A 57,671-nucleotide genomic window follows, 5' to 3' on the forward strand; every position below is an offset into this window, starting at 1 on the left:
TACTTCAAAAAGATCTCAGATAAATGCTCCAAAACTACCTGAAGATAGACATCCTTATTTTCAAAGTGCTTATAGGGTGCCCCATGGGTGACCCCACATCTTTGAGCCACCGTTCGGATAGATAGTTGATCGACACCTCTTGTTCTTATCTCCTCGACTCCAGTTGCGATTAACTTTTCCTTCAATTCAGCAGTATTACGTTTCATTTTGACTCCCTTTCCATCTAAGTAGACAGTGGTTACTTTTAAACAAAGTATACACCGTCTACTTTTAGTTGTCAAAAAAACTAGCCTTCAAATAAGACTAGTTTCTGTAAGCAATAAACGCTATTTTAATTATACCTTTGTCACAACAACGTAACGATTAGGATCGTCCCCTTCCGAGTGACTTTCAACACCTTCAATTTGAGAAAGTGCCTTATGGATAATTTTTCGTTCGCTATTCGTCATTGGATCCATAACGTACTCTCGACCTGTTTCTTTTACTTTAGCTGCCATTTTTTCTGCTAGATCAATCAAAGTCTCTGTGCGTTGCTCCAAATAATCACGAACATTAAGAACAACACTAAAACGTTTAGAATGACGATCGTGCAAATAATTTTGCGCTAAAAGTTGTAAAGACTTGAGAACCTTACCATGATAACCAATAACACGACCAGGTTGGTCTGTTTCAATCTGAATAATAATATTGCGGCGATTGTGACTAACCTCTAGGCTAGCATCAACATCCATTTCATAGATAATTTTTTCGAGGTAAGATAAAACATCATCTGCAGCCCCTTGAATATCTTCTAAATTATTTTCAGAAGACTCATCTGAACTAAACTCAGATGCCACAAATGAACTGAAATCTCCTTCAGAAGTTTCCGGAGTCTGAACTTGAGCCACCGGTTCTAGTTGGGGCTCAAGCGAATTTGCCCTATATTCTGTCGCACCCTCTTCTGATAACTCACGTTTAACAGATAGCGGAATAATTGTTGCCTTTGGTTGCTCCTGTTTCTTATCTGGCAACTCTTCATCAAGAGTCTCTGTAGAAACTGGTTGCTTTAAGTCTTCATGTGCAATTTCCTTATTATCTGAAACCGTAACAAGTTTTGTCACTTTATTGAAAGCAATCGTTTCGTCTTTTGGACTTGCGACAGAATCGTCTAATTGTTTTATAGCATCAGGAGCTACTTTAACGGTGTTTTGATCTGCTTCATGAACTATCTTTTCATTTATTGGTTCAACACTAACTCGAGCTGGCTTCTTTCCGAACCCTAGAAAACCTTTTTTCTCACGAGAAATCACCTTAATATGAGCCTTCATACGAGGTAAATTAAGATCTTTCAAACCTTTTTCGATAGCTTGTTCGACTGTTCGTCCAGAATAGACAACCATAATAAGCCTCCTTATTTACGTTTATTCGCCTTTTTCTTGGCACGACGAATCTTAGCTTTACGTTCTTTTTCTTCCGCTTCCAAACGATTACGTTCTTCAATGATTTTAAATGGATTATTAAAAACCAAAATCTGAACAACTTGGAAGGCGTTTGAAACTGCCCAGTAAAGTGCTACCCCTGAAGAAATCTGAGTTCCAAACCAGAAAATAAAGATTGGAAGCATGATATTCATAACAAGAAGCATTGCACTACGATCTTTAGCCGCCTTATTTGTCAACCAAGTTGAAAGGAAGGTGAAAGCAGCCGCCAAAATCGGAAGAATAAAGTAAGGGTCTTTCTGACCTAGGTCAACCCAGAGGAATGTTCCTTCTCGCAATTCTGGCACTCTTGTGAGCGCTCCATAAAGAGCCATCAAAATAGGAAATTGGATCAAGAGAGGAACGAAGCTTGCGTAAGGATTTACACCATGCTCTTTATAAAGATCTTGTTGTGCATAAGCAAGAGCTTCACGATTCTCGCGTCCAGGATACTCACTCTGCAAGCGACGTAACTCTGGCTGCAACTCTTGTAGTTCACGACTTGACTTAATTTGGCGATTATACAAAGGAATCATTACTGCACGAATTAAGATCGTGAAAATAATAATACCTAATCCAATAGAACCACCAAATGAAAGCCCTTGAATAGCCTTCCCAAACATTAAAATAAGACGTTCCCAAAGGCCTGTAGAGTGACTTGTAACATCACTTCGTCCACACGCGGACAAAAGCAAGAGAGCTCCTGCACCTAAAACAGATATATTAAGTTTTTTCTTCACTAAAAACTCCTTTTTAATACGATAAAGAACTGCTTCGCTTCCATTCATTAAGAGTATCTCAAAAATCAGGAGTGATTTTAGTTTATCCTACAATGTAAAGAAGCAAAATAATTTTTTAGTCCTTATATAACTTTGCTATTTTTAAGACATGAACGAGATTGCTATAAATGTCTTGATAACTTAAGTCTTCGACACCTTTACGAGCAATAACGACAAAATCTTGATGTTCTAACTGAGATGACATGTCCATCAGTGCATGTCGTAGACGACGTTTTACCCGATTCCGAGTAACCGCATTACCAAGACGCTTACTGACTGACAAACCTACTCTAAAATGAGGCAGATCACGATCCAGACAGTAGACAACAAATTTTCGATTAGCAACACTGTGTCCTGCATCAAATAATGCTTTAAAGTCTTTCTCTTTCTTAACGCGATAAGATTTTTTCAAAATGCGACTCCAAACTCAAAATTAGTACTATTATATCATAAATAGCAAAAAAGCCCAAAACCTTATGGTTAGGGCCTTAGAGACTTATTTTTTTAGAGCTTTTTGAGCTTCTTTGATTTGCCATTTAACCTGGTCAAAACCAGTTCCACCAAGGGAATGACGACGTTCAACAGCTGTATGAGATTTAAGTGTCTCATAGATGTCCTCTTCAATTAAATCTGAAACTTCTTGATAACGTTCGAGAGGAACATCCTGAAGGTAATAACCAGCTTTGGTACACTCAAGGACAAGTTTTCCAACAATCTCATGTGCTTCACGGAATGGTAGGCCTTTAGATGCAAGATAATCAGCCAACTCTGTAGCATTTGAAAAATCTTTCTCTGTTGACTCTGCCATATGTTTGTCGTTAACAGTCATTGTATTGAGCATGCCTGCGAGAATATCAATAGCGACAGTAATCGTTTCTACCGTATCAAACATACCCTCTTTATCTTCTTGGAGATCTTTATTGTAGGCCAAAGGTAATGACTTCATCACGGTCAACAATCCAATCAAGTTGCCATAGACACGACCTGATTTCCCACGAATTAGTTCTGCCATATCTGGGTTTTTCTTTTGAGGCATAATAGAAGAGCCTGTTGAAAAAGTATCAGATAGAGTTACAAACTTAAACTCGTTAGAACACCAGTTAATGATTTCTTCACAAATACGTGTCATATGCATCATGAGAATACTTGAGTTTGACAAGAATTCGAGAATAAAGTCACGATCGGAAACAGCATCCAAGGAATTGCTATATGGTTTTGCAAAGCCCATTAAGTCAGATGTCATATTACGATCAATCGGGAAAGTTGTTCCGGCTAGAGCAGCAGCTCCGAGTGGAGAGATATCCGTATGCTTGATATTAAATTCAAAACGTTCGGCATCACGTGTAAACATATTGTAATAAGCCATCAAGTGGTGACCAAAAGAAATCGGTTGTGCATGCTGCAAGTGGGTGTAGCCTGGCATAATTGTGTAGGTATGTTTGTCTGCTAGATTGACCAAAGTACCACGTAAGTTATCAAGCTTCTCAATAACTTCCACTAGTTTGGCTTTTAGATACAAGTGCATATCCGTTGCCACTTGATCGTTACGTGAACGTGCTGTATGAAGTTTTCCTGCTACTGGTCCAATTTTAGCTGTTAAAAGACTCTCCATATTCATATGGATATCTTCATTGGAAACATCAAATTCTAGCTTACCAGCCTTGTATTCCTCAAGCAGTTCTTCCAAGCCCTGTTTAATTTGCAATGCTTCCTCTTTGGTAATAATTCCTGTCTCACCGAGCATCGTAACATGGGCAATAGACCCTTTAAGGTCAAACTCTGCCATTTTTTGGTCAAATGAAATTGAAGCACCAAATTCTTCTACCCATTTTTCAAGACTAGCTTCGAATCGACCGCCCCATAGTTTATGATTTTCTGCCATAGTTTTATTTTGAAGATTTCCCCTCACTAGGATAATCTTCCATCCTTTCTTAATACTTATAACAAGCAACGACCTCTTTGGTCATAATAACTTAAATGAAAAAAGCTAGATAGTATTTGTCTAGCTTAATTTGCCTCTCTGGACACTTGTTTTCCTAAAACCCGATCTCGGTCGTAGTTTATTTAGGCTCGTGACGCCTCTCAGAACGCCTTAACGATAATAATATAAGTTATAAGAAAAGAGTATCAGATGTGGCTCTCCGTCCACTTTTATCTGATAAGAAGCGTTATTCTTCTAATAACCTACTTTTCTTATGAAATCTGTCATTAATTGTCAAATGGATGGTTAACTTGTGAATTAACCTGAGTTGGAAGACCCCAAAGCTTGATAAATCCAACCGCAGCATCCTGATCAAAGCTGTCAGCTGATGTGTAAGTAGCCAAGTTTTCATCATACAATGAATTAGCTGATTGACGTGCTACTACTTGAGCATGCCCTTTGTAAAGCTTAACTTTAGCGATACCATTAACAACTTTTTGTGTTTCCTTAATATAAGCAATGATAGCTTGTGTTGCTGGGCTAAACCACAAAGCATTGTAGATAAGGTTTGACAATTCATTTTCAAGAATTGGTTTAAAATGAGAAACTTCACGTACCAAAGTTAAGTCCTCAATTTCTTTATGAGCTGTCAAAAGGGCAATAGCTCCTGGACATTCATAAATTTCACGAGATTTGATACCTACAAGACGGTTCTCAACGTGGTCGATACGTCCGACACCATGCTTACCAGCAATAACATTCATTTCTTGGATAAGGTCAGCCAATTTCATTTCTTTACCGTTAAGAGCAACTGGCTTCCCTTCTTTGAAAGTAACATCGACATATTCAGCTTCATCTGGCGCAAACTCTGGTGAATTGGTAATCCCAAAAGCTTCCTCTGGAGCTTGATTCCAAGGATTTTCAAGAACACCACACTCGTTGGCACGTCCCCAAAGGTTTTGATCGACTGAGTAAGGATTATCAAGGTCTGCTGGAACTGGAACTCCATTAGCCTTAGCATACTCAATTTCTTCCTCACGAGACCATTTCCATTCACGCACTGGCGCTACTACTTTAAGACTTGGATCTAGGGCAGCAATGGCAACTTCGAAACGAACTTGGTCATTACCTTTACCAGTACAACCGTGAGCGATAGTCGTTGCTCCTGTTTTATGAGCAATCTCAACCAATTTTTTAGCAATAATTGGACGGCTAAGCGCTGAAACCAAAGGATATTTTTGTTCATAGTAAGCGTGAGCTTGAAGTGCTGGAAGCACATAATCTTCAGCAAACTCATCTTTAACATCAAGCACGTATGACTCAACAGCTCCAACTGTCAAAGCTTTATCATGGATAAACTCAAGATCTTTACCTTCACCGACATCCATACAAACAGCAATAACATCATAATCTTTTTTAAGCCATGTAATAGCGACTGAGGTATCAAGACCTCCCGAATAGGCAAGAATAACTTTCTCTTTTGACATAATATTTTTCTCTTTTCTTATATTTTCTTGTGGTTGCTATCTCTATCAACCTTACGAGACTAATTATATTGCATATTTATTCACCTGTCAACACTTTTTTGTTATTTTTTTATATTTATTTCATTTTTATTTGTTTTTATTTATTATTCTGACCTAAAAAATGCTTAATCCTTAATTTTTATTCAATTTTATGCAAGGAATGGTAGAAAATAAAAAAACACTCTTGAAACTATACAAATAGATTCAAAAGCATCTTTAACTATCTATCTTCTAAAATGCCAAAAGGCCTGTACAAAGTACAGACCTTTTGAACAACAGCATCATCGGTAGAGAACACAACAGCAATTTTAGATAGAATGAATGAGGGAAATTATTATGTTTAAGGGACTAACTTAAACCATACATTCTTCTTGCTCTCTAACCTTGATTACATTATAGCATGCAACCCCAGGATGTATGTCGCTATTTCCTAAAATGTCGGATTTCACTCACAGAATGTATTTTTTATCTTAAACTACAATAATTCCTTAAAAACAAAAAACAGCTTGATTTCTCAAGCCTTTTAATGTCTATAAAAAAGATATGTAATTGGACGAGCGGCCAATAAAAAATGGGGATTAGGAAAAAGTTATATAAAAGTACATTATTTATTTTCATAAAGTGTATGTAGATTTCAATAAGATTGACGATGTCTCATTCCGAATCACATATCTTGGTTATATCATAACCTTTTTCAATTTAATTGTCTATACGATTTCATAGAATGTCATTTTTTTGTCCTGAACTGTAATTCTTTAGTATTTTTTTTTATAAATTATTAAATTTCATTACTAAAAGACATCTATTTAGTATTTTTATGAAAACCAATTACTTATAAAACAATCAATCATCTACAAAATAGTGATACATCACCCTTAAATTTAATACTCCCTGTCAACTGTAGTGGGTGACGAAAAGCTAACATCTAGAGAGGACCGGATAGGGAGCCCACTGAAAAAGTCATCAATCGATGGATTTTTTGTTATGCCCAATGCACACTTTCCCATAGAATACTTCATAAGGTGTTTTCCAGTTAAGACATTTTCGTGGCCTATTATTAAGTTTGTTCTCCCATAGCTGAATAGTCTGATCATCAACCAATGTTAGATCACTACCCTTTGGAAAATATTCTCTAAGTAATCCATTCGTGTTCTCATTGGTTCCTCGTTGCCATGGAGCATGAGGGTCAGGAAAATAGACTTCAATGTTCAATTGATCACTCAATTTCTGATGATAGGTGAATTCTTTCCCTCTATCAGGAGTTACTGTATACTTCGTCAAGGGTTCTAACAGTTTTACCATAGCTTCTATTACCAACTTGCTTTTCTTAACAGCTACCTTTTTGATTTTTAGAAAACGAGAATAACGGTCTGTTAGAGTAACTAAACAAGCTTTTCCAGTTTTACCTGCAACAGTATCGGCTTCCCAATCTCCTATTCTAGTTCGATTATTAGCCTCTTCTGGTCTTTCGTGAATTGTATGAGAAATGGATATTTTCCCTCTATTTTCAACATGACCTTTAGTATGACGTGTTTTCCCACGATGACGAAGTTTACGAATGACACCACGAGCACCATGAGATAATGAGTTATCCTCAAAATGTCCTCGGTAAATGGCTCTATAGATTGTTTGATAACTAATAACAGTTTTTCCGTACTCTAATTGCAACCGACCTTCTATTTCTTCAGGAGACCATTGGTAATCGAGAAATAGATGTTTGACGGTATTGCTTAAATTGTGATCTATTTCAAGCATACGCTTCCGCCCACAGTGTGATTTAGCCCTATGGTAAGACTCCTGTGCATGACTTGGAGAATAGCTTCCTATAGTAACTAGTCCATTCAATTCTATTTTACTAGAAAATCTTATGAGTTTTTATTGTGCACTTATATTGTATATTCAAGAGACACTCAAAAAGCTCTACAATCTCTACAGTGGTTTTACCCACTACAGAAATTATAGAGCCAAATTTAAAAGTCTGATTTAGTCACTCCCACTAATGATTTCTTACCTCTGACCATTTTTTAAGTAGGGCCTTCATTTTCAAGCGAGAAACCGGACATGAATCACCATTCTCAAAATAAATCATCAGTTGCGTCTTATCAATACGGGCAATATTATCCAGATTAACTAAAAAGGAGCGGTGACATGAAAAGAGTATTTTATTCACCGAAGTAATATCTCCAAGATTAGCATAAAACTCCAGGCGCTCTGTTTTAGTAATTAACATTACCTTATGAGGAGTTGCAGCTGTCGCAAAATAATAAATATCTCGCATCGGAACTTGTATTCTAGACTGAGCAGTTTCAAACACAAACATCTCATCATCGTCCACATCTCCAATTTTTTGATTTACAAAAGTCAAGGTTTGTTTCAATTGTTGTTTGAATTCCACATTAGAGACTGTCTTTTCAATAAAATCAAGTGCGGAAACCTTATACTTAAAACTAATTGGAGCAAATTCTGAGTGAGTTGTTACAAAAATAATAACCGCATTAGCATCTTGTTGACGAATTTCAGAGGCAACTTCTAACCCCTTCTTTCGATTGCCATCAATATCAATATCCAAAAGAAAAATCTGATGGTTCCCCTTCTCGTTGATGCTGGACAATAGTTTATGTGGTTTAGAAAAAACTTCAAGTTTTCGTACAGAAAACGCACCCTCTGAAACCAATTCTCTGATGATATCACTAATACGTGTTTGTTGCATCAAATCATCTTCTAAAATATATATATTCATATTAGGGCCTCATTTCTAGTATTTGCATCATTTTATGTTTCTGACTTCGAACAGAGAAGGATGTATTCGGATAACGTTCCAAGATATCTTGAACAGCATTTATACCTGCGTCCCCCCCATTGATAGGAATTTGAGATGCCATCATTGAAAGTAAAGCTTTTTCATCTGAAATTGCACTTTCAACAATAAAACTCTGGCAGCCCTCTTCATCAAAATAGGCAATACTAATAAAGCCCTCGTGGGCTTTGCGAGCACCATCAATAGCATTATTCATAAGATGACCTAAAACAACTGCTAAATCTAAGTCAGTTAGATAGCTATGAATCACTGGATCAGGAATTTCTGCATGAATGTTGAGTTGATACATCTGAGCTTCATGATACTTTGATGAAAGTAGACTATGAATACTTGAGTTTTGGATATTATCCAAATCTGTAACATGAGTAGAGAGGCGGTACTGATCTCGATACACATAAAGATCAACCAAATCTTTTTTGTAAGAACGAATATCTCCTGTTCTTTCGATATCTCTCAGATTATTAAGCAGAAAATTATAGTTAGAGCGAACATGCATCAAGTCTCTATACAAACCTTCTACCCTAGTATTCTCACGCTTCAAATCATCAAGATAGTTGGCTTGCTTCATCGCTAAATCCTGCTCTATTTTTTCCTTAGCGAACTGGTTCACAGCTCCTAGTACAAAGAGGAGTAAGTAGAGATATCCCACTACCAATGGTAAACGAAACCTACCCTCAAGATGTAACTCTGGAAAATAAGTATCAAATGTCGACACCAAAAAGATAACTAAATAATAAAGCAAAAGAAGCATGTTGACCAAACCCAGACGGTTCTTTTTTTCTTGTTGGGCAGCAACTTTCAATATATCTGTAAAATCTAGACGTAAAATAAAATCTACTATTCTAACCGTCAACATGACGAAGGAAAGTGGTACCATAGACCACCAAATATTAGTGTTTAAAGTATCAACAGTTATGCCAAGTATCGGCGGAAAGAAGAAAGTAGCCAAAAAACGTCTTGCCAAATCGACTAGTACCACTGGGTAAAAACCTAGAAAAAAGCGCTCTACAGAAGTGACACTTTTATTCAGTTGGTAGCTAAATGTCAATGTTACAATGGCTACTAAGGGAGGTACTATGCCTATATAGCGTCCAATGAGTTGTCCCCAAATGCATAGAGCAACATCAAATAACAAATAAAGTATACGATTTTTAAGATTAGTGTTTTGTCCACCAATACGTAAATAGATATCCCAAATAATGACAAACATCAAAATTTGAAAAATGACGTTACCTAGCATAGCTACCTTCCTCCTTCCTACAATTATGGTATTACCGTGACAATTTGATAGGTTTTAAATAATTCTTTTTTATTTGTTAAACCGATACCGTTTGACCAGCAAAACTGGGCAAAATCTCGACTAACAACCAGACTATCGTCAAGTTTCGGATTAGCTTCCTGGTTGGTATTCTCAAGAATAAAGCTGAGATTGCCATCCTCATTCTGTTGAATAAGGAAACCAATATCTGTCTCCGGCTCCTTGGCCCAAAGTTTTTCAGCTAAGTTCATGCAACGTTCTAAAACTCTAATAAGAACTGCAACATTTAAATTATTAGGATAAGCATCAACATTGACATCCAACCTAACTGTGACACCTTTTTGTTCCAAAGGAATAACTTGGTTTACAATCCAACTTCTTAATACCGGATAAGGAATCTCGAACAAAGGAGCCAACTTATCATTTAAATCCAAATTATCAAGTTTAAGATGGTTCAAATGCTCATGATAAACGGATAAAACCTCTGACAATTGATTTTTAGCCAGAGGAGTCTCAAGAGCTACCAAAAGACTCTCAAAATCTTTTTCAATAGGTTTTACTTTTGTAAAAAGATCCTCAATATGCTTATTATAGACTTCCAAGTTATAGACATAGGTCTCCACAGCTTCCTTACTACGTTCTCTGACAAATTTATGAGAATAGCGGTTCAAGGTTGTTACCATTAGGAGATAAACCGCCATTGCAATAAAAATTGGCCCTCTCACATCACTACCTGTAGATACCAAAAGAATACTACAAGTAATGTAGAGTGCAAAGGTCAAATCAACCGCAATCAATAAACGCTCACGACCATGGGAATAAATCAGCTCCTTAATCTTGTCAATATCTGAACTTGATAGATAATTGACATAGAGAAAAAAAGGATAAATCATCACATAAGATAGCAAATTTAGGAAGAAATTTTCTTGAATCTCAACCAAGCTCATATTTGTAAATAAGTTACTGAATACATAATATGGTGTAAAAGTCGCAAATAAATCAGTAAAGAGAACCGAGAAAGCCCCAAAAAAGAGGCTTGCCCAGAGCGTCAAACGATGCTCCCGCCGTTCCTTTAAGGCCAAAGCTAGAAAGATAACAACTTGATAATAGAAGCCATCACCTTTACCAAATGATACCACTATACCTAAGAGACTTAAACAAAATACTTTCCAGTAAGCTAGAGTGCTCCTTGTTAGTTTTTTATAAATAAACCAGGTAATATGAAAACTAATAATCTGAATAATACTATTTTCAAGTGATACCATGGTCCAAAGCTGTAAGTTCATGATAATATTTCCTGTTTACACTCAAGAGACAGTTTCGTCATCTTCCTCAACGAGTTCTTGACCAGCCTTTTTCAAAATATCCTGATAGGTTTGTTCAATAAGGTCAAAATCCCCACTATCAATACTTGTCTGCATACTAATGAGTATATTTTCATAATCATGTTTAAATGAGCGTACACTCTTATAGGCAGTTTCGATTTTTTCATTATAAGCTTCCAGACTCCTCAAGTGCTCCTCTTGTTCTCTGAGAATTTTGCTATCACGTACGTCTTTACCATAAGAAACAAAGCGAACAAGAATATACATGTGTATAAGGAAACCAACCCAAATATAAATTTGAGGGTAACCTGGGAGATAGGTCTGACTCAGAAGCAAGGAGAAAATCTCCCGTTTAAAGAGAATAAGCAGATAACTGATAATTAAAATATGATCAACTTGCAAGAGCATACTCTTATATTTATCCTGCAAGTCCTGATATGGTTCCTTAAAAAAGCTATCTAAACCGAACATTTTTTGCAAGCCTAGAAAGAAGGGAAGAACAACACTATCTACAACCAAGATTCCTAAATGGTTTGGAACCAATTCGACCGGCTTATTAAAGAAAACTCGGAAAAAATAAAAACTAAAGAAGCTTGTAATCAGAGTCCAAAAGACAGGGGCAAAGAAAGCATAAAAATACTTTTCTTCTCGTAGAGCCTGAGGTTTTTCAAGAAAAATAAAGACTAGGAGATAAATCGCATCTGGAATATCAATTTGCCATAGCACCTTGGCTAACCACTTAACGGCAGTTACTACGATTACATAAGGAATGTAACTGTAAGTAAAAACATCTAGATAAGCCATTCTAGCTAAAATCACAAGATGTGAAACGACAACAACCAAAGCAATAAGGCCGTCAATCACAAGTTGCATATGCTTTTCCCCTTTCTATTTTCCCTATCCTCTACAAATATTATCTTTGATTTATCAATTATCCTGAAAAGAGAGTACCTGTGTAAAATGATGGTCACAACTACGAGTCTCAAGATTTACTTTTGGATAGCGATTAAGTATATCTGCAACCTTAGACAGACCAAGTCCTCGGCCTTCTCCTTTACTAGAAACCCCTTCATCAAAAATCCTTGACACAGGAATACGTTCTTCTCTGGTTGTATTGTCAATAACCAAGATAAGATAACCTTGATTTTTAAAGAAGGATATGGTTAAAGTAGGATCTTCAGAATCCACTGCCGACTCAATAGCATTGTTTAAGAAGACAGAAGAAATCACAACCAAATCTAAGGCCTCTATCTGAGTTGACGATATAACATCTGGCAACTCCAAATTGACCTTAATTCCTAAGTTCTCAGCCTCAAGCACTTTAGCAGAAAAGAGACTCTTGAGAGATGTGATTTCTAAGTTGATTAAGCGTGACAATTCATAATTTGACAAAGTTAAGCTATTTCCAGATTTTTCTAAAAGTTCTGCATACTCTTGTTTCAAAGCAGGTAAGTCTCGTCGTTGGATACTAACCTCCATTGTTTTAAGCCCTTCGAGATAATCCTTCTTCACCTGAGAAATATCATTATAGAGTTTTTCTAAACGGTGGCTATATTCTTCTAAACTTTCCTCGTGTCTAGCCATTTCTTCGGTCAACTGGTCCTTCACTCTTTTCTTAGAATAGATATTAAGCTGAGCAAAGAGCAAAATAAAGAGAATGGAGTAGACAATCGTAATACTACCTGCTAAATAAATAAAGAGACCTGAGTAAGGAAAGATATTACTGGCATAGAAAATAATTAAAGATAAAATAATATAAGCCAGAGTCACCCCAACCAATAAGCGTTGTCTAACTTGGTAAGTATGGTTATTTCCCATAACATTGAGAGCACCAAAGTCAATAAAGAATACTTTGACAATCAGATGAAAAATTGGATAAATCAAGAGATAAGACAAAGCAATAAGTACTGGGGTGTCCTTGACCTGTAAATAATTAATTTGAAAAATCCATGGGAAAAAGTAAAGTTGAAGCAGTTTCGAGGTGACTTCAACAAAAACCCACGGCAAAAAGGTGAAAAGAAAAGAATTCTTTTCACTACTTGATATTTTATTTAAGAAAAGATAGCAGAACAAAAGTGCTAAGAGCGACCCTGTAATGCCTCCGACAAATAGAGAGAACAAGAGACTCCCTGCGATAAACCAGCATTTACTCTTCCAAGTTTTGAGCAAACCTGACATATCGTGACTAACAATTAAAATAGCCAATAGACGTAGAACCGTAAACAAAACGATCATCTCTAGACTCCCCCCTTTCCTTTCAAAAATCAACCTACTTTATTGTAACATAAATATATAATTTAGCGTCATTCCTATTAGAAAAAGCTAAAAATATAAATTTATTTTTTCTCGGTTAAGAACAATCAATTATTAATATGAGCGTCAGACCATTTCCCATATCCCCTACTTTTCATAAACATAAAAAAGAGCTTAGTTTTTCTAAGCTCTTTAACTGACTCATTACCTCTTTTTATGGGTACATGCCAATGACGTAGTAGAAATACCAACCAAATCTTCTCATAATGCTCACTCCTCCCTACTTTTTATTACCAATCTATTATAAAACTAATTTAAAGTTTTGAAAATGATGATATGATTACGAAATATCATCATTATATTACAAATACACTCTTAGTAATACCCCATTAATTGCTGATACATTGTTTATGTGCATTCGAAAACCCAACAATTGTTGGGTTTGTTTTTATAATGTTGCAAGAACTTGATCAATATGTTTGATTGATTTTTTACGACCGAGCAAGAAAATAGTGTCTGGCAATTCTGGACCGTGCATTTCTCCCGAAACAGCAATACGGATTGGCATGAAAAGGTTTTTCCCTTTGATTCCTGTTTCTTTTTGAACAGCCTTAATCTGAGGGAAAATGTTTTCAACAACAAACTCATCATCAGACATAGCTTCGAGTTTGGCTTTAAAGGCTTCAAGTACTGTTGGTACTGTTTCACCAGCCATAACTTCTTTTTCAGCCTCTGTCAATTCTGGGAAATCTTCAAAGAAGAGATCTGTAAGAGGAACAATTTCTTCTGCAGCTGTCATTTGTGGTTTGTAGAGTTCCACTAATTTTTCAGCTTTATCTGTTAAACGACCAGCTTCTTCCAAGAAAGGTTTGCAAAGAGCAAAGACCTTATCGAAATCTGCATTCTTAATGTAGTCGTTACTCATCCAATCCAATTTCTTCTGATCAAAGGCCGCTGGTGACTTACTTAGACGGTTTTCATCAAAAAGTTTAATGAGTTCTTCACGAGAAAAGATTTCGTCTTCACCGCCAGGATTCCAACCAAGAAGAGCAATGAAGTTAAAGACTGCTTCTGGAAGGTAACCTTTTTTACGGTAGTCTTCGATAAACTGAAGGGTGTTAGTATCACGTTTAGACAACTTCTTACCAGTTTCAGAATTGATGATAAGGGTCATGTGTCCAAACTCAGGTGCTTCCCAACCAAGAGCTTCATAAACCATGAGTTGTTTTGGTGTATTGGCAATATGGTCATCTCCACGGATAACGTGTGAGATTTGCATATCGTGGTCATCAACAACTACCGCAAAGTTGTAAGTTGGGTAACCATCTTTCTTCTGGATAACCCAATCGCCACCGATATTACCACCTTCAAATTCGATATCTCCCTTAACGATATCATGCCATTTATAAATTCCTGACTCATTAACCGCCAAACGAACTGTAGGAACAATACCTGCCGCTTCACGTTCTGCGATGTAGGCAGCTTTTTCTTCTTCAGTCATACCAAGGAACTCGTTAATATAACGAGGTGTTTCACCTGCTGCTTCTTGACGTTCACGCTCTGCAGCCAACTCTTCTTCAGTTACATATGACTTATAGGCTTTACCTTCTGCTAAAAGTTGATCAATATACTTTTGGTAAAGTGGCAAACGCTCTGATTGACGATAATTTTCGTGTGTTTCAGGACTTTCATCCCAGTCAATCCCCAACCAACGCAAGTTATCAAGCTGTGAACGCTCACCATCTTCAACGTGACGTTTACGGTCAGTATCTTCAATACGGATAATGAAAGTACCGCCATGATGACGTGCATAGAGGTAGTTAAACAATGCTGTACGGGCATTACCAATGTGTAGTAGCCCTGTTGGACTTGGTGCGTAACGAACGCGAATATCTTTAGCCAAGATAAATCTCCTTTTTATGTTTCATTCTTCAGTCTTTGGATACCTATTGAACCTAAAGTCCCTCCCTTAGGATTAACCTTAAGATGATAAGTACCCGTAGGTAACTCTAGCCTTCAAACTTTCCAAATAAAAATCTAGAAGCGAGTACCAATCTTTCTTATTATATCACAATCTAGGGGTGGTTCGAGAAATTTTGTTAAAAAAACGACTACCTAAAGGTAGACGTTTTCGATAGATTACTTAACGTGTTTAGCAAGATCTTTTTGAGCTTTGTCATTAGATTTCGCTCTTTCTTTAAGCCAATCTTTATAAGCTGAGTCGTATTGTTTCTTAGTTACAATATCATCTTGAGATTTAAGATACTTGAAGTAGTATGTAGAACCTTTATCACCAGCTTGAGCATATGCTCCTGAGAATGGCTTAATACGAGAAATTACAGCGGCTGCACCATTATAAGTAGTCGTTGGGATATAAAGTGCACTATCCGTCAACCATGCCTGAGCTTTTGCATATTTTTCATAACGAGCCGTCAAGTCTGTTGTTTCCTTAGAAGCATCATCAACCAATTGGTCATATTCTTTAAGACCTACTTTTTGAACCGCTTGACTATTTGGATCGTCATAACCCATGAAAGATTTAGTATTTTCACTATTTGTAGTCTTCAAGACATCAAGATAAGTTGATGGATCAAGGTAATCAGGCTCCCAAGCCACACCTACTGACAAGTCCCAATCCTCTGCAGCTGCATTTGAAGCAGAGTAGGTAATATTATAGAAATCATCAGTTGACAATTGGTGAAGATCAAGTACAACATTATCTTTTCCAAGAGCGGATTCAATAGATTGTTTAAGTGACTGCACTTGATTCACAAAGATTTTTTTTGACTGATTGACAGGAACATCCAAATGGATTGGGAACTGAACCCCTTCTGCTTGAAGAGCTTCTTTAGCTTTAGCAAATTCAGCCTTAGCTTTTTCTGGATTATAAAGACCATCTTGACTATCTGCAAGATTCACACCAGACCACTCATCACCATAGCTTGGTAATTGATCCATTACCATAGTTCCGAAATCTTTACCATCTGCTTGAACAAAGTCTGGTTTAACATAGATATTACGAACGGCAGTACTACCACCCTCTTTACCGTTAAGTTGTGCAGCATAATTCGTACGGTCAATAGCAAAACCTAATGCTTGACGGAAATCTTTGTTAAGAAGAGCTGTCTTAGTTGATGTCTTTTGCTGGTCATTTTCTTTAGATGTATGACCATAAGTTTGACGATCGATATTAATACCGACACCTTCTACAGCTGCTCCAGGTTGTGTATAGAAAATATTGTCTTTGTACTGTTTTTCAACTTTAGAATAGTTTGAACTAGTTGGGTATAGACGAGCTAAGTTATAGACTCCATCTGTGAAGTTACGTTCCAAGGATTCTTGGTCTGTACCATCATCATAAGTCAATTTAACTGTATCAAAGTAGACATTATCCTTATCCCAATAGTTTTCATTCTTGGTGAACTCAATAGATGATTTCGTTGTCAAAGATTTAAGAAGGTATGGACCGTTATAGAGAATAGAAGTCGGATCTGTTGACTTACCAAAGTCTTTACCTTTAGATTTCAAGAATTCTCCATTAACAGGCCAAGTAACAGAGTAGGTCAATTTTGAATTCCAATAAGGTTCTGGTTGACTAAGCGTATATTGCAAGGTGTAATCATCAACAGCCTTGATACCTACATTTGAAAAGTCCTTGTTGGCACCTGAAAGGTAATCATTCAAGCCCTTAACTGAGTTTTGTAGCAAATAAATCGCTTCAGAATTTGTATCCGCAGCATGTTTAAGTCCTGTCACAAAGTCCTTAGCCGTCACATCAGCATACTCTTCACCATCTGAAGTATACCATTTGACACCCTTACGAATCTTGTAAGTATATGTCAAACCATCTTGAGAAACAGACCAGTTTTCGGCTACAGAAGGTTTTAGATTCCCATATTGGTCATTTTCAAACAAACCATCAACACCATTACTCACAGCTGTCGTCATATTTTTCTTGTTTGTAGCAAGATAGTCTAGGGTTGCAGGATCGCCACCGTAGACATAATTATAAGTCTTACCAGACGTCTTACTTGATGACGAGCAAGCCGTTAAAACACCTACAGATAACAGGCCTACGGCTGCCAGTAAAAATACCTTACTCTTTTTCATTCATTGCCTCCTTAAATTCGCAACGTAAAAAGTTCAAAAATCAATAATTATGTGTATACGCTTAAATTATACCATAAATTCGAAAAAGCAACACTACTTTCTGAATATTTTTTATTTTCTACTCAAATTTCGTGTTTAGACCAAGAAAAAAACCTATCCGAAGATAGGCCCTTTACTACTCTTACAATGAGTTAGGATCAACTTTGATACCAGCACCTTGTGTAGTAGTGATTGAAAGGTTTGTGATGTAAGCACCTTTCGCTGTAGCTGGTTTAGCTTTTTGAATTGCATCGTTAAATGCTTTGAAGTTTTCAACCAATTTTTCAGTTTCGAATGAAACTTTACCGATGATAGCTTGTACGTTACCTGCTTTATCAGCACGGTAAGTGATTTTACCACCTTTAGACTCTTCAACTGCTTTAGCAACGTCCATAGTTACAGTACCAGTTTTAGGGTTTGGCATCAAGTTACGTGGTCCAAGGACACGTCCAAGACGACCAACGATTGCCATCATGTCTGGTGTTGCAACAACAACGTCAAAGTCAAGCCATCCACCGTTGATTTTAGCAACGAGTTCGTCTTCACCAACGAAGTCAGCACCTGCTGCTTTAGCTTCTTCAGCTTTAGCACCACGAGCAAATACAAGAACGCGTTGAGTTTTACCAGTACCGTTTGGCAATACCATTGCTCCACGGATTTGTTGGTCAGCTTTCTTAACGTCGATGTTAAGGTTGTATGATACTTCAACAGTAGCATCGAATTTTGCGAAGTTAGTTTCTTGTGCAAGAGCTACAGCTTCTTCTACGCTGTAAGCTTTTGTGCTGTCGATCTTTTCAAGAGCAGCACGCATTTGTTTGCTTTTTTTAGCCATGTTAATTATTTCTCCTTGTGTAATGTGGTCATAACGACTTTCATCTTCCACGTCACTCAGCGAAGTGAGACGACGTCTGTGGTTTTCTTGTTAACTGAATTAGTCAGTAACAGTGAATCCCATTGAACGTGCAGTACCTTCGATCATACGCATAGCTGATTCGATGTTTGCAGCGTTCAAGTCAGGCATTTTAGTTTCAGCAATTTCTTGTACTTGTGCACGAGTTACTGAAGCAACTTTAACTGAGTTTGGAGTACCTGAACCTTTTTCAACACCTGCAGCTTTTTTCAAAAGAACAGCAGCTGGTGGTGTTTTAGTGATGAAATCAAATGATTTATCTTCATACACAGAGATAACAACTGGGATGATCATACCAGCTTGGTCAGCTGTACGAGCGTTAAACTCTTTAGTGAATCCCATGATGTTGATTCCGGCTTGACCAAGAGCTGGTCCAACTGGTGGAGCTGGAGTCGCTTTACCAGCAGGAATCTGAAGTTTTACGATGTTTTCGACTTTTTTAGCCATTTTGTAATTTCCTCCTATTGTGGTTTTGGCGGTAAGTAAGTTTTGTTACCTCCCACAAGTATGTTTTTACATACCTTATCTATTATACAGAAATTCTTTTTAGATGCAAGAATTTCTTATTAAGTTTAGGAAAAAATTTACATAAAGGGCTTTTCGAGGTAAAATAGACTTATGATTCTATATAAATTCTTTGCTATAGCATTTTTGATTCTAACACCTATCTTTGCTTTTATTATCCACCGCTTCTTCAGTTTAAAATACCTCGGGCTTAATTTTGCTGACCTTACCTTCCCTCTTTATTTTATTGAGCTAGTTGCTGTGTCAGCCCGTTTCTTTACCCATAGCTTTTTGCCTTACATCACCATTTTATTATCCTTGGCGGCTATAATTATCACGATTCAAATGCTGAGAAAAACACAATCCTTTAAATTTAAACGTTTTCTTAAGTTGTTCTGGCGTATCAGCTTTTTTATCACCAGTCTTTTCTATTTGGGGACCGTGATTCTCATTTTTATTGTTTCTTAAGAACTAGATTAACTCAGCAGATTTATTGTGTGCTGAGTTTTTTATGTCAAACCATGAAAAAAGCAGGCAACCTTGCCTGCTTAACTTTTCGGTATTAGGGTTGAACTTGAGTCATTCGACCAGTATCTACATCATAAACCGCACCGGAGATGATAACATCCTCAGGGATAAGCGGTGACTGACGAAGAATGGCCATATCTTCACGAACACTCTCTTCTACATCTGTGAATGGAAGAAAATCTTGATCAGAAACATCAACACCAAGTTCTTTATTGAGATAGGCGGTAAACTCATCGTTCTTAAAGGTCTGAGCACCACAATCTGTATGGTGAAGAACTACGATTTCTCGTGTCCCCATCTGTTGTTGAGAAATGACCAAAGAACGAATCATATCTTCCGTCACACGACCACCCGCATTACGCAAAATATGAGCGTCACCTAGGGCCAACCCCAAGGCCTGAGCAACGTGAAGGCGTGAATCCATACAAGTCACAATAGCCACCTTAGTCTTTGGTTTCAAGGGAAGATGGGCTGTCCCGTGGAGGTCAACATAGGCTTTGTTGGCATTGAGAAAGTTTTCAAAATAAGACATAATAACTCACTTTCTAATGAAGAAAATAATTTGACTATCAAATTATTTACACACTATCTTATCATCTTTTTATTAACTTGTCAGCTATTGAGTCCGCAACATAAAAAAGGAGAATAAATGCTAACAAGCATCCATCCTCCTTCAATTTATATTATGAACGTTTTGGCAAGTATCTATTAAGCAAGCCTGCAAAGGTTTGAAGATTGAGACTTTGAACATAAATTTCACCTGTTCCTCTAAAGGTATTAACAACACCCTCTCCTGTCCCAATAGACTGCCAGAAACCATTTTCCAGGTGAATATTATAATCAAGTGTCTGACTCCAGGCAACGACATGAGCATTATCAATAGTCACTTCTTGATTGTTTAGCTCAATTTTTTTAATAGAGCCGTAAGCATTTGCCAAGAGAGTTCCTTGGCCTTGGGTAGTCATTACAAAGAAACCACCCTGACCACCAAAAAGAGCCTTACCAACAGACTGGAGCTCCATTGTATAGTAAGCTGTGCCATCAAGTGCTAGAAAGGCACCGTCGTTGAGTCGGTACTGTTTTTCACCTAAATAAAGTGGAATCACTTGACCTGGAGAATCAGGGGCCAAGGCTATATAGCCATTATTGGACTGCGAGACAACCTGAGTAATAAAGCTACTTTCGCCCGAAACCATTGAACGCCCAACTGCTTTTACAAAGCGACCTAAACCTGATCCACTGGCATTTAATTTGGTACTCAGTGTCACATTCGGTGTGTGATATACCATACTGCCACGCTGGATAAAGACTGTTTCACCTTGATTAAGAGATAACTCTACTAAAGGGAACTGCATGTTGCTGTCTGTAAAAAATTGCATAATAAATACCTCCCTATTCTTAAGAAAAGTATAGCATCGAACAGGTATTTTTGCAAGCGCTTCCAAATACTTGTTTTGAGGCCTCTTTTTAAGAAAAGACTTTTTTGAGTACTTCTCCTACCGTCGTGACCCCAATGACCTGGATACCTTCTGGAATCTTCATGCCATGAAGCGAATTCTTTGGAGCATAAATCTTAGTAAAACCTAATTTAGCAGCTTCATTAATACGCTGTTCAATGCGAGTTACTCGGCGAATCTCTCCAGTCAACCCAATTTCTCCTATAAAAGCTTCTTGTGGATTAGTTGGAAGCTCCTTGTAACTAGAAGCAATCGCAACGGCTACAGCGAGGTCAATAGCTGGCTCGTCCAATTTGACACCACCAGCCGATTTGAGATAGGCATCTTGATTTTGGAGAAGAAGGCCACAACGTTTCTCTAAAACAGCCATAATGAGGCTGACACGGTTAAAGTCCAGTCCCGTCGTTGTCCGCTTGGCATTACCAAAGACGGTTGGTGTCACCAAGGCTTGAACTTCAGCTAAGATAGGTCTGCTACCTTCCATTGTCACAACAATGGCAGAACCTGTAGCACCGTCTAGGCGTTCCTCTAAGAAAACCTGGCTAGGATTTAGCACCTCTACCAAACCACCAGACTGCATCTCAAAAATCCCAATCTCATTGGTTGAACCAAAACGGTTTTTGACTGCTCGTAAAATACGGAAGGTATGATGACGTTCCCCCTCAAAATAAAGCACAGTATCCACCATGTGTTCCAACATACGTGGCCCAGCCAGCTGTCCCTCCTTGGTCACATGCCCAACAATAAATGTGGCAATGTTATTGGTTTTGGCAATCTGCATGAGTTCAGCAGTGACTTCACGAACCTGAGATACAGAACCTTGAACGCCAGAAATCTCTGGACTCATGATGGTCTGAATAGAGTCGATAATGAGGAAATCGGGTTTTATGGCCTCTACTTGGCTGCGAACGGCTTGCATATTAGTCTCAGCATAAAGATAAAATTCGTTATCAATATCACCTAAACGTTCGCTCCGCAATTTGATTTGCTCGGCAGATTCTTCCCCAGAAACATAGAGGACAGTTCCCTTGTTAGCCAGCTGTGTTGACACTTGTAAGAGAAGAGTCGATTTCCCTATCCCTGGATCTCCTCCAATAAGAACCAGACTACCCGGAACCACACCGCCACCTAAAACACGGTTAAACTCGTCCATGTCAGTCTTTATGCGGGCATAATTAATTGAAGAGACTTCTTTTAATTTAGTAGGTTTGGACTTTTCACCCGTCAAACTGACACGAGCATTTTTCACCTCCTGCACCTCAACTTCCTCCTCAAAAGAGGACCAGGAAGAACAGTTGGGACAACGCCCTAGATATTTGGGTGAATTGTAGCCACATTCTCGACAAACAAAAGTTGATTTTTTCTTAGCTATGATAATTCTCCTTCTACGCTTACTCCAGCAGAGTGCCACTTATGCAATGTTTTTTGAAATCTCTTCTGGTTGGCAACTCCGATAGCAGACAAATCTACGGAAACCTGATAGTTCTCCTTGATAGCCGCCAAAACGGAAGCCTTAACACAGCCATTGCCATCTACCCCTATAAACTCTATGCTTTTTGTACCATTTCCCTCTAAAAAATCTTTTAAATCTGGATTAGTAAAGCAAGAAGCCCGACGCTTCTCAAAGATACGAGAAGATACAAGCAGCAAGCCGGTCGCAAATTTCTTCTTTCTATCTTTTCTCTCCCAGAAAAAACGATTGAGAATATAGATAACCCGGTCGCTGGGATAGCTAGCAATTTTGTCATTTACAGCTGCAGTCCGTTCTTCATGATATGCTTTTCCTACAGCAACATAATCTGACTGCATATCTACAACTAATAAATAGTCTGCCATATTCTTTCTCTATTTCCCTGTCGATCCGAAACCACCTGTACGAACACCGTCAGCTTCATCTCCATCTACAATTAAGAAGGGCATAAAGACACCTTGAACGATACGTTCGCCAACTTCAAGAGTCACGGGCTGATCCGTAATATTTTTCATCTGGGCGAAGATGTGACCCTCATTCCCTGGATTTCCATAGTAATCGCCATCAATAACCCCCACAGAGTTGATCAAGACCAGACCTTTTTTGCGAGGATTAGAAGAACGATCATAAAGATAAAGCACCTCACCCGCTTGCATATAAGCCTTGACCCCAGTTGGGACGAGGACGATTTCTCCTGGTGCAATCACTGTGCGCTCTGCCACCTTTAAGTCGTAGCCAGCTGCATGGGCTGTCTCCCGTTTTGGAAGCAAGTCCTGATTGGTATAGGTTGATACAAGTTCAAATCCACGAATTTTTGTCATTATTTTTCCTTTCGATACATCTATAAATTAATTCTTGTAAAACTAGCCATGCTAGCTTCAGACTTTTAAATCTATCCCATTATAATCTATTCGAAATAAGATGACAAAGGTAATAGTCTAATCACTTTCTCATTAAACGAAGATTGACTTTTAACTAGGAAAACGCTAACATAATAATAGATATAATACTTTTAAGGAGAATTGCCATGAAATTCATCGGACTTGTTGGTACGAATTCAAAACGTTCAACTAATAGACAATTATTGCAATATATTCAGAAACATTTTGCAGATAAGGCAGACATCGAACTTGTTGAAATCAAAGACCTCCCTGTCTTTAACAAACCCGCTAACAAACAATTGCCAGAAAGTGTCCTTGAAATCGTTAAAAAAATCGATGAGGCTGATGGGGTTATTATTGGAACACCTGAGTATGACCACTCAATTCCAGCTGTTCTCATGAATGCTTTAGCTTGGGTCTCATACGGTGTTTTCCCTCTTTTGAATAAGCCTGTTATGATTACAGGAGCATCTTATGGAACTCTAGGAGCTTCTCGTGCACAGCTACAACTTCGTCAAATTTTGAATGCTCCAGAAATCAAAGCTAATGTGCTTCCAGACGAATTCTTGCTTTCACATTCCCTTCAAGCTTTTGATAGCAATGGTGATTTAGTTGACCTCGATGTCATCAAAAAATTAGATGCTATTTTCGATGACTTCCGTCTCTACGTCAAAATTACTGGTAAACTCTCACATGCTACAGAGTTATTACATAAAGAAGCTGAAGACTTCGACTGGGAAAGCCTATAAGACAGGAGAATAGAAACTATGAAATTTGTTGGACTCGTTGGAGCAAATTATGATCAATCATATAACCGTAAACTGCTCGAATTTATCAGAAGACATTTTAAAATTAAATTTGAACTTGAAGTTTTGGAAATTGATGACGTTCCTATGTTTAACCAAGATGAAAAATGGAATGAAAGTTTCCAACTTCGCTTACTTAATAACAAAATTACACGCGCTGACGGTGTCATCATTGCAACACCTGAGCACAACCACACTATCTCTGCAGCACTTAAATCAGTATTAGAGTGGCTATCATTCGAAGTGCACCCTTTTGAAAACAAGCCTGTAATGATTGTTGGTGCTTCTTACTACGATCAAGGGACTTCACGTGCCCAAGTGCATTTGCGTAAAATCCTTGAAGCGCCTGGTGTTAATGCTTATACACTTCCAGGTAATGAATTCTTGCTTGGAAAGGCTAAAGAAGCTTTTGACCTTGAGGGGAACATTACTAACGAAGGTACTATTAATTTCCTTGAACAATGCTTAGACAATTTCATCCAATATGTAGGAGTGGTTTCTAAATTGAAAAAACCAAAACCAATTGAACCTGAAGACTTGGATTGTAACAACCCAATCGCTACAACTGTTACCGAAGTTGATCCTGACGATCCAGAGTGGGTAGAAAAAGTAGCTGAAATCACTGGTGCGGTATCTGGTGATACCTACGTGAAATTGGACCACGGTATTTTGACGGTTAATCAAATTGACATGTTCCTCAAGGCTATGCCATTTGAATTGACCTATGCCGATGACAACAACCAGTTCCTCTACTACAATAACGCCCATCAAGATCCTGATACTATGTTCGCCAAACGTGTACCACCTCAATCTGGTAGCCGTATGTCAACTGTTCACGGCTCACTTCCACCAGCTCGTATGAAAAATGTGGAATGGGTTATTGGTACACTGCGTAATGGTAACCAAGAATATGTTCGTACGATTGTTCCAGGGTCACCTGAAGGAGTTATCAATACGCATAACTATCAGGCTATGTACTATGATGATGGTTCTTATGCAGGAATCAATGAAATCGTCTTTAACTTTAAACCATGGCTTGACTGGTATCTCGAAACAACTGGTCAACGCCTTGTCGGAGGAAGCGGTCCTTTTGCACCAGCTGCAGCTAGTCATGGCGGTAGCGACGCCACATCTGGTGCATCAGATGCGGGTGGTCATGGTGGCGACGCAGCCCCAGCCGCAGATGCCACATCTGGAGCATCCTCATATTAAGACTTGGAAAAGTTGGGACAACTGTCCTGACTTTTTTTCATGGTCATCCTAGATTAAGTTTCACTCGAGCTTGCGCATTTGCCATGCTCCATGCCACATATTTTAGAGGTAAACCTATGTCTCAATTTCAAGAAAAAGTATTCGCTGCTTGTGCTAAAAAAGAAGCTCTCTTTGACGAAAGTCTGGGGCGCTATGCCTTGCGTTCTATGCTTGCAGGAGCTTATCTTACCATGTCGACTGCTGTAGGAATTATTGGTGCGGATGTTATCGCAACAGGTATTCCAGCCCTTTCTCGTTTTGTCTTTGCCTTTATCTTTGCCATCGGACTGGTCTTCGTTCTCATATTCAATGGAGAGTTGGCTACTTCAAACATGATGTTCCTGACCAGTGGTGCCTATTATGGTAAAATCAAATGGAGCAAGGTGTGTACCATCCTCCTCTACTGTACCTTCTTTAATTTTGTCGGCGCCCTTATCTTGCCCTGGTTCTTCAACCAATCCTTCTCTTTCCAACATTTGACTGACAAGAGTTTCTTAGTTACTGCTGTCTCAACCAAGCTTGGAAAAACAGATTGGATGAACTTTACAGAAGGTATTACAGCGAATATGTTCGTTAATATTGCCATCTTGGGCTACATGCTCCTCAAAGAAGAATCTGCTAAGATTTTCATTGCGCTATCAGCCATCTTCATGTTTGTATTTTTAATTAATGAACACTTGATTGCTAACTTTGCCTCTTTCATGTTGCTCGGTTTCAACGGTGTGCGTGACGCTGTAGATAATTTCACTTTGGCAAATATTCTACGTCAGTGGATAGTCGTTTTCTTCGGTAACTGGATTGGTGGAGGTATTTTCATTGGTTTGGCATACTCTTGGCTCAATAAAACTAAAACACCTCACATTGATTAGGAGACCACATGCGTCAAAAAACATTCATCAAACAAACCAGCCTAGCTATTCTACTGTATTTTATTTGCCTAGCCCTTGCAGTGACTATTGATTTAATCTTTTTCAAAGTCAAAAATATGTATCATACGCCTGCTTTAGCGGCTATCTTTGCAGGCTGGGTCTACTTGGGGCTTATCAGAAAGACAAAACAATTTGGAGCAATTACCTGTCTGGGTATCTTTATGTCCCTCTTCTTCTTTGCCTCTGGACACTTTGTTCTAGCCTTTCTTCCTAGCTTTCTAGCTGGCCTTGTCGCTGACTTTCTAGCTAAGAAAGGGAACTATGAGAATAATAAACTTAATCTACTTTCCTATATGATCTTTTCCCTAGGAAACTTAGCACCCATTATCACCATGTGGCTTGCACCCAAAGCCTATATCGCACAGCTCCTAGCCAAAGGGAAAACTCAAGATTATGTAAATCAAGTTATGGTTCCCTTTACAGCCAGTCATGCCTTAATCCTGATTGGAGGAACGCTCATGGCTGCTCTCATTGGAGGCTACATTGCCCAAAATTGGCTAAAAAAAATAAATAGCCATCAGCCCTCCTAACAGAGAGTACAAGACAAACATGCTTTTCTTATGTTATAATGAGAAAGAATACAGTCTTTTTCTACTTTGTTAGAAAGGACCTAAAGGGAGACCTAATGATGAAAAAACAAAAAATCGCTGTCTTGGGCCCTGGTTCATGGGGAACTGCCCTTGCTCAGGTACTCAACGACAACGGACACGAGGTTCGTATTTGGGGAAATATCCCTGAACAAATTGATGAAATTAACGAGAAACACACCAATACCCGCTACTTCAAGGATGTGGTTTTGGATGAAAACATTAGAGCCTACAAGGAGCTGTCTGAAGCCCTAGATAGTGTCGACGCTGTTCTCTTTGTTGTTCCAACCAAGGTTACTCGCTTAGTTGCTAAGCAAGTTGCTGAACTTTTGGACCACGAAGTTGTTGTCATGCATGCTTCAAAAGGTTTGGAACCTGGAACACACGAACGTCTTTCAACAATCCTTGAAGAAGAGATTCCTAAGGAACTTCGTAGTGAGATTGTTGTCGTATCTGGTCCAAGCCACGCTGAAGAAACTATCGTTCGCGATATCACCCTGATTACAGCAGCATCTAAGGATCTTGAAGCGGCACGCTATGTCCAAGGTATTTTCAGTAATAGCTACTTCCGCCTCTACACCAATTCAGATGTGATTGGTGTTGAAACAGCTGGTGCTCTTAAAAACATTATTGCGGTAGGTGCTGGTGCCCTCCACGGTATGGGATATGGGGACAATGCCAAGGCAGCCGTTATTACTCGTGGACTTGCGGAAATTACTCGTCTTGGTGTGAAACTTGGAGCTGATCCTTTGACTTACAGCGGTCTATCTGGGGTTGGTGACCTTATTGTTACAGGAACTTCTATCCATTCACGTAACTGGCGTGCTGGGGATGCGCTCGGTCGTGGAGAAAAACTAGAAGACATTGAACGTAACATGGGAATGGTTATCGAAGGTATTTCAACCACAAAGGTTGCCTACGAAATCGCCCAAGAACTCGGCGTCTACATGCCAATTACAACAGCAATCTACAAGTCTATCTATGAGGGTGCTGATATTAAGGAATCTATTCTCAATATGATGTCCAATGAATTGCGCTCTGAAAATGAATGGGATAAAAAATAAAATCTAAGGAGTTCTCATGAAGAATCAAAAAGTTAGAAAAGCTATCATCCCCGCTGCAGGACTCGGAACACGCTTTTTACCAGCTACTAAAGCTTTGGCCAAAGAAATGTTGCCAATCGTTGACAAACCAACTATTCAATTTATCGTTGAAGAAGCCCTCAAATCAGGTATCGAAGATATCTTGGTGGTGACTGGTAAATCAAAACGTTCTATCGAAGACCACTTTGATTCAAACTTCGAGTTAGAATATAACTTGGAACAAAAAGGTAAGACAGACCTGTTGAAATTGGTTAATGACACTACTGCTATTAACCTCCACTTTATCCGCCAAAGCCACCCACGTGGCCTTGGAGATGCTGTTCTTCAAGCTAAAGCATTTGTCGGGAATGAGCCATTTGTTGTTATGCTTGGTGATGACCTTATGGATATCACTAACGATAAAGCTGTACCATTGACTAAACAGCTCATTAACGATTATGAGGAAACACACGCATCAACCATTGCAGTTATGCCTGTACCACACGAAGAAGTTTCTTCTTATGGTGTCATCGCCCCTCAAGGCGAAGGCGAAAATGGACGTTATAGCGTTGAAACTTTCGTTGAAAAACCAAATCCAGAGGATGCACCAAGTGATCTTGCTATCATCGGACGTTACCTTCTAACACCTGAAATTTTCGGTATTTTGGAAACTCAAGAACCAGGTGCTGGAAACGAAGTCCAATTGACTGATGCTATCGATACGCTTAACAAGACACAACGCGTCTTTGCTCGCGAATTTACTGGAGACCGTTATGATGTCGGTGACAAATTCGGATTCATGAAAACGTCTATCGATTATGCGCTTAAACATCCTCAAATTAAAGATGACCTCAAGCAATACCTCATTGACTTGGGTCACAAACTTGAAGGCAAACCAGCTAAAAAAGACTAATATAAAATCCATCGAACATGACATTCGATGGATTTTTCATATGACTTAAAAATAAGTGAATCCTAGAAGAATCAGCAATAGTAAAATGTAGGTTAAAAGAGCTGTAAAACGCCAACCTTTACTAAATAAGCGACTTTCAACCTTGTTAGCCAAAAAGATAGCTGCAAGAGCACCTCCAACTAAACCACCAAGATGGCCTGTAATCCCAACACTAGGTGTAAACAGGTTGAAGATTAAGTTTATGACAATCAAAGCCAAGTAATTGCGACCTAACTGATTAAGCAAAGGACTATGACTATAGTAGCCAAGAATCACAACAGCCGCAAAAAGTCCAAACAAGGATGTCGAAGCACCAGCTGCAATAACATTAGGCGTAAAAAGTAAGGTAAAGGCATTTCCCATAACACCAGCTAACAAATAGAGCCCTAGAAAACGTAGAGTCCCAAAAATATGCTCAGCCATTTTCCCCATAAAGTAAAGGGCAAGCATATTAAATAGAAAATGCTCAACACCTATATGCACAAAAATCGGTGTTACAAGACGCCAGAGGTTCAGTGGGCTGTACTGAACAAAAGCACCGTACATAGCCCCCATCTTAAAGAGGCTCAAAGGTGAGGTCGCTTGAAAGCCGTTTAAAAGATATTGACAGATAAAAGTCAACGTCGTAAGCCCCAACAATAGATAGGTTGCTGGGTATTTCTTCCACTCATTTATTTGCATGTGACGACCTCCTTAACAGGAATATCATAGCTGTCTGGTTGAAAATCATGTTTCTGGCAAGGATAAACCGTACTAACGGTCTCCCCTTCAAAGTCAGACAAAAAGCGGTCATAGTAACCTGCTCCGTAACCAATACGATAGCCTTCATCATTGAAAACTACTCCTGGCACATGAATCAAATCAATCTCTGATTTATCCACAGCCAAATCAGACGCAGGTTCCATCAAGCCAAAAGAGGTTGCAACAAGATTATCTGGATCATAATCCACAAAAATCATTCGACCTTGTTTATATGTTTTAGGAATCAACAGTCGTTTACCATCCTTTAAAGCCTGATTGATTAAAAGACTGGTATCATATTCATGAGGAAAAGACAAATAAGTCGCAATCACCTGGGCATCTTTATAAGCAGGTAAGGCAATCAATTGCTCCAAAAGATATTGATCTATCTTAGCCTTAGTCTCAGGATCTTGTGAAGTTAACTGAGCCAAGACTGTTTTTCTAAGTTCATTTTTCATAGGTTTATCATATCAAAAAAGCTACCAAAAGTCAGACTTGGTAGATTTTTTAGCTGTATCAACTATGGTTAGGCTTCTGCCTTGTGTTTAAGGAATTTTCCAATTTCAGTCACTGCAAAAGCGAGGGCATCTTCATTTGGACTCATCTTAGGATGGTGAAGTGCATATGGCGTGTCAATTCCCAACCAGAACATGACACCTGGAACCTTACTAAGCAAATAACCAAAATCCTCTCCAGTCATAGCTGGTGGACAATCAATCAAGTTGACCTCTGGGCTAGCATCAAAGAAGCTCATTAACTCTTTAGCCAAGGCTGGATTATTTTCCACAGGAAGATAACCACCTTGTTTCAACATGATATCCACTTCCATACCAAAGCTAGCTGCCACGCCTTCTGCAATCTGACGCACGCGCTTCTGGATAAGGAGACTCATTTCCTGAGTAAGGGTACGAATAGTTCCATAAACCTCTGCAGTTTCAGCGATAACATTATTAGTAGTTCCTGCATGGAACGAACCAAAGGTAACTACCCCACCCTGGATAGGGTCAACATTACGACTAACAATCGTTTGCACCTGAGTAATAAAGTAAGAAGCTGCTACAAGGGCATCATTGGCCTCATGTGGAAAGGCTGCATGTCCACCTTTCCCCTTGAAAGTAACGAGGACTTCACAAGTCCCAGCAAAAAGGGTGCTTGTGTTAGTCGCAATATCACCTACCTTGAAATCTGGACGGACGTGAAGGCCATAGAACTCATCTGGCAACCAATCTCCAAAGGCACCATCCTCATACATAAGCATACCACCAGCTTCATTTTCTTCAGCCGGCTGGAAGAGGAAGAGCATGTTATTTTTAGGCTGTACTTGAAGCATCTGATCCAAGAGACCAAGCGCTGTGGTCATGTGCATATCGTGTCCACAAGCATGCATACGACGTTCATGAGTAGACTTGAAGTCAAGACCTGTTTCCTCTACGATTGGAAGACCATCAATATCTGTACGCCAACCAATAGTCTTTTCAGGAGCATGCCCGTGAAGATAGACAAGAATCCCTGTACGCCAAGTACGTTTCTCCACAAAATCCTTACCTTCAGTCATTTCAGCAATACGCTCTAAGAGATAAGCCTGAGTTTTAAATTCTTCCAAACCAATTTCAGGAATTTGGTGAAGGTCTCGTCTGATTTTAATTAAATCAAGTGTCATGTTTTTATCCTTTTTATTTGTCTTATTTTATAGAGAATCTAGAAATAGAGGCCTTACAGGCCTCTACTATCAATATGTTACAAGTTACGCAAAGCATCTTCGAGTGCTGTTTTTTGTTGTGTTTTCTCATCAATTTCCTTGATGATACGAGCTGGAACACCAGCCACAACCACATTTTCAGGAACATCTTGAGTAACGATAGCTCCAGCAGCAACGACTGAACCGTTACCAACTTGAACACCTTCAATAACAACAGCATTGGCACCAACAAGAACGTTGTCACCGATACGAACTGGGTCTGCTGAAGCTGGTTCAATCACTCCAGCAAGGACTGCACCCGCACCGATGTGGCTGTTTTTACCAACAGTAGCACGACCACCAAGGATAGCACCCATATCAATCATAGTACCAGCACCAATTTCAGCACCGATATTGATTACAGCACCCATCATAACGACAGCATTGTCTTCGATAGTTACTTGGTCACGGATAATGGCACCTGGTTCGATACGTGCATTAAGGTGACGTTTATCAAGCAAGGGAACAGCTGAGTTACGACCATCTTGTTCCACAACATAGTCCTTGTTTTCAGTCAAGTTAGCAAGAAGTGGTTCAATATCTTTCCAGTCTCCGAAAAGAACGTTACCAAGTTTAGTGACAGAAGCTGGAACAGCAGTTGCCAATTCCCCTTCAAAAGTTACTTTAACATTCGTTTTCTTTTCAGCATTACCGATAAAAGCGATAATTTCTTGTGCAGACATTTTTTGTGCAGTCATGAGATTCTCCATTCACATAAAGTTAGGAATTATTATACCAAAAATTCTGATAATTGTCTTTGCTTTTGCCAAATACAGTGTATTTTTATGTAAAATTGGTCTTTAGAGCCTCTATATCAGTAATCACTCGGTCTGGCTTGATTGGGGAATTCTCCAGTTCTCGACGGGAATAAGGGAAGGTATTGAGCAAGATACCATCGATCCCAACTGCTTCAGCCACAGCAATATCAGTCGTCAAGTCATTTCCAACCATGACAGTCTCAGACGGGTTTAACCCATAATCATCCAAAACTTGCTTTAAAAATTCAGGTTGAGGCTTACAGATACCGGCATCCGAAGACAAGTAAATAGCATCAAAATAAGATCTTAACGCCATTAGGTCAATCTCAGCGTTAGTAAAGGCTGCTTGAGCATTAGACAAGAGATAAATCCGACAGCCCTGTTCTTTTAGAAAGGCTAGCACCTCCTTGGTATGGGGATAAGCCGTCACATGTTTGCGAGATAAGACGCGAAAGACCATTGCTATCAATTGTCCCCAATCTTCCGGCTGATTAGAATTACTAGACTGAGGCCGAGCATCTACATAAAGCTGGTTAAAAATGTGGGCTAAATCAATTTCTGGATAAGCAACTCCTTTGAGCTCTATTAACTCCTTACGGGCCTGATCCACGTGCTTAGCATAAGCCTTTTTAAGAGCATCACCCTCATAAGCCGCTCCATAAGCCTGATATAGTTGGCCTAGTTTATCCCATAACACAGGATCCTTCTCATCGGTTAGGATATCAACCAAGGTACCATAAAAATCAAAAATGTAGTTCTTATAGGCTCTGTTTTTCATCGCTTTTTACCCATTACTGAAACTTTCCTACTTATTGCTCTCATCATACACCTTTTAGGAAGACCAAACAAGCTAACTGAGACATTTTCCCATCAAAAAAATCCCAACGATTGTTAGGATTGCTTATCATCTCTAATACGGCCAATCAGCAGTTCTCCCGCAACGGTTAATTGCGTCACTGAAGTCAAGTCCAAAGTATCCTTATTGGCATGGAAAAAAAGAGGTGTCATCTCGGCAAATGTTTGAACATGCTCTGATGGCATAGACCAAGTCTTAGCAATCGTCACACGCTCCAAAAGGTCACAGGACTCTTGAAAATGTTCCAGAACATCCTGGTTCGAATAAGCCTGCGCCTCCGGTAACAATTGGCGAAACTCTTTAAGATGATCCTCATGAGGAATAACCTTAAAAACCAAGCCATAATCAGACAAAAGTCGTCCAAATTCTTGATAATTAGCTGGTGAAAAAATATCTAAAATCACATCAATACTATGTTCACGTAAAGGCAATTGAGCCAAATCGCCAACAAACCAAGCTACGTTTTTCTGAGGATTTTGACGTGCCGCAAGAAGGATTGAATCCTTAGACAAGTCAAAGGCCATGAAATCCTTGTCAAACTCTTGAGCCAACTGACGGCTATAATAGCCTTCACCACAGGCAACATCTAGAACGTGCGAGTGTTTAGGAAGGTCACGCAAGTGCTCTGAAATCACCTCCAGAATAGGATCGTAATAGCCTGCCGCAAGAATCTGACTCCTCTTTTCAAAAGAAGCCATATCATAGTGCTTATCTCCCTTGGTCTGTCTCAAAAAATTAACAAAGCCCTGCTTGGCGATATTAAAGGTATGCCTATTCTGACAAACCAAGCTAGACAAATCCAAATGCATTGGCGCCTGACAGATAGGACAAGCAAAAAGACTCTCTTGATCTTTAAAAACACTAAATTTGGCCATAAATCCTCCTTAACACAAAAAAAGAGCACACACCTGAAATCGCTTAGGGCTGCTGGATTCCTCCCCTGACCCGCTTCACGCACAGATGTTGCTCCGAAAAATATTATACCATAAATTGAAGTGATTGCAAGTAGAGAACTTATGATAAGACTAGCTAGACCTACCCCTATCAATCCCTATTATCTTCTTCTGTCAGTATAACCTTCGATAAAACATAAGACTTACCATGGTGACATTTATGTCACTACTTTTTTATTTCTCGACACCTTATAATAAATCCATAGCTTGAGTAAAGCACCAAAAGCTAGTGACATGGCTGACTTTATTGAAAGGAGAAGTCATATTTAACATATCTCTTAACTCGTGGTGAGAGGGTATGAGATTTAAAAACTCACCAAAAATAAAAAAAGGAGAATGACAATGATTAACAAAGAAATGAAGGCAGCTGACCTAGCCTCAGTAACAGGAGGCGGATGGAAGACTAACCTTGCCATTGGAGGGCTCTGCCTAGCTTCAGGACCTATTGGAACTATGGTATGCCTTGGAGCCTACAATGGCTACATGGACTCTGCGAGATAAAAGAAAGGACATATGAACAATGACTAAGACCATTAACAATCGTAAAAACATGACTACTCAAGAACTTGAAACTGTATCAGGTGGAGTGGTTCCTTGGGCCGCTATTTCTGTTGGCATTGCTGCTGCAAAACTGACTTATGACCTTAGCTATGCTGCAGGTAAGTCTTTCTATAACCTCACCCACTAACTAACAGAACTCGGCTGACATCTCAAAGATTTTGAGGATGATAACTCATGAAACATATAAACAATCAAACAAATAATACTACTGCTAATCAATCACCTAAAATGAATAACTATTTACTCGTAAAAATAGCTTTAGCTGGAATTATCAGTAGCCTACTTCTGATACTCCTAATCAACCTTATCTTTTATGTACGATTAGGAACACCAATTATTGATACTAATTTGAAGTCCGCTTTTGGTACTCTGATTCTCTTTATGCCTATTTTTCTTTTAACAAGTGAGAAAGAAAAAAATAAAGCATAGAAAGAGTGACCTAAATTGCCTTCAGGAAAACAAAAAAATCATCTTCCATTAAAAAGTGCAAGTCCCTTTGGACTTGCACTTTTGTTTACATCTCTTGCCTTGTTTCCAATTTAGCCAATCGTTTGGCTTCTTTTTTGCGTTCACGACTCTGACGGAAAAAGTCTTGCATAATCTTAGCACACTCTTCCTCCATGACACCAGTCTCTACTTCTACGCGATGGTTGAGACGCTCATCTCTTAGGATATCGTAAAGGCTACCCGCACCACCAAACTTTTGATTGCTTGCTCCATAGATAACTTTAGGAATACGAGCCAAGCCAATTGCCCCACTACACATGACACAGGGTTCGATGGTTACAAAGAGGGTACAATCTAACAAACGCCAATTGCCTACAGTCCTATTAGCCTCTTGAATAGCCATGACCTCCGCATGCATGATAGCTTGATTGAGCTCCTCACGTGCATTGTGCCCACGGCCTATGACTTCGCCATTTTTAACGATGACACAGCCAATTGGAATCTCTGCTTTATCTAGAGATTTTTCGGCCTCCTTAAGAGCTTCAGACATAAAAAAGTCTTTCTCTTCTTGGGTAAAGTCAAGCATTAGTGTCACTCCCGTTCCAAGATTTGCGAGACAATATCTCACTTAGTCCTTCTATTATAGCATAAGAAAAGAAATACCGAAGACCTCCATTTTAAAGGACACAAAAAAAGCTAAGACGAATCATCCTAGCTTCAAACACATTAGTCTGGTGAGTCTTAGGAATCACACCAATGTGTTCCCCCAAGGCTAGACGAAAAGTCAACGACCGCTTAACATCCTAATTCATATGTCAGTCGGAGTGTCATAGTCAATTGTCTGTGAAATCATTATACAGGCCTAAGGCCTCACAACGATAAACAAAAATGCAACTGTCTCAAACAATTGCAAGGATAGCGTTATAGTTGTGATATTTCACACTTTCCTTCCAAACAAATAATGCCTACTATAAAAGTAACTTTTATAGCTTTTTCCTTACCCATCTATAGTTTATCATGAAACCTCTATCATTTAATTTAAAAATCGGTAATAAAACAATAATATAGATTAGAAACAACTGTTAATTGTATGCATTCTTTTGAATATTTTGCTTAACATTTAAAACGTTGATATATCAACGTTTTATGGCTTCCTAAACTATTTTTTCTAGTCTATCTACACTATTAAACACCTATCATCCTAAGTCTTATCTAATTTTACTGTTTATTAGTCTAACAAGTGTTTAATATTTTATCTCCAACAATTCTTCAAAACAAGGTATGGAACAAGATAATGATTTTTTATAGAGGTTGCTTCAAAGATAGGAGACCTAGATAGCTAGTCAAAGGATAAACTAGAAGGGAAGCTCTTCTTCCAAGACGAGGTCAGCCAAGTCATTATCAGGATTATTTTCCCTAACAGCACGCTGAGCACGACTCTCCAGAAGTTGGAAAGAGGAACAAAGCACTTCAGTAACGTAATGAGTTTTACCATCCTTATCGTACTTACGGGTACGAAGCTCACCATCAAGAGAAATTAAACTCCCCTTGCTAGCATAAGATGCTAAGGTCTCAGCCAAACGCCCCCAGACAACCACTGTAATAAAATCAGCCTCACGCTCACCATTTTGCGTCTTATAGCGACGATTAACCGCAACTGTAACACGTGTAAAAGACCTATCGCTAGCAGTTTTTACCATTTCAGGAGTCGCCGTCAAACGTCCAATTAAAATAACTTTGTTATACATTTTTTTACCTCCACCTATCTATTCGTAAGCGGAAGTAAAAAAAGTGACAGATTTTGAAAAAGCAAGAATAAAAATAATATATATATCACATTATTGACTTCAATTAAATAGAAAAAAGTAAAATCTATTCGGGTGAAAAGCAGGATGAGTTCTTCAATAAATGTACTTGTCACTAAATATTAGACATCTGAAGATGAGCTGAGCTACTAGCAAAGGAAGTAGGAAGCTTGGTATGAGCTGTCGATTCAAAGAACAGTTATCGCCATACAAACTTGTCATTAGTTTACTTACTCAAATCATCCTCTGCTGACCCAGAGTTACCACTTAAAATAATTTTAACACTCCGTTTTGAAGTTCTTCTATTGATAGAAGAGAGACGAGAGTCCTTTGCCTTTTTCTTTGTAAGCTGAAATAGTTTGGAATTCACTTATTGCATACTACCAATGACCAATACTATAAAAGATAAAATATTTCCTAGCACATGAACCATCAAGGGATAGTAAATATTTCCCTTTTCATTCACATAAATAATTGAAAGGGTTACTCCGCCACCTAAGTAACCAACTGCACTGACCCACTCTGATAAAGACAAACTGTGCATATGGGTCAAGGCGAAAACAAATCCTACCACACAAATGCTTAGCCAGCTTGGCAAATGTCTCTGTAAACAATGCAATAAAATTTGACGGAAAAAGAGTTCTTCCACCAAAGGTCCAATGATACAGGCGAAAACTGCTATCAGTAGTGGTTGTTCTTTAAAGGTACTTTGTATATTAGCCTCGTTTAGTCCTTGTTCACTTAGTCCCAAAACCTGCCTCAATATTGCCGATAGTAGTCCAAAGAAAATGGTCACCAGGACAAGTAAGAGCCAGCCTTTTAAAACCCCCAAGAAAAATTTTCTTTTAGAACTTCTGACCTCTTCCCACTTTTTGAGCAATTCAGACTTAAATAAGAAGCAACCATACAAAAACATGATGGTATAAACTAAATAGGTCGTTAAAGAAGAAGGTAAGGGAGCATCAAATACTCGTATACCGTCAAAAACAAAGAGGACTGTATAGAGAATCATAAAAACAAGGACTCCCTTATGTTTGTTGTAAGCCATTGAACTTTCCTTTCTTTTATAATCATCACCAAATCTGAGTCTGACAGATAAATAAAACACAACTTGATTAATAAACTTGAAGCCACATTTTTTAGATAATTGCTCGGATAAAGTTGTTTTGGCAAATAATAGAGATTGAGAGCAATACTATTATATTTTGATGATGAACTTGGTAAGCATAAAGAGGTTCTCGAAAATTTTGAACCATTTGCCAAGACGAGCTCTCCTGAAAAAAAAGCGGCTTACTTACCGCTTCTTGTCTTATTTACCCTTTCCAGTGTTTGGCTGGATCAAAAGCCTCTCCGACTACTGCTGAATCATCAAGTTCAATAATACCACGTTTTTGTGGGGCATTTGGAAGTGCCAACTCACGTGGGGCACACATCATACCATAACTATCTTCACCACGAAGTTTTCCTGGGAAGATAAGGGCACCGCTAGGCATCATAGCACCAGGAAGAGCTACGATAGTTTTAAGACCAAGGGCTGCGTTTGGTGCTCCTGCAACGATTTGGACCTTCTTATCACCGATGTTCACTTGGCAGATGTTAAGGTGGTCACTGTCTGGATGTGCAACCATTTCATCAATTTGTCCAACCACAAAGACTGGTCCTTGTGTGTTTTCCAAACGCTCTTCAAAGCCCTCTTTAGCCAATTCCTCGTTCAAAACAGCTACATCTTGGTCTGACAAGAAAACTTGACCGTTACCTTCGATATCAATGAGGCTTGACGCTTCAAAAATATTCCAAGCAAGAGTCTTGCCTGTTTCATCAGCTGTGACACGCGCCACTTTACCTTTACGTTCTACGCTACGTTTGATGTCCTTAGTATCTTCCAAGATAACCAACAAAACGTCACCAACTTGTTCCTTATTGTATGCAAAAATCATGGGTTCTCCTTCAATAGTTCTTTTATAGATTTTAAAATCGACTGACATGCCAAGAATCGTCATTACTACCATAGCGATAACTAATCTTGTCAATTTTCCAGTCACTCTCTGTTAATTTTATGATAAATTGTTTATGGTACCAAAAGTCATTCCCATAAGAAAATTCGAGAAACATCTTAGCCTTACTCTTCATAATAAACTTAGCTCGACAGGGCTCTAACACAAAATCATAGGTGCCTGGAGAACCAAAAGAAGCTGAAAAACCTCTTTTATAACAGTTATCAGTCAAGTGTTTTTGAGCTAAAGGAGTCAACTTCTCTTTAAATTCATCAAATAACTCCATTTCTCCAGGAATAGTTTGATGTGTAGGAAGATTATTTTCCTTTTTGTAGGTGTTTATTTCTTGGTGTTTTAGGAAGATATCACTTTCAATTTTGGAATGCTCTACTAAAATTTGGCATAATTCTTCGATGATCTCCTCATTTTTTTCTGTCAGATACTTTTCTTTAGTTTCTGAAATATCAAGAGAGATATTAGGAAAGTGATTGATTTTCATCTTTTAAATCTCCGACAAAAAGGCAGTGATTTCTTCTTTGGTTTTACGAGCTTTATTGACCAAGCGTCCCAATTCTTGACCTTTCTGAGTCACGACAAAACTTGGGATACCAAAAATATTCCAAGTTTGCGCCAAAGCCATATAATCATCACGGTTGACACGCACAAAGGTCATATCTGGATGGAGGGCTTCAATTTCAGGCATAACGGGATAGATGAACTGGCAGTCTGGACACCAATCGGCAGTGAAAAAGAAAACCACCTTTTGATCACTTTCAACATAGCTTGCCAATTCTTCAAGATTCTTAGGAATAATCATGCCTGCTCCTCCTCATAGGTCAAGATATCCTCTGCATAAACAAAGCTATAGGAACGTCCATCCTCTAAGACGATACCTCCTGTAAGTCCTGGATTTTCCTTATCAGTGGGATTTGTATAAAGGACTGCGATAGTCCCCAAGTGAGATAATTCTTGTCTAATATCTTGGATTAATGCAGCCTTCTTCATTTCTGCACGTGACTGTCTATACTTCTCTGCCATTGCCAAGAGACCTAAAGCTCCTACGCCTCCAGCAAACAAGGCCAATGTTTTACGTTTCATAAGAAACATTTTACCATAATTTTAGACGAATGGGGAGAGGCTACCTATCTCTTGAGAATCGTGCTAAAATAGTAGCAAGTACTACTCAAGGAGGATTTTATGACTACCCTATTTGACAAAATTAAAGAAGTAACCGAGCTCAGTGCTACTTCAGGCTTTGAAGCTCCTGTACGCGACTACCTTCGCAAAAACATCACCCCACTTGTAGATGAGGTCCAAACAGATGGTCTCGGTGGTATTTTCGGTATCAAGCATAGCCAAGCAGAAAATGCCCCTAAGGTGCTTGTGGCTGCCCACATGGATGAAGTTGGGTTTATGATTAAGGAAATCAAAGCAGACGGGACTTTCCGTGTCGTCGAACTTGGTGGTTGGAACCCACTGGTTGTCAGCTCACAACGCTTCACCCTACACACTCGTGACGGTCGTGTCTATCCTGTCATCTCAGGTTCAGTGCCACCTCATTTCTTACGTGCTAGTGGCGGAGCTTCAAGTCTTCCTAGTGTTTCTGATATCGTCTTTGATGCTGGTTTTGCTAACCAAGAAGAAGCAAATGCCTACGGTGTTTTCCCAGGTGATGTCATCATTCCTGAATCAGAAACAATTCTAACAGCCAATCAAAAGAATGTCATTTCTAAAGCTTGGGATAACCGTTATGGTGTTCTCATGATTCGTGAACTCTTGGAAAACGTTAAGAATCAAGAACTCAACAATACTCTAATTGCTGGTGCCAATGTTCAAGAAGAAGTTGGTTTACGTGGTGCCCATGTCTCTACCACTAAATTTGATCCTGAAGTTTTCTTTGCAGTGGACTGTTCTCCTGCAGGGGATATCTATGGTAATCAAGGTAAGGTAGGCGATGGTACCCTTATTCGTTTCTTCGATCCAGGTCACATCATGTTGCCAAATATGAAAGATTTCCTTTTGACTACAGCTGAAGAAGCGGGTATCAAATACCAATACTACTGTGCTGCGGGCGGAACAGATGCTGGTGCCGCTCACTTGCAGAATGCTGGTGTTCCATCAACAACTATCGGTGTTTGTGCCCGCTACATTCACTCGCACCAAACCCTTTATGCGATGGATGACTTCCTAGAAGCACAGGCCTTCTTACAAGCTATTGTTAAGAAGTTGGATCGCTCAACAGTAGATTTAATTAAAAACTACTAAGATAAGGAGTAACCCATGATTATAGGTTTTATCGGTGTCGGAAAAATGGCAACAGCCATTATCAACGGCCTAAATACAAGCTCACATCGTATCATTATTTCAGGGTCTTCCTTGGCTCGTTCACGCCAGCTTGCAGAGGAACTAGAGGTTGAAGCGGCTGCTTCCCATCAGGAATTGTTGGATAATGCTGACCTGGTCATCCTTGGTATCAAACCTCAAATGTTTGACAAGGTACTAGCCGGTCTCAATTTTCATCAACCTATCATAAGTATGGCTGCTGGAGTAACCTTGGAACGCCTCGCTTCACTTACCAGTCCAGACCTTCCTCTCATTCGTATCATGCCTAACCTTAACGCTCAGATTCTCAAGAGCACTACTGGTCTTTGTACCAACGATAAGGTATCCGAGGACCTTTTGGCAGTTGCCAAGGAAATCACAGACAGTTTTGGAACCACTGTTGAATTGGCTGAGAAGGACTTTGATACCTTCACTGCCCTAGCTGGCTCTAGTCCGGCCTACATTGCCCTCTTTATCGAGTCTCTGGCTAAGGCTGGCGTCAAAAATGGCCTAAGTAAGCAGGTCGCTCTGACCATTGCCACACAGACGGTTCTAGCTACCGCTGAAAATCTCAGTCTTGGTAGCGACAGCCCACATGATCTTATTGACAAGGTCTGTAGCCCTGGTGGGACCACTATCGCTGGTCTCATGGACCTTGAGCGTACAGGCCTCACCCATAGTGTGGTTTCAAGTATTGATACAACCATTGCTAAAGCTAAAAAACTATAAGAAAAAAGCTCGGAATCTTCCGAGCTTTATTTGATATATGGCGCTAAAAATTGCAAGAGTAACAACATTGAAACCGCAATACTATTGTTAATGATATGCGCCATGATACAGTACTCTAACTTTTGAAACTTACGATATGCTATCCCAAGGGCGAACCCCATACCTGCATATATAATCCAAACACCAATACTATTCGGCATATGAACAAGACCAAAAAGTAAACTACTAACAATCAAGCCAACAATAGAATCGGGGGTAAAGACACGTCCCATGAGGAGCCCTCGAAAAACCAGCTCTTCCACAATCGGTGCCATAATTACCGTAAACGTTATGAGAAGGAAGGGATTCATATGGGCATTTTCTATGGCTGCCTGATTGGTGCTATTACTAACACCTTCCATCATCATGACCATAGAACCAATCCTAGTAACGATATAAATACCTAGGTAGGTCAAGCCAATCATCCCCCAGGCCTTCAGGGAAGAGAGTGCCTTAAAGCCTTCGAAAAGCCCAAGACGTTTTCCTAAGAAAAGAGCTCCTGCGCTCATGAGAAGCAAGACAAAAATTAAGAGACAGACTAACCTTGTATCTTTGACACCTAAATAGATGGTTGGAACTTGATCAATAATTAGTATTAGGAAAGCTAGTAAAAAATAGAGAAAGCGTTTGAGAATTGACCCTTTGTTCATGAGAAGCCACCTCTTTTCATCATTTATTTGTATCTTTGTTATAATACAATAAAACTTATTTGACAAGATAATAAGAGCACGAAAGGTGAATTTTTCATGATAATATGGGCTCTCACCCTATTTTAGATAGAATGATACGAATAAGGGCAAATCCCAATACTAAGCCATAGAGCAAGACAGATAAGACTGCAACATAGGGCAACTGAATATTGACAAAGGCATATAGGGCGATTAAAGCAAAGATAAGCAAAAACTCTAGAATCAGAGTTGCAACTGCTGACGCCATTAAAATCTGTTTATTTCGCTCATCGTAAGCTGCAATATACATCCGATGAAGGCGTTTAGGATGGGTAAGTGTCGCAAAATAATAGATTGACAAGGCATAAACCCCAAGGGTAAGTCCCAAAACTAAGCCTAGAGCATAATCACTAAGACTGTTAGAGCGAACAACAAACAATCCCAAAACACCCAAGCAAAAAAGAGAACATGCTACTCGTGTAATGTATTTCTTAAACTCATCCTCTGTTTTTCTCTTTCCTAATAACATTTTTATTAACATATCCTAATTCTCCCTTCATTATCCTTTAAAAGAGCAATATACATTTTTTCAATGATAACTTTAATCATTCACCTTAAACGAAAAGACTGAGTAGTACACTTATGCTATTGTTTAAGATATGAACACCCATACTGTACTCGATACGCTTAGTCTTATAATATGTTATCGCAAGACCAGCTGACATAACACCATAGATGACAATTGTCTGAAGCGTAAATGCTGAGTGACCAGCCATAAAGAGAAGACTGGAAATAACAAGACCCGTCTTAAAGTATTTTCCAAAGAGCACCTTGGCTAAGAGTCCCCTAAAAATGATTTCTTCCATAATCGGAATAATAAAACCGACGACTACTAGGTGAAGATAGAATGGTACGTGAATAAATATCTTATTTAAAGCATCTTGATTTTCCATAGTCGCATTGTGTGTTAACTGACCAATAAAATACCCTAGAAGATCACCTAGGAAAAAGATGACGAGATTAAGAGAAGCAATCGCAACGAGACGTCTCCAATTAATCTCTTTAAGCGATAAAAGTTTAAATCTATAAGCAATCACGATAAAAATAGTCAAACTCCCTAATGCCCAAATACCGTAACCTATTTGCTCCACAAGTGAAAACTTACCATCCTGAGTAAGTAGCGGGAAAGCACCTAATAGTGTTAAATCTAAGATTAGTAGAGTGAGCGCTAAAACAATAACACCAATTTTCTTCATGACTTGTTTAAACATATCTTTTCTCCTTAATCTTCCTCAAAAATAAAGACTTCTTCAATAGTCTTTCCAAAATATCTAGCAATTTTAAAAGCTAGTTCCAACGACGCATTATAGCGACCTTTTTCGAGTGAAATGATGGTCTGTCTCGTGACTCCCATTTCATCTGCTAACTCTGCCTGACTAATCTTATTAGCCTTGCGAAGTTCCTGAATTTTTGTTTCCATGTGGTACCTCAACCTTATCGTTTATTTTCAAATAGTTAAACTCCTTACTTTTCTTTGTTAAGTTAACTTTACATTTATAGTATAGTCTACTTTACATATTTTGTAAAGTCTTTTTTACATTTTTTGTAAAGTTTTCTTTACTTATTGAATTACACATATATAGACATCGACAAATGATGCTTTCAGAGCATTCAAAAAAGCTAGCCAATCACTCGGCCAACTTTTCTGGTCTTATCAAATTTTTGATAACTTATTTAGTTTTAAGGCGCTCAACATCACGCGCAATCACCAACTCTTCATCTGTTGGAATAACAAATACTTTAACAGCTGACTCTGCTGTTGTAATGTCGCCTACATGTCCAAAGACATTCTTTTCAGGATCCACTTCAATACCAAACCAAGTGAGACCATCCAAGACTGAAGCACGAACTTCTGCAGAGTTTTCACCAATACCTGCTGTAAAGACGATAGCATCCGCTCCGTTCAACACACCGAAGTATTGAGCAATGTATTTACGCAAACGATCCACATAAAGATTATAGGCTAACACACATTTTTCATCGCCAGCATTCTTACCAGCAATGATATCACGCATATCACTTGATTTTTCAGAAATACCAAGAAGACCTGATTCCTTATTAAAGACGTGACGGATACGCTCAGCATCTGCCATTTCAGGCTCACGGTCGATAACAAATGGAATAATCGCAGGGTCAAGATCCCCAGTACGTGTTCCCATCATAACGCCACCAAGTGGTGTCAACCCCATTGACGTGTCTACTGATTTACCACCATCAACGGCAGTAATTGAAACACCATTTCCCACATGGGCTGTGATAATCTTAGTTTCTTCAATTGGCTTACCTAACAACTTAGCTGCTTCTTGAGAAACATATTGGTGGCTAGTTCCGTGTGCTCCATACTTACGGACTTGGTAGTCTGTATAGTAACGATTAGGCACTGGATAACGGTAGGCCACTTCCGGCATAGACGTATGGAAGGCTGTATCAAAAACAGCAACACTCGTAATATCTGGGAGGAGCTCCTTAAAGGCCCGAATCCCTGAAGCTGCACCTGGATTGTGCAAAGGTGCTAAGGCTGACAATTCTTCAATCTTAGCCAAGGCATCTTCATCCACCAAGCTTGATTCTTTGAAATATTCTCCACCAGCAACCACACGGTGACCAACACCTGTAATTTCATCATAACTCTTGATAATATCAAAACGAATCAAATCATCAAGCAAGATTTTTACTGCCTGAACATGGTCAGCAATATCTAGGGTTTGCGATTCTGAACGGTCATCAAATTTTACTGTTGAAACAGAATCTTTCAAGCCGATACGTTCAATCAAACCCTTAGCAAGAACAACTTCATCTGGCATCTCATATAGTTGCCATTTCAAGCTTGAGCTTCCTGCATTAATTGCTATTGTTTTTGTCATAAGCCACCTCTTTGTAAAACGCTTTCAATAATATAGTCCTATTCTAACATGTTTTGCTAGAAAATGGAATTATCTGATTTCCATTTTTGGAAATTATCTGTGAAATCCTTGAGGATCTCTGGGTTTTGCAAATCGCTAAGTGGATAAACGAAGGTCTCTGGAGCATTTTCAGTTTGTTTTTTAAGCACGAAGATAGACTTCATGTTATGTTTATTGCCAAAAGCTGCTTCTGGAAGAGTGATAACGGCAATAATATCAGCATATCCTGATAGCCATTTCTTAAGCAAGTCACTTTGTGGGCTTGTCAAAAGATTAGTTGGTGCCAAAAGAATAGCAATACCATCTTTCTTCAGGTACTTGAGTGATTGCTCCATGAGAAGGTGATGGGCATAGGTGTGTTCACCAGTTGCTGCAACCTTGAAACGACTCGCAATCTCATCATTTGGGTAATATCCAACAGGTAGGTCACTGATAATAACATCACTCTCTTTGAGAATGTGTGGTCGAACAGCATCTTCTTGGATGTAAACTGCACTTGAATTCACCACATCAGCAATACTAGCTGACAAATCGATAAGGAGATCGTCAACTTCCATTCCCATATAATTAAGGGTTTTCTGACTATTATTTAGAAGGGTTTCAGCTAAGTTTCCTGTCCCTGAACCAATCTCTAAAATATCTAATTGGTCGTCCTTGGTCAAACCTTCGAGTAGGTAAAGAATGATAAATCCAATAGCATCTGGTGTAAATTGGTGATTGGCTTGTAAAGCTTCCAATTGCCCTAGTTTGATAAACAAGAACTGAAAAGCACGACGCCACTCCTCTTTACTTAGATCAAGAGCACGTAATTTCTCGTTGTTTTTGATGATGACTTCATTAGCTACCTCAGCCCCCAAATAATAGGAATTTTGCTCAATAAGTGCATCGTAAGCATGGGTTCCAAGATCATTTTCAATGGTTTGGACATTTTCTAACAACAGCTCAAAAGCTGTCTCAATTGCTTCAAAATTCATGATTTCCTCCGTCCTTCTATCATATCAAAAAGGGAAGAGAATTTCTATTTCTTCTCCTGCTTCTTCACATAACGATAGGTCTTGATTTGGCCTTTACTGGCAACTCTAACAATCACTTGTTTATCCTTAACCTCGTAGGTCGTAGTTCCCTGAGAAAAACTAAAAGCACCAGCTTCCTTGTCCGCCAAGTCCATGGTTATTTCTGCCATGAGACGACTTTGACTGGAAGTCATTTGCGCTTGGTTTTGTCTAGAGCTAGCAACCACCCGCTCCAGATAAACATGAAGAAGAAGTGTGAAAATGCCAGCCATAAAAAGAGCGTAGAGGAGAACGCCTCCCCTAACCTGTTTTTTCAAAAGCATAAACAAAACTCCTTTGTAGCCCGTTTTTTAGAGTCACTTGGATGGTGACTATCTGGTTATTTTGACTAATCGTACTAGATTTTACATTGAAAAGCATTGGTTGGTAGCCTCGACCGTCAGCATTTGTTTTTCGAAAATCAGTCGCACTTGAGAGTCCAAAAGCCAGGTCTTGATTATCTTGCTTGACATAGAGTTTGTTCCCCTCTACCTTTACCAACTGACAACCTTCTAATTCTGCCTCCATTTGTTGGACAAATAGAAGCCAGTCTTGGTTTTCTTGTTGCTTGACCTGCTTAACATTGCTCACCAATACTGTAGTCAGACCTTGATAAACTTGGACTGAACCAGCAATCACCAACAAGGCCACTAGACATTCCAAGAGGGTAAAGGCGCGAACCTTACTATTTAGAGACATGAATAATCTCCTTTCCCGATTCATAAACCGCGATACCTTGCTTGCTACGTTTTACTGTCACTGTGATACCATTTAAGGTCAACTGATCCTGTTTGGTCTGAACAGCCATGGTTGCCACACTCAAGACCTCTTGTTGATGGAGATTCTCAGCCATTAGTCTACGATTGGTATTGATCTGATTCAAGATAAGACCACTGACAAGTACTAAGACAGCCATTGCTACCAAGCTTTCGATAAGAATATAGCCTCTAAGAGACCGTCTTTTTATATTTACCGCTGCCCATGTTAAGCTGATAGGTCACCACCTCCTTATCACTTGAAAAACGAATCTTTGTGAGGCTAGAGTTGCCTCCTTTGGCATCAAACACTAGCGTCTGCCCCTTATCCAGATGTATATTTTTAGGAATCACCAGACTGGATTTTCCGTTACTGATTTTATCCTTGGACAACTGCAATTCAACATTGGACCCTTCCGCCGCTGCCAAGCGCTGACTATCTCGGTATAGGTACTCAAAGCGCAGATAAAAAAGATTAGTCTCAACCTGCTGAAAAATACCTGTGACTGAGCCTGATAAACTCAGAGTGAGAAAGGCAACCACTGCTAGAGTCACCAGACTCTCCAACAAGGTAAAGGCTCTAATTGGCCACTGAGCGGCTTTCGCCACCATGTTTCGCATAATAATCATTGTATGAATCTGCCTGTTTTTGCGTGATTTGACCTTCTGAAACAAGAGCAGCTAAGCTAGCTGTCTTATTATTCTTCATTTCATAAAGTTCTGCTTGAGAATCCACGACCTTGACCACAGCCGCATTTCCAGTCTCTTTAACAGAATCCTTCTGCTTGCTCAAGTTAGGTACAAAGAGCAAAAGGAGAATACTGATAATGAGAAGCACGACCAGCATTTCAATCAGTGTAAAAGCTCGTAGTTTAACGGCATTCAATTTTTTCAACATCATTTTCATGACATCATTCCTTCCATATTTTGATACATTGGTAATAGCATGGCTGCATAGATCATTACAATCACGACAGCAACAATAACAAAAATGAGGGGTTGCACAAAGGTTGTTGCCTTATTAAGACGGTTGAAGAAAGTCTGCCAAACCTCTTCAGCATAGACTTCTAACTCATAGCCCAACCTAGCATTAGCCTCTCCATAAGCAATAATTAAGGATAGTTCCTTAGTGAAGAAAGGGTGACTAGCAATACGGTCAGGAAAACTCTGTCCTAGCATCAAGGCTTCTTCTAAATCAGCCCCCAGCTCACGAAAGAGCTTTGATTTTTGCTCTTTCATTAGGGCAACTAAGTCTAGCAAGTCAATACCTTGCCCTAAGAGATTTCCCCATTCCCTAGCATAATAGGCGGTCATATATAGCCTGACAGTTTGGCCTATAAAAGGGATTTTTGCCATTCGTCGATAAAAGACAAGGGCTGACTGGCGTTTCACCCATAGATAGAGAATTAAGCTTAATACAAGCAGTCCGCACAAAATCACAAAAAAGAGCTGGGGAAAAATTTGAACCAACTGTACAGCCCAATTCTCCTTACCATCCCCCTCTAACAGTTGAGGCAGAAGATAATTTTTGAGCCCCAACATAATCAGAATCAGGAAACCCAGAAGTAGAATAGGGTAGGTCGCTACCTCCATGAGTTTCTTACGAACCTTGGTCATACGAAGCATGTAGGTTTCAATCTTAGTTAAACTCCCTAGAAGATTACCGTGCTTATCAGCAAGGGCAATCTGAGTAACAATATTGTCCGAAAAGCCCACTGACGCAAACATCTGGTCCAACCTGTCACCTCGCATTAAACTCGCTTTCATAAGAGACAAGGACGATTCTTTCAACAAGTGACTTCGCTCCAAAAAGGCTACGATTTCAGTCAAGGTAAACCCTGCCTTTAAAAGTTGTTTGAAAAGCTGGATAACCTTGAGTTGCTGATTAATCTTTAATTTTTTCCCCTTGGATATCCCCTTCAGTGAGATATCCTTGTTTAACCAAGCCTTCCAACTGCTGGTTCCAACTGGTTGACGAATGACTTTGGAAATTTTCACTGGCAAAATCAATCACACCTCCTCCCTTAATCAGACGCATGTAGGCAATCCCTTGAAGGGCATTATCCAACTCAGACTTATCTACACCAAGGTCCAGAAGACGCTCATAAACACCTGCCACACTCTTTGCGTGAATAGTTGAAAGAACAGTCACTCCCGTCAGACTAGCTCTAATAACCGCTCGAGCAGTCTCCTTATCTCGAATTTCTCCAATAATCAAAACATCCGGGCGGTGACGCAGTGATAGCTTAATCAAATTATCATAGGTCATGTCAATTGCTTGATTCACCTGAAGTTGCAAAACATTATCCTGTTTAATTTCCACAGGATCCTCAATCGAAATCACCTGCTGCCCCTTAAAACGCTCCTGAACCAACTCATGCATAAGCGTAGTCTTTCCAGAACCAACGGGACCTGCAAAGAGATATAATCCACGATAATCCAAAGCATCCATAATAGGCTGGATTCCTTGATTCCAGTACACTAATTCTCGACGTTCGGAATGTAGAACACGAATAACTAAACTTTCTAAGCCACGATAATCCCCAACGGTAGACAAACGCAGAGAAACTCTTTGACCATCACCACAATCATAGTCACAGGAACCTAGTTGACTCCTACGCTTCTCACCCACCATCATTCCCGCTACAAATTTAAAGTGACCAATAAGACTAGCCATGAAATCAGGCCGATATACATCAATTAATCTCCTCTCCTGGCCAACTCGCATATAGAGCTCGTAATTATCCTGACGTGGAATGACATAGATGTCTTGAGCCCCACAACTATCAGCATTTTTGATCATTTCCTTAGCAAATTCTGTTACCATAAGGACCTCCTCATAGACCTATTCGTAAAAAGTTTAAGAAAATGAAAAAAAGCTCGAAAATTTCGAGCTTCCAGAATGAAGACAAACATCGTTTTTGATGTTTGTCTTTTTTATATTCTTACCTAATTCTCCTATAATCCAATAATATTGAGATATTTGGGTAAAATTATAGGTCTTTCCTGTCATCATTTTTACCAATTTTTTGATATTTAGACACGCTAAAGTAAGCCCAACCTTATCCTCCATTTTGGACTTTCCTTTTTCTCTGGTATAACGTAAGTTATGATATTCTTTAGCTGTTCCGAATAACCGTTCTATCGTTTCTTTCCGGTGTTGATACCGTTCTTTCATACCACTTTGATGGCGAATATCTTCACAGACTTCTAGGGCATCTTTCCAAATATGACGCACAACAACTTTTTGGTTCTGGCGACTTTCTGTACAAATAGCTAACAAGGGACAGGTCTTACAAATTTTAGGATTACTTTTATACTCTCGATAACCTTCACGTGTAGTTGTACGATAAGTTAACACCTGGTTCTCAGGACAAAGATAACAATCAAAATGCTCGTCATAGACAAAGTCTTTTGGACGTAAAAAATCTTTCTTACCTCTTGGTCTAGTGTAAGGGAAAACTGGTGTAATCCCTTTTTCTAGAAGAAACTTGGCAATACTAGGTGTTTTATAGCCTGAATCCGCAATAATGAATTCAGGTGAGAATGGTTCTAGTTTGACAAAAAGAGCAGAGAAAGCCTGACTATCATGGATGTTTCCTGCTTCAACCGTATAAGCTAAAGCCCAGCCGTGTTTATCACAAGCTACTTGAGCATTGTAAGCGAAGACCTCCTTATGTTCTCCCTTATGAAACCAACCACTGTCTGGGTCCGTCGTTGATTGTTTCTTAGGTTTAGCCTCGCTTTTTTTGGCGGGCTTTAAGAGCTTTTTTGCGTGTTTTCTCCTATCTAAATTAATCTCAATCTCCAGTTGTTCACTCATGAATTTAGCTTTTTGATCAATAACAACATTTTTGTACTTATGATTATTAGCAGCTGCCTTGATATGGGTCCCATCAATGAAGATTTCTGAGAGATCAATGAGCCCCGCTTCCAAAACATGATGAAGCACATGACTAAAAATGTGTGCTAACACTTCCTTGTTTTCAAAGCGTCGGCTATAGTTCTTACCGTAAGTTGTAAAATGTGGTACCTTATCGTCCAGAGATAAGCCAAGAAACCAACGGTAGGCTGTATTCACCTCAATATCTTTAATGGTTTGGCGCATAGAACGAATGCCATAAAAACATTGAATCAACGGAATTTTAACTAATAAAACGGGGTCTAGACTAGGGCGACCATTATCCGAGGAATAACTATCTTCGACAAGATCATAAATAAAAGAGAAATCAATCGTTTCCTCGACTTTTCTTAGAAAATGGTCTTTAGGCACAAGTTCGTCAAGCGTATAGAATCCTACTTGACGTCGATTGTATTCGGGATTTTCTTTGTGAAACATAGGAACACCTCATCAAATACCTTTTTCTTTTATTATACTCCTTCAAAGCAAGAAAAGTCCCCAGAAGTATAACTTCTGAGGACTTTGTCTTCAATCTGAAAGCTCGAAAATTTCGAGCTTCTGCTTTATTTAACGTTTAATTTTACAGTGGGCATGATTTGGAAGGTCATTTCGCTTTTCATATCCCGGACGGTATTTTTCCTTAGGAATTTCCTGCCAATCATCCAAAAGAGCAATTGATTGATAGACCTGCAGGTATTCATCACACTCCTCACACCAGTGCTTATCCTCTTGATCCCAAAAAGCAGTCATGACACTACTACGGCTGATATAACTTGGCAAGGTTTCTTCCATCGCAAACCAAAGTTTTTTATAGTACTTGAGGGCATCGTAAAAATTTTCAAATTCCTTAGTACTGATGATATCCTCTTGCCAGCCTTCTAGGAACCACCACGGTTCCAAATCCCCTTTCATTTCAACTACTTGGTACATTTTTCTTTCTCACTTCATCTTTGGTGTTCTTATTATACAAAATTTTCTGGAAAAGATAAAAAAAATGGTCTTATATTTTATATTTATCAAAAATAGAAGAAATTCTAGTCATATAAATACGAAAAGAACCCACAATTCATTGTGAGTTCTTTTGCTTTCGTTTTAGTCTTCAGATGATTCCACAATTGCTTCATCAACAGCAATGTTTTCAATAACTTCAACTTCGTTAACTGAAAGTGGTTCAATGTTACGGTAACGAGCCATACCTGTACCAGCAGGGATAGTCTTACCAATGATAACATTTTCTTTAAGACCAAGGAGATGGTCTTTCTTACCACGGATAGCTGCATCTGTAAGGACACGTGTTGTTTCTTGGAAGGAAGCCGCTGACAAGAATGAATTTGTTTCAAGTGAGGCTTTCGTAATACCAAGAAGGACTGGACGAGATGTTGCAGGAACACCACCAGAGATAACAATATCCTTGTTAGCATCTGTGAAGTCAGAAATGTCCATAAGTGTACCCGGAAGGAGATCTGTATCACCTGGATCCATAACACGTACTTTACGAAGCATTTGACGAACCATTACTTCGACGTGTTTGTCACCGATTTCTACCCCTTGGCTACGGTAAACTTTTTGTACTTCTGCAAGAAGATAAGTTTCAACTGACAAGGTATCACGTACTTCAAGGAGACGTTTAGGTTGGATTGAACCTTCTGTCAAGGCCGCACCACGGTGTACTTCGTCACCCACTTCAACTTTCATACGAGCTGTAAATGGAACAACGTATTCACCCATTCCAGTCTTACCTTGAACGAAGACTTTCTTAGTACGTGTTGCAGCATCTTCTTCGATTTCAATAACAGTACCCTTAACTTCAGTGATAACCGCTTCCCCTTTAGGATTACGTGCTTCAAAGATTTCCTGGATACGTGGAAGACCCTGTGTGATATCGGTATTTGAGGCTACCCCACCGGTGTGGAAGGTACGCATAGTAAGCTGTGTACCAGGTTCCCCGATAGATTGAGCGGCGATAGTACCAACTGCTTCACCAACTTCAACCGCATCACCTGTTGCCAAGTTGATACCGTAACAGTGACGGCAGACACCGTGACGTGTGTTACATGTAAAGACTGAACGGATAGTTACTTCTTCAACACCAGCATTGACAATAGCAGCAGCCATGTCTTCAGTAATCAAAGTATCTGGACCTACGATTACTTCACCTGTTGTAGGATTCTTAACTGATTTCTTAGTGTAACGACCTTGAAGACGTTCTTCAAGTGTTTCCGTAACCTCTTTACCATCAGTAATCGCACGGATGAGAAGACCACGGTCTGTTCCACAGTCATCCTCACGAATAATAACATCTTGGGCAACGTCAACCAAACGACGAGTAAGGTAACCTGAGTCGGCTGTCTTAAGGGCCGTATCGGTCATACCTTTACGCGCACCGTGAGTAGAGAAGAACATTTCCAAAACGCTCAAACCTTCACGGAAGTTTGAAAGGATAGGCAATTCCATGATACGTCCGTTAGGAGCGGCCATCAAACCACGCATACCGGCAAGTTGAGAGAAGTTAGAGATGTTACCACGGGCTCCTGAGTCCATCATCATAACGATTGGGTTCTTAGGATCTTGTGTTTCAATCAGACGTTTTTCAAGGGCTTCTTTCGCTTCACGCCATGTTGTTGTAACAGCAACATAACGGTCATCATCTGTCATCAAACCACGACGGAAGGCCTTGTTAATTTCTTCAACACGGTGGTGAGCAGCATCGATAATTTCTTGTTTGTTATCGATAACTGGGATATCGGCGATACCCACTGTCAAACCAGCAAGTGTTGAGTGGTAGTAACCAAGGTCTTTCAAACGGTCAAGGAAGGCTGATGTTTCAGTCGTACGAAGACGTTTGAAGGTTTCAGCGATGATGTTACCAAGATTTTTCTTCTTGAATGGTGCATTAATTTCCAAACTATCAATAACTGTTTGGATATCTTGACCTGGTTCAAGGAAGTACTTATCTGGTGTACTATCTGTCAAGTTCTCATTTGTTGTTTCTTGAAGATATGGAATTTCTGCTGGGATGATTGAGTTAAAGAGAATCTTACCAACAGTTGTAACCAAAATCTTATGAAGTTGGTTTTCTTTCCAAGGTTTATCAGGCATGCTGTCTACTGCGATACCGACACGGCTATGCAAGTGAACATAACCATTACGATAAGCCATAACTGCCTCATCAATATCCTTGAAGACCATACCTTCACCCTCACGGCCTTCTTCTTCCATAGTCAAGTAGTAGTTACCAAGAACCATATCCTGAGATGGCGTTACGACCGGTTTACCGTCTTTAGGGTTAAGGATGTGTTCAGCCGCAAGAAGGAGCAAACGTGCTTCAGCTTGAGCTTCTTCAGACAATGGAACGTGGATGGCCATTTGGTCACCGTCAAAGTCGGCATTGTAGGCTTCACATACCAATGGGTGAAGACGAAGGGCCTTACCATCAATCAATACTGGTTCAAAGGCCTGGATACCCAAACGGTGGAGGGTAGGTGCGCGGTTAAGAAGTACTGGGTGTTCCTTGATAACATCTTCAAGAATATCCCAAATACGTTCATCACCACGTTCAACCATACGTTTAGCGGCTTTCACGTTACCTGCGTATTCACGCGCAACGATTTCACGCATCACAAATGGTTTGAAAAGTTCGATGGCCATCAAACGTGGCACACCACATTGGTACATTTTAAGTGTTGGACCAACGGCGATAACGGAACGTCCAGAGAAGTCAACACGTTTACCAAGCAAGTTTTGACGGAAACGACCTTGTTTACCTTTAAGCATGTGGCTCAAAGATTTAAGTGGACGACTACCTGGTCCAGTGATTGGACGACCACGACGTCCATTATCGATAAGGGCATCTACCGCTTCTTGCAACATACGTTTTTCGTTTTGCACGATGATACCTGGAGCATTCAATTCAAGCAAACGAGCCAAACGGTTGTTACGGTTGATAACACGACGATAAAGATCGTTCAAGTCTGATGCCGCAAAACGTCCACCATCCAATTGAACCATTGGACGAAGGTCTGGTGGCAATACTGGCAAGATGTTAAGAACCATCCATTCTGGTTTGTTACCAGACTTATAGAAGGCATCAAGAACGTCCAAACGACGAACAGCTTTAACACGTTTTTGACCAGTTGCTGTCTTCAACTCTTCTTTGAGTTCAGCAATTTCAGCTTCCAAATCCACTTGTTTCAAGAGGTCTTGGATAGCTTCTGCACCCATTTTAGCGACAAATGAACCATGTCCATACTCTTGCAATTTTTCACGATATTCACGTTCTGTCAAGAGAGATTTTGGTTCAAGTGGTGTTTCCTTTGGATCGATAACCACGTAAGCTGCGAAGTAGATAACTTCTTCAAGCGCACGAGGACTCATGTCCAAAGTCAATCCCATACGAGAAGGGATTCCCTTGAAGTACCAGATGTGTGATACTGGTGCTTTCAACTCGATGTGACCCATACGTTCACGACGAACCTTAGCACGTGTTACTTCAACACCACAGCGGTCACAAACGATACCTTTATAACGGATACGTTTGTATTTCCCACACGCACATTCCCAGTCTTTAGTAGGACCAAAGATTACTTCGTCGAAGAGACCTTCGCGTTCTGGTTTGAGCGTACGGTAGTTGATTGTTTCAGGTTTCTTAACTTCACCATAAGACCATGAACGGACCTTAGTTGGTGAAGCTAGTGTGATTTGCATACTTTTAAATCGATTTACGTCAACCACTAGTATTACCTTTCTTTTGTTCTATTGACAATAGCAGCGCTATTCTCACCTTTATCAGCTACCTTAGCAGAGAGAGTGAACTCCCTCTCTAAAGCTTATTTATTCTGTTTTATCTGAAGCTTCTTCTTTAGCTTTTTCTAATTCAGCAGCTTCTTTGGCTTGTTGTACACGTGCTTTTTCAAGATCATCGACGTGCATGACATCGTCATCTTCACCTTCATCAAGATCACGCAATTCAACTTCGTAGTCATCCTCATCAAGGACACGCATATCAAGACCAAGTGATTGCAATTCTTTAACAAGTACTCGGAATGATTCTGGAACGCCTGGTTTTGGAATTGGTTTACCTTTAGTGATAGCTTCATAGGCTTTCAAACGTCCGTTAACGTCATCTGACTTGTAAGTCAAGATTTCTTGAAGGATATTTGATGCACCATAAGCTTCAAGGGCCCAAACCTCCATCTCACCGAAACGTTGTCCACCAAATTGTGCTTTACCACCAAGAGGTTGTTGGGTAACAAGTGAGTAAGGACCTACTGAACGAGCGTGAAGTTTATCATCAACCATGTGGTGAAGTTTGATCATGTACATGACACCAACTGACACACGGTTATCAAATGGTTCACCTGTACGTCCATCGTAAAGGATTGTCTTAGCATCACTATCCATACCTGCTTCACGAACAGTATCCCAGAGGTCTTCTGAGCTTGCCCCGTCAAAGACTGGTGTTGCGATGTGGATACCCAAGTTACGAGCAGCCATACCAAGGTGAAGTTCCATAACCTGACCGATGTTCATACGTGATGGCACCCCAAGATGGTTCAACATGATATCAACTGGTGTACCGTCTGGAAGGTAAGGCATGTCTTCAACAGGAACAATACGAGAAACAACCCCTTTGTTACCGTGACGACCGGCCATCTTATCTCCGACCTTGATCTTACGTTTTTGAGCGATGTAAACACGAACAAGCATGTTAACACCTGATTGCAATTCATCACCGTTTGCACGTGTGAAGATTTTAACATCACGAACGACACCATCACCACCGTGAGGTACACGGAGTGATGTATCACGTACTTCACGAGATTTATCACCAAAGATAGCGTGGAGAAGACGTTCTTCAGCAGAAAGGTCTTTTTCACCCTTAGGTGTTACCTTACCAACAAGAATGTCACCTTCTTTAACCTCAGCACCGATACGGATAATACCCATTTCGTCAAGGTCTTTGAGGGCTTCTTCACCAACGTTTGGCAATTCACGTGTGATTTCTTCAGGCCCAAGCTTTGTATCACGTGTTTCTGATTCGAATTCTTCCAAGTGAACAGATGTATAAACGTCATCTTTCACAAGACGCTCACTCATGATAACGGCATCCTCGAAGTTGTAACCTTCCCATGTCATGTATGCGACAATAGGGTTTTGACCGAGGGCCATTTCTCCACCTTCCATAGATGGACCGTCAGCGATAAAATCACCTTTTTCAACAATATCGCCAACCTTAACCAAAGTACGTTGGTTATAGGCAGTACCTGAGTTTGAACGACGGAATTTTTGAATAGTATAAACATCAAGAGAACCATCTTCACGACGAACTTCAACTTTATCAGCATCAGAGTAGACAACTTTACCGTCGTGTTGAGCAATAACTGCAGCTCCTGAATCGTGGGCAGCTTGATATTCCATACCAGTACCAACATAAGGTGCTTTAGGATCAATCAAAGGCACAGCCTGACGTTGCATGTTGGCACCCATGAGGGCACGGTTAGAGTCATCGTTTTCCAAGAAAGGAATACATGCTGTCGCAACGGCAA

General features: G+C 39.5%; 62 protein-coding genes, 1 other RNA gene and 1 pseudogene (2 of these 64 cut by a window edge). 12 read left to right on the forward strand and 52 right to left on the reverse strand.

The window, feature by feature from the left end:
* The 16 genes and pseudogenes from V471_RS01705 to rplK all read right to left on the reverse strand — a co-directional run.
* Positions 1-206, reverse strand: partial view of a TetR/AcrR family transcriptional regulator gene (locus V471_RS01705; protein WP_084871044.1) — the start only. The gene continues 391 nt to the left of window position 1, outside the view; 206 of the gene's 597 nt are visible here — the first part of the coding sequence; its start codon is at positions 204-206; its stop codon lies beyond the left edge, outside the window.
* Between the two features lie 129 nt (positions 207-335).
* Positions 336-1,379, reverse strand: a complete 1,044-nt coding sequence (gene jag, locus V471_RS01710) for an RNA-binding cell elongation regulator Jag/EloR (protein ID WP_084871045.1) — start codon at positions 1,377-1,379, stop codon at positions 336-338.
* 11 nt (positions 1,380-1,390) lie between these two features.
* Positions 1,391-2,197 (reverse strand): membrane protein insertase YidC, encoded by an 807-nt coding sequence (locus tag V471_RS01715; protein ID WP_014635083.1) that lies wholly within the window; start codon positions 2,195-2,197, stop codon positions 1,391-1,393.
* A 115-nt stretch (positions 2,198-2,312) separates the two neighbouring features.
* Complete coding sequence (gene rnpA, locus V471_RS01720) at positions 2,313-2,648, reverse strand: ribonuclease P protein component (protein ID WP_002891957.1); 336 nt, start codon at positions 2,646-2,648, stop codon at positions 2,313-2,315.
* An 84-nt stretch (positions 2,649-2,732) separates the two neighbouring features.
* Positions 2,733-4,118 carry an argininosuccinate lyase gene (gene argH / locus V471_RS01725; RefSeq protein WP_037601513.1) on the reverse strand — a complete coding sequence of 462 codons (1,386 nt, stop codon included), beginning with the start codon at positions 4,116-4,118 and terminating at the stop codon, positions 2,733-2,735.
* A gap of 326 nt (positions 4,119-4,444) precedes the next feature.
* Positions 4,445-5,644, reverse strand: a complete 1,200-nt coding sequence (locus tag V471_RS01730) for an argininosuccinate synthase (RefSeq protein WP_084871046.1) — start codon at positions 5,642-5,644, stop codon at positions 4,445-4,447.
* A gap of 1,002 nt (positions 5,645-6,646) precedes the next feature.
* A pseudogene (locus V471_RS01735) lies at positions 6,647-7,504 on the reverse strand (IS30 family transposase); the annotation flags it as partial.
* 175 nt (positions 7,505-7,679) lie between these two features.
* The gene (locus tag V471_RS01740; RefSeq protein ID WP_002886967.1) at positions 7,680-8,423 is read right to left on the reverse strand and encodes a response regulator transcription factor; all 744 of its coding nucleotides are present in this window, start codon (positions 8,421-8,423) and stop codon (positions 7,680-7,682) included.
* Position 8,424: 1 nt separating this feature from the next.
* Positions 8,425-9,741 carry a GHKL domain-containing protein gene (locus V471_RS01745; RefSeq protein ID WP_002886968.1) on the reverse strand — a complete coding sequence of 439 codons (1,317 nt, stop codon included), beginning with the start codon at positions 9,739-9,741 and terminating at the stop codon, positions 8,425-8,427.
* A gap of 23 nt (positions 9,742-9,764) precedes the next feature.
* Entirely contained in the window at positions 9,765-11,045 is a 1,281-nt protein-coding gene (locus tag V471_RS01750) for a hypothetical protein (protein WP_013991230.1), read from the reverse strand.
* A 21-nt stretch (positions 11,046-11,066) separates the two neighbouring features.
* The gene (locus V471_RS01755) at positions 11,067-11,957 is read right to left on the reverse strand and encodes a hypothetical protein (RefSeq protein ID WP_045771785.1); all 891 of its coding nucleotides are present in this window, start codon (positions 11,955-11,957) and stop codon (positions 11,067-11,069) included.
* A gap of 54 nt (positions 11,958-12,011) precedes the next feature.
* Positions 12,012-13,319 (reverse strand): GHKL domain-containing protein, encoded by a 1,308-nt coding sequence (locus V471_RS01760; RefSeq protein ID WP_084871047.1) that lies wholly within the window; start codon positions 13,317-13,319, stop codon positions 12,012-12,014.
* Positions 13,320-13,785: 466 nt separating this feature from the next.
* Positions 13,786-15,240 (reverse strand): glutamate--tRNA ligase, encoded by a 1,455-nt coding sequence (gltX, locus tag V471_RS01765; protein ID WP_084871048.1) that lies wholly within the window; start codon positions 15,238-15,240, stop codon positions 13,786-13,788.
* A 236-nt stretch (positions 15,241-15,476) separates the two neighbouring features.
* Positions 15,477-17,447: a peptide ABC transporter substrate-binding protein gene (locus V471_RS01770; protein WP_084871049.1), complete on the reverse strand. Its 1,971-nt coding sequence runs from the start codon at positions 17,445-17,447 to the stop codon at positions 15,477-15,479.
* Between the two features lie 181 nt (positions 17,448-17,628).
* Positions 17,629-18,318 (reverse strand): 50S ribosomal protein L1, encoded by a 690-nt coding sequence (gene rplA, locus V471_RS01775; protein ID WP_037598508.1) that lies wholly within the window; start codon positions 18,316-18,318, stop codon positions 17,629-17,631.
* Positions 18,319-18,417: 99 nt separating this feature from the next.
* Positions 18,418-18,843, reverse strand: a complete 426-nt coding sequence (gene rplK, locus V471_RS01780) for a 50S ribosomal protein L11 (protein ID WP_002885648.1) — start codon at positions 18,841-18,843, stop codon at positions 18,418-18,420.
* A gap of 171 nt (positions 18,844-19,014) precedes the next feature.
* On the opposite strand from rplK, the gene V471_RS01785 reads away from it, so the two are divergent.
* Positions 19,015-19,368, forward strand: a complete 354-nt coding sequence (locus tag V471_RS01785) for a DUF3397 domain-containing protein (protein ID WP_060973052.1) — start codon at positions 19,015-19,017, stop codon at positions 19,366-19,368.
* 94 nt (positions 19,369-19,462) lie between these two features.
* Here the strand turns inward: V471_RS01785 and V471_RS01790 are convergent, their stop codons facing one another.
* The 5 genes from V471_RS01790 to V471_RS01810 form a co-directional block, all read right to left on the reverse strand.
* Positions 19,463-19,960, reverse strand: a complete 498-nt coding sequence (locus V471_RS01790) for a beta-class carbonic anhydrase (protein WP_002886981.1) — start codon at positions 19,958-19,960, stop codon at positions 19,463-19,465.
* 151 nt (positions 19,961-20,111) lie between these two features.
* Entirely contained in the window at positions 20,112-20,807 is a 696-nt protein-coding gene (locus V471_RS01795) for a TIGR00266 family protein (protein ID WP_037598509.1), read from the reverse strand.
* Between the two features lie 88 nt (positions 20,808-20,895).
* Complete coding sequence (gene radA, locus V471_RS01800; RefSeq protein WP_073686093.1) at positions 20,896-22,257, reverse strand: DNA repair protein RadA; 1,362 nt, start codon at positions 22,255-22,257, stop codon at positions 20,896-20,898.
* A complete protein-coding gene (locus tag V471_RS01805; RefSeq protein ID WP_002886984.1) occupies positions 22,254-22,721 on the reverse strand; it encodes an isochorismatase family protein in 468 nt (155 codons plus the stop codon). The genes radA and V471_RS01805 overlap by 4 nt, the downstream gene beginning before the upstream one ends.
* 9 nt (positions 22,722-22,730) lie before the next feature.
* Complete coding sequence (locus tag V471_RS01810) at positions 22,731-23,177, reverse strand: dUTP diphosphatase (protein WP_002886985.1); 447 nt, start codon at positions 23,175-23,177, stop codon at positions 22,731-22,733.
* Positions 23,178-23,383: 206 nt separating this feature from the next.
* Here V471_RS01810 and V471_RS01815 point away from each other — a divergent pair, with 206 nt between their 5' ends.
* The 6 genes from V471_RS01815 to galU all read left to right on the forward strand — a co-directional run bounded on the left by V471_RS01815 (position 23,384) and on the right by galU (position 28,805).
* The gene (locus tag V471_RS01815) at positions 23,384-23,986 is read left to right on the forward strand and encodes an NADPH-dependent FMN reductase (RefSeq protein ID WP_002886986.1); all 603 of its coding nucleotides are present in this window, start codon (positions 23,384-23,386) and stop codon (positions 23,984-23,986) included.
* Between the two features lie 18 nt (positions 23,987-24,004).
* Positions 24,005-25,255 carry an NAD(P)H-dependent oxidoreductase gene (locus V471_RS01820; RefSeq protein ID WP_002886987.1) on the forward strand — a complete coding sequence of 417 codons (1,251 nt, stop codon included), beginning with the start codon at positions 24,005-24,007 and terminating at the stop codon, positions 25,253-25,255.
* 116 nt (positions 25,256-25,371) lie between these two features.
* Positions 25,372-26,163, forward strand: a complete 792-nt coding sequence (locus V471_RS01825) for a formate/nitrite transporter family protein (protein WP_084871050.1) — start codon at positions 25,372-25,374, stop codon at positions 26,161-26,163.
* A gap of 8 nt (positions 26,164-26,171) precedes the next feature.
* On the forward strand, positions 26,172-26,753 hold the full coding sequence (locus V471_RS01830) for an MptD family putative ECF transporter S component (protein WP_084871051.1): 582 nt from the start codon (positions 26,172-26,174) through the stop codon (positions 26,751-26,753).
* A gap of 98 nt (positions 26,754-26,851) precedes the next feature.
* On the forward strand, positions 26,852-27,874 hold the full coding sequence (locus V471_RS01835) for an NAD(P)H-dependent glycerol-3-phosphate dehydrogenase (protein WP_002886991.1): 1,023 nt from the start codon (positions 26,852-26,854) through the stop codon (positions 27,872-27,874).
* A 16-nt stretch (positions 27,875-27,890) separates the two neighbouring features.
* Positions 27,891-28,805, forward strand: coding sequence for a UTP--glucose-1-phosphate uridylyltransferase GalU (galU, locus tag V471_RS01840; RefSeq protein ID WP_002886993.1), 915 nt, complete (start codon positions 27,891-27,893; stop codon positions 28,803-28,805).
* Between the two features lie 45 nt (positions 28,806-28,850).
* On the opposite strand, the gene V471_RS01845 is transcribed toward galU, so the two are convergent.
* The 7 genes from V471_RS01845 to ffs form a co-directional block, all read right to left on the reverse strand.
* Complete coding sequence (locus V471_RS01845) at positions 28,851-29,525, reverse strand: rhomboid family intramembrane serine protease (RefSeq protein WP_014632558.1); 675 nt, start codon at positions 29,523-29,525, stop codon at positions 28,851-28,853.
* Complete coding sequence (locus V471_RS01850; RefSeq protein ID WP_002886996.1) at positions 29,516-30,043, reverse strand: 5-formyltetrahydrofolate cyclo-ligase; 528 nt, start codon at positions 30,041-30,043, stop codon at positions 29,516-29,518. Before V471_RS01850 ends, V471_RS01845 begins: the two co-directional genes overlap by 10 nt.
* A gap of 68 nt (positions 30,044-30,111) precedes the next feature.
* Positions 30,112-31,245: an N-acetyldiaminopimelate deacetylase gene (locus V471_RS01855; protein WP_084871052.1), complete on the reverse strand. Its 1,134-nt coding sequence runs from the start codon at positions 31,243-31,245 to the stop codon at positions 30,112-30,114.
* 77 nt (positions 31,246-31,322) lie between these two features.
* Positions 31,323-32,021, reverse strand: coding sequence for a 2,3,4,5-tetrahydropyridine-2,6-dicarboxylate N-acetyltransferase (gene dapD, locus V471_RS01860; protein WP_002886999.1), 699 nt, complete (start codon positions 32,019-32,021; stop codon positions 31,323-31,325).
* A gap of 85 nt (positions 32,022-32,106) precedes the next feature.
* Positions 32,107-32,859 carry an HAD family hydrolase gene (locus V471_RS01865; protein ID WP_002887000.1) on the reverse strand — a complete coding sequence of 251 codons (753 nt, stop codon included), beginning with the start codon at positions 32,857-32,859 and terminating at the stop codon, positions 32,107-32,109.
* Between the two features lie 113 nt (positions 32,860-32,972).
* On the reverse strand, positions 32,973-33,812 hold the full coding sequence (locus V471_RS01870; RefSeq protein WP_002887001.1) for a methyltransferase domain-containing protein: 840 nt from the start codon (positions 33,810-33,812) through the stop codon (positions 32,973-32,975).
* Positions 33,813-33,826: 14 nt separating this feature from the next.
* An RNA gene (ffs, locus tag V471_RS01875) (signal recognition particle sRNA small type) lies at positions 33,827-33,912 on the reverse strand.
* Between the two features lie 320 nt (positions 33,913-34,232).
* Between ffs and V471_RS01880 the strand changes: the two genes are divergently transcribed.
* From V471_RS01880 to V471_RS01890, 3 genes are read left to right on the forward strand one after another with little or no spacing between them, the layout of a single operon-like run.
* Positions 34,233-34,391 carry a class IIb bacteriocin, lactobin A/cerein 7B family gene (locus V471_RS01880; RefSeq protein WP_002885650.1) on the forward strand — a complete coding sequence of 53 codons (159 nt, stop codon included), beginning with the start codon at positions 34,233-34,235 and terminating at the stop codon, positions 34,389-34,391.
* Positions 34,392-34,410: 19 nt separating this feature from the next.
* The gene (locus tag V471_RS01885; RefSeq protein WP_002887002.1) at positions 34,411-34,578 is read left to right on the forward strand and encodes a class IIb bacteriocin, lactobin A/cerein 7B family; all 168 of its coding nucleotides are present in this window, start codon (positions 34,411-34,413) and stop codon (positions 34,576-34,578) included.
* A 47-nt stretch (positions 34,579-34,625) separates the two neighbouring features.
* The gene (locus V471_RS01890) at positions 34,626-34,880 is read left to right on the forward strand and encodes a hypothetical protein (RefSeq protein ID WP_045001373.1); all 255 of its coding nucleotides are present in this window, start codon (positions 34,626-34,628) and stop codon (positions 34,878-34,880) included.
* A gap of 85 nt (positions 34,881-34,965) precedes the next feature.
* Here the strand turns inward: V471_RS01890 and tadA are convergent, their stop codons facing one another.
* From tadA to V471_RS01925, 7 genes are all read right to left on the reverse strand, one after another.
* Positions 34,966-35,484, reverse strand: a complete 519-nt coding sequence (tadA, locus tag V471_RS01895) for a tRNA adenosine(34) deaminase TadA (protein ID WP_014632555.1) — start codon at positions 35,482-35,484, stop codon at positions 34,966-34,968.
* Between the two features lie 769 nt (positions 35,485-36,253).
* Positions 36,254-36,646, reverse strand: a complete 393-nt coding sequence (locus V471_RS01900) for a single-stranded DNA-binding protein (protein WP_014632554.1) — start codon at positions 36,644-36,646, stop codon at positions 36,254-36,256.
* A gap of 427 nt (positions 36,647-37,073) precedes the next feature.
* Entirely contained in the window at positions 37,074-37,751 is a 678-nt protein-coding gene (locus V471_RS01905) for a CPBP family intramembrane glutamic endopeptidase (RefSeq protein ID WP_045001371.1), read from the reverse strand.
* A gap of 265 nt (positions 37,752-38,016) precedes the next feature.
* Positions 38,017-38,640 carry a YtpR family tRNA-binding protein gene (gene ytpR / locus V471_RS01910; protein WP_002885779.1) on the reverse strand — a complete coding sequence of 208 codons (624 nt, stop codon included), beginning with the start codon at positions 38,638-38,640 and terminating at the stop codon, positions 38,017-38,019.
* Positions 38,641-38,671: 31 nt separating this feature from the next.
* Entirely contained in the window at positions 38,672-39,196 is a 525-nt protein-coding gene (locus V471_RS01915; RefSeq protein WP_014632552.1) for a hypothetical protein, read from the reverse strand.
* Positions 39,197-39,199: 3 nt separating this feature from the next.
* A complete protein-coding gene (locus V471_RS01920) occupies positions 39,200-39,514 on the reverse strand; it encodes a thioredoxin family protein (protein ID WP_002885723.1) in 315 nt (104 codons plus the stop codon).
* Positions 39,511-39,795, reverse strand: a complete 285-nt coding sequence (locus V471_RS01925; RefSeq protein ID WP_002885838.1) for a DUF4651 domain-containing protein — start codon at positions 39,793-39,795, stop codon at positions 39,511-39,513. Before V471_RS01925 ends, V471_RS01920 begins: the two co-directional genes overlap by 4 nt.
* A 99-nt stretch (positions 39,796-39,894) precedes the next feature.
* On the opposite strand from V471_RS01925, the gene pepA reads away from it, so the two are divergent.
* Together pepA and proC are read left to right on the forward strand one after the other, a co-directional pair.
* Positions 39,895-40,962, forward strand: a complete 1,068-nt coding sequence (pepA, locus tag V471_RS01930) for a glutamyl aminopeptidase (protein WP_014632550.1) — start codon at positions 39,895-39,897, stop codon at positions 40,960-40,962.
* A 15-nt stretch (positions 40,963-40,977) separates the two neighbouring features.
* Positions 40,978-41,748: a pyrroline-5-carboxylate reductase gene (gene proC / locus V471_RS01935; protein WP_084871053.1), complete on the forward strand. Its 771-nt coding sequence runs from the start codon at positions 40,978-40,980 to the stop codon at positions 41,746-41,748.
* A 26-nt stretch (positions 41,749-41,774) separates the two neighbouring features.
* Here the strand turns inward: proC and V471_RS01940 are convergent, their stop codons facing one another.
* From V471_RS01940 to rpoB, 17 genes are all read right to left on the reverse strand, one after another.
* A complete protein-coding gene (locus V471_RS01940; RefSeq protein ID WP_084871054.1) occupies positions 41,775-42,437 on the reverse strand; it encodes a CPBP family intramembrane glutamic endopeptidase in 663 nt (220 codons plus the stop codon).
* Positions 42,438-42,549: 112 nt separating this feature from the next.
* Positions 42,550-42,996: a CAAX protease gene (locus V471_RS01945; RefSeq protein WP_084871055.1), complete on the reverse strand. Its 447-nt coding sequence runs from the start codon at positions 42,994-42,996 to the stop codon at positions 42,550-42,552.
* A 73-nt stretch (positions 42,997-43,069) separates the two neighbouring features.
* On the reverse strand, positions 43,070-43,726 hold the full coding sequence (locus V471_RS01950) for a CPBP family intramembrane glutamic endopeptidase (protein ID WP_084871056.1): 657 nt from the start codon (positions 43,724-43,726) through the stop codon (positions 43,070-43,072).
* Between the two features lie 11 nt (positions 43,727-43,737).
* Positions 43,738-43,935 (reverse strand): helix-turn-helix transcriptional regulator, encoded by a 198-nt coding sequence (locus V471_RS01955; protein WP_002885716.1) that lies wholly within the window; start codon positions 43,933-43,935, stop codon positions 43,738-43,740.
* A gap of 250 nt (positions 43,936-44,185) precedes the next feature.
* The gene (locus V471_RS01960) at positions 44,186-45,379 is read right to left on the reverse strand and encodes an acetate kinase (RefSeq protein WP_003095894.1); all 1,194 of its coding nucleotides are present in this window, start codon (positions 45,377-45,379) and stop codon (positions 44,186-44,188) included.
* Positions 45,380-45,435: 56 nt separating this feature from the next.
* Positions 45,436-46,392 (reverse strand): class I SAM-dependent methyltransferase, encoded by a 957-nt coding sequence (locus V471_RS01965; protein ID WP_037601477.1) that lies wholly within the window; start codon positions 46,390-46,392, stop codon positions 45,436-45,438.
* A 44-nt stretch (positions 46,393-46,436) separates the two neighbouring features.
* On the reverse strand, positions 46,437-46,754 hold the full coding sequence (gene comGG, locus V471_RS01970) for a competence type IV pilus minor pilin ComGG (RefSeq protein ID WP_037601475.1): 318 nt from the start codon (positions 46,752-46,754) through the stop codon (positions 46,437-46,439).
* A complete protein-coding gene (comGF, locus tag V471_RS01975; protein WP_037601472.1) occupies positions 46,732-47,169 on the reverse strand; it encodes a competence type IV pilus minor pilin ComGF in 438 nt (145 codons plus the stop codon). The genes comGG and comGF overlap by 23 nt, the downstream gene beginning before the upstream one ends.
* A complete protein-coding gene (gene comGE / locus V471_RS01980; protein WP_084871057.1) occupies positions 47,156-47,386 on the reverse strand; it encodes a competence type IV pilus minor pilin ComGE in 231 nt (76 codons plus the stop codon). The genes comGF and comGE overlap by 14 nt, the downstream gene beginning before the upstream one ends.
* A gap of 31 nt (positions 47,387-47,417) precedes the next feature.
* The gene (comGD, locus tag V471_RS01985) at positions 47,418-47,846 is read right to left on the reverse strand and encodes a competence type IV pilus minor pilin ComGD (RefSeq protein WP_014632541.1); all 429 of its coding nucleotides are present in this window, start codon (positions 47,844-47,846) and stop codon (positions 47,418-47,420) included.
* Entirely contained in the window at positions 47,806-48,120 is a 315-nt protein-coding gene (comGC, locus tag V471_RS01990) for a competence type IV pilus major pilin ComGC (protein ID WP_037611125.1), read from the reverse strand. The genes comGD and comGC overlap by 41 nt, the downstream gene beginning before the upstream one ends.
* Before the next feature lie 8 nt (positions 48,121-48,128).
* On the reverse strand, positions 48,129-49,229 hold the full coding sequence (comGB, locus tag V471_RS01995; RefSeq protein ID WP_138261574.1) for a competence type IV pilus assembly protein ComGB: 1,101 nt from the start codon (positions 49,227-49,229) through the stop codon (positions 48,129-48,131).
* Positions 49,111-50,052 (reverse strand): competence type IV pilus ATPase ComGA, encoded by a 942-nt coding sequence (gene comGA / locus V471_RS02000; RefSeq protein ID WP_002887018.1) that lies wholly within the window; start codon positions 50,050-50,052, stop codon positions 49,111-49,113. The genes comGB and comGA overlap by 119 nt, the downstream gene beginning before the upstream one ends.
* Before the next feature lie 33 nt (positions 50,053-50,085).
* Positions 50,086-51,564: an IS1182 family transposase gene (locus tag V471_RS02005; RefSeq protein WP_084871058.1), complete on the reverse strand. Its 1,479-nt coding sequence runs from the start codon at positions 51,562-51,564 to the stop codon at positions 50,086-50,088.
* 129 nt (positions 51,565-51,693) lie between these two features.
* Positions 51,694-52,056: a DUF1033 family protein gene (locus V471_RS02010; RefSeq protein ID WP_049529260.1), complete on the reverse strand. Its 363-nt coding sequence runs from the start codon at positions 52,054-52,056 to the stop codon at positions 51,694-51,696.
* Between the two features lie 162 nt (positions 52,057-52,218).
* On the reverse strand, positions 52,219-55,857 hold the full coding sequence (gene rpoC / locus V471_RS02015; protein WP_002887020.1) for a DNA-directed RNA polymerase subunit beta': 3,639 nt from the start codon (positions 55,855-55,857) through the stop codon (positions 52,219-52,221).
* Between the two features lie 99 nt (positions 55,858-55,956).
* Positions 55,957-57,671, reverse strand: partial view of a DNA-directed RNA polymerase subunit beta gene (gene rpoB, locus V471_RS02020; RefSeq protein ID WP_084871059.1) — the 3' portion only. The gene runs 1,867 nt beyond the window's last position; 1,715 of the gene's 3,582 nt are visible here — the last part of the coding sequence; the start codon falls outside the window, past its right edge; it ends in the stop codon at positions 55,957-55,959.

Origin of the sequence: Streptococcus salivarius (assembly GCF_002094975.1) — a bacterium.
Taxonomy (GTDB): Bacteria; Bacillota; Bacilli; order Lactobacillales; family Streptococcaceae; genus Streptococcus; species Streptococcus salivarius_D.

What these genes read in the sequence shown, in the direction of transcription:
- jag (WP_084871045.1), bottom strand. Translation starts at nt 1,379, where the DNA reads ATGGTTGTCTATTCTGGACGAACAGTCGAACAAGCTATCGAAAAAGGT.
- argH (WP_037601513.1), bottom strand. Translation starts at nt 4,118, where the DNA reads ATGGCAGAAAATCATAAACTATGGGGCGGTCGATTCGAAGCTAGTCTT.
- V471_RS01730 (WP_084871046.1), bottom strand. Translation starts at nt 5,644, where the DNA reads ATGTCAAAAGAGAAAGTTATTCTTGCCTATTCGGGAGGTCTTGATACC.
- V471_RS01740 (WP_002886967.1), bottom strand. Translation starts at nt 8,423, where the DNA reads ATGAATATATATATTTTAGAAGATGATTTGATGCAACAAACACGTATT.
- V471_RS01745 (WP_002886968.1), bottom strand. Translation starts at nt 9,741, where the DNA reads ATGCTAGGTAACGTCATTTTTCAAATTTTGATGTTTGTCATTATTTGG.
- V471_RS01750 (WP_013991230.1), bottom strand. Translation starts at nt 11,045, where the DNA reads ATGAACTTACAGCTTTGGACCATGGTATCACTTGAAAATAGTATTATT.
- V471_RS01755 (WP_045771785.1), bottom strand. Translation starts at nt 11,957, where the DNA reads ATGCAACTTGTGATTGACGGCCTTATTGCTTTGGTTGTTGTCGTTTCA.
- V471_RS01760 (WP_084871047.1), bottom strand. Translation starts at nt 13,319, where the DNA reads ATGATCGTTTTGTTTACGGTTCTACGTCTATTGGCTATTTTAATTGTT.
- V471_RS01770 (WP_084871049.1), bottom strand. Translation starts at nt 17,447, where the DNA reads ATGAAAAAGAGTAAGGTATTTTTACTGGCAGCCGTAGGCCTGTTATCT.
- rplA (WP_037598508.1), bottom strand. Translation starts at nt 18,318, where the DNA reads ATGGCTAAAAAAAGCAAACAAATGCGTGCTGCTCTTGAAAAGATCGAC.
- rplK (WP_002885648.1), bottom strand. Translation starts at nt 18,843, where the DNA reads ATGGCTAAAAAAGTCGAAAACATCGTAAAACTTCAGATTCCTGCTGGT.
- V471_RS01785 (WP_060973052.1), top strand. Translation starts at nt 19,015, where the DNA reads ATGATTCTATATAAATTCTTTGCTATAGCATTTTTGATTCTAACACCT.
- V471_RS01790 (WP_002886981.1), bottom strand. Translation starts at nt 19,960, where the DNA reads ATGTCTTATTTTGAAAACTTTCTCAATGCCAACAAAGCCTATGTTGAC.
- V471_RS01795 (WP_037598509.1), bottom strand. Translation starts at nt 20,807, where the DNA reads ATGCAATTTTTTACAGACAGCAACATGCAGTTCCCTTTAGTAGAGTTA.
- V471_RS01805 (WP_002886984.1), bottom strand. Translation starts at nt 22,721, where the DNA reads ATGGCAGACTATTTATTAGTTGTAGATATGCAGTCAGATTATGTTGCT.
- V471_RS01810 (WP_002886985.1), bottom strand. Translation starts at nt 23,177, where the DNA reads ATGACAAAAATTCGTGGATTTGAACTTGTATCAACCTATACCAATCAG.
- V471_RS01815 (WP_002886986.1), top strand. Translation starts at nt 23,384, where the DNA reads ATGAAATTCATCGGACTTGTTGGTACGAATTCAAAACGTTCAACTAAT.
- V471_RS01820 (WP_002886987.1), top strand. Translation starts at nt 24,005, where the DNA reads ATGAAATTTGTTGGACTCGTTGGAGCAAATTATGATCAATCATATAAC.
- V471_RS01825 (WP_084871050.1), top strand. Translation starts at nt 25,372, where the DNA reads ATGTCTCAATTTCAAGAAAAAGTATTCGCTGCTTGTGCTAAAAAAGAA.
- V471_RS01830 (WP_084871051.1), top strand. Translation starts at nt 26,172, where the DNA reads ATGCGTCAAAAAACATTCATCAAACAAACCAGCCTAGCTATTCTACTG.
- V471_RS01835 (WP_002886991.1), top strand. Translation starts at nt 26,852, where the DNA reads ATGAAAAAACAAAAAATCGCTGTCTTGGGCCCTGGTTCATGGGGAACT.
- galU (WP_002886993.1), top strand. Translation starts at nt 27,891, where the DNA reads ATGAAGAATCAAAAAGTTAGAAAAGCTATCATCCCCGCTGCAGGACTC.
- V471_RS01845 (WP_014632558.1), bottom strand. Translation starts at nt 29,525, where the DNA reads ATGCAAATAAATGAGTGGAAGAAATACCCAGCAACCTATCTATTGTTG.
- V471_RS01850 (WP_002886996.1), bottom strand. Translation starts at nt 30,043, where the DNA reads ATGAAAAATGAACTTAGAAAAACAGTCTTGGCTCAGTTAACTTCACAA.
- V471_RS01855 (WP_084871052.1), bottom strand. Translation starts at nt 31,245, where the DNA reads ATGACACTTGATTTAATTAAAATCAGACGAGACCTTCACCAAATTCCT.
- dapD (WP_002886999.1), bottom strand. Translation starts at nt 32,021, where the DNA reads ATGACTGCACAAAAAATGTCTGCACAAGAAATTATCGCTTTTATCGGT.
- V471_RS01865 (WP_002887000.1), bottom strand. Translation starts at nt 32,859, where the DNA reads ATGAAAAACAGAGCCTATAAGAACTACATTTTTGATTTTTATGGTACC.
- V471_RS01870 (WP_002887001.1), bottom strand. Translation starts at nt 33,812, where the DNA reads ATGGCCAAATTTAGTGTTTTTAAAGATCAAGAGAGTCTTTTTGCTTGT.
- V471_RS01880 (WP_002885650.1), top strand. Translation starts at nt 34,233, where the DNA reads ATGATTAACAAAGAAATGAAGGCAGCTGACCTAGCCTCAGTAACAGGA.
- V471_RS01885 (WP_002887002.1), top strand. Translation starts at nt 34,411, where the DNA reads ATGACTAAGACCATTAACAATCGTAAAAACATGACTACTCAAGAACTT.
- V471_RS01890 (WP_045001373.1), top strand. Translation starts at nt 34,626, where the DNA reads ATGAAACATATAAACAATCAAACAAATAATACTACTGCTAATCAATCA.
- tadA (WP_014632555.1), bottom strand. Translation starts at nt 35,484, where the DNA reads ATGCTTGACTTTACCCAAGAAGAGAAAGACTTTTTTATGTCTGAAGCT.
- V471_RS01900 (WP_014632554.1), bottom strand. Translation starts at nt 36,646, where the DNA reads ATGTATAACAAAGTTATTTTAATTGGACGTTTGACGGCGACTCCTGAA.
- V471_RS01905 (WP_045001371.1), bottom strand. Translation starts at nt 37,751, where the DNA reads ATGGCTTACAACAAACATAAGGGAGTCCTTGTTTTTATGATTCTCTAT.
- ytpR (WP_002885779.1), bottom strand. Translation starts at nt 38,640, where the DNA reads ATGATTTTTGCATACAATAAGGAACAAGTTGGTGACGTTTTGTTGGTT.
- V471_RS01915 (WP_014632552.1), bottom strand. Translation starts at nt 39,196, where the DNA reads ATGAAAATCAATCACTTTCCTAATATCTCTCTTGATATTTCAGAAACT.
- V471_RS01920 (WP_002885723.1), bottom strand. Translation starts at nt 39,514, where the DNA reads ATGATTATTCCTAAGAATCTTGAAGAATTGGCAAGCTATGTTGAAAGT.
- V471_RS01925 (WP_002885838.1), bottom strand. Translation starts at nt 39,795, where the DNA reads ATGAAACGTAAAACATTGGCCTTGTTTGCTGGAGGCGTAGGAGCTTTA.
- pepA (WP_014632550.1), top strand. Translation starts at nt 39,895, where the DNA reads ATGACTACCCTATTTGACAAAATTAAAGAAGTAACCGAGCTCAGTGCT.
- proC (WP_084871053.1), top strand. Translation starts at nt 40,978, where the DNA reads ATGATTATAGGTTTTATCGGTGTCGGAAAAATGGCAACAGCCATTATC.
- V471_RS01940 (WP_084871054.1), bottom strand. Translation starts at nt 42,437, where the DNA reads ATGAACAAAGGGTCAATTCTCAAACGCTTTCTCTATTTTTTACTAGCT.
- V471_RS01945 (WP_084871055.1), bottom strand. Translation starts at nt 42,996, where the DNA reads ATGTTAATAAAAATGTTATTAGGAAAGAGAAAAACAGAGGATGAGTTT.
- V471_RS01950 (WP_084871056.1), bottom strand. Translation starts at nt 43,726, where the DNA reads ATGTTTAAACAAGTCATGAAGAAAATTGGTGTTATTGTTTTAGCGCTC.
- V471_RS01955 (WP_002885716.1), bottom strand. Translation starts at nt 43,935, where the DNA reads ATGGAAACAAAAATTCAGGAACTTCGCAAGGCTAATAAGATTAGTCAG.
- V471_RS01960 (WP_003095894.1), bottom strand. Translation starts at nt 45,379, where the DNA reads ATGACAAAAACAATAGCAATTAATGCAGGAAGCTCAAGCTTGAAATGG.
- V471_RS01965 (WP_037601477.1), bottom strand. Translation starts at nt 46,392, where the DNA reads ATGAATTTTGAAGCAATTGAGACAGCTTTTGAGCTGTTGTTAGAAAAT.
- comGG (WP_037601475.1), bottom strand. Translation starts at nt 46,754, where the DNA reads ATGCTTTTGAAAAAACAGGTTAGGGGAGGCGTTCTCCTCTACGCTCTT.
- comGF (WP_037601472.1), bottom strand. Translation starts at nt 47,169, where the DNA reads ATGTCTCTAAATAGTAAGGTTCGCGCCTTTACCCTCTTGGAATGTCTA.
- comGE (WP_084871057.1), bottom strand. Translation starts at nt 47,386, where the DNA reads ATGGCTGTCTTAGTACTTGTCAGTGGTCTTATCTTGAATCAGATCAAT.
- comGD (WP_014632541.1), bottom strand. Translation starts at nt 47,846, where the DNA reads ATGCGAAACATGGTGGCGAAAGCCGCTCAGTGGCCAATTAGAGCCTTT.
- comGA (WP_002887018.1), bottom strand. Translation starts at nt 50,052, where the DNA reads ATGGTAACAGAATTTGCTAAGGAAATGATCAAAAATGCTGATAGTTGT.
- V471_RS02005 (WP_084871058.1), bottom strand. Translation starts at nt 51,564, where the DNA reads ATGTTTCACAAAGAAAATCCCGAATACAATCGACGTCAAGTAGGATTC.
- V471_RS02010 (WP_049529260.1), bottom strand. Translation starts at nt 52,056, where the DNA reads ATGTACCAAGTAGTTGAAATGAAAGGGGATTTGGAACCGTGGTGGTTC.